This is a genomic window from Pararhodobacter zhoushanensis (assembly GCF_003990445.1).
In the GTDB taxonomy this organism is placed as follows: Bacteria; Pseudomonadota; Alphaproteobacteria; order Rhodobacterales; family Rhodobacteraceae; genus Pararhodobacter; species Pararhodobacter zhoushanensis.
Genome location: NZ_REEZ01000006.1, coordinates 227,031 through 268,351 on the forward strand (window position 1 = coordinate 227,031; position 41,321 = coordinate 268,351).

Annotated in this window: 36 protein-coding genes and 1 tRNA gene (1 of these 37 only partly in view); 20 read left to right on the forward strand and 17 right to left on the reverse strand. The window is 64.8% G+C overall.

Annotated features, from left to right (window positions below):
* The 9 genes from EAE28_RS15125 to iscR form a co-directional block, all read right to left on the reverse strand.
* Positions 1–757, reverse strand: the 5' portion of a protein-coding gene (locus tag EAE28_RS15125; RefSeq protein ID WP_127107722.1) for a SufB/SufD family protein. The gene continues 554 nt to the left of window position 1, outside the view; only the first 757 of its 1,311 coding nucleotides appear in the window; it begins with the start codon at positions 755–757; its stop codon lies off the left edge, out of view.
* The gene (sufC, locus tag EAE28_RS15130) at positions 754–1,512 is read right to left on the reverse strand and encodes a Fe-S cluster assembly ATPase SufC (RefSeq protein ID WP_127107724.1); all 759 of its coding nucleotides are present in this window, start codon (positions 1,510–1,512) and stop codon (positions 754–756) included. The genes EAE28_RS15125 and sufC overlap by 4 nt, the downstream gene beginning before the upstream one ends.
* Positions 1,513–1,526: 14 nt before the next feature.
* Positions 1,527–2,306 (reverse strand): FkbM family methyltransferase, encoded by a 780-nt coding sequence (locus EAE28_RS15135; protein WP_127107727.1) that lies wholly within the window; start codon positions 2,304–2,306, stop codon positions 1,527–1,529.
* Between the two features lie 72 nt (positions 2,307–2,378).
* Positions 2,379–2,573, reverse strand: coding sequence for a hypothetical protein (locus tag EAE28_RS15140; RefSeq protein WP_127107729.1), 195 nt, complete (start codon positions 2,571–2,573; stop codon positions 2,379–2,381).
* A 10-nt stretch (positions 2,574–2,583) separates the two neighbouring features.
* Positions 2,584–2,898: a heavy metal-binding domain-containing protein gene (locus tag EAE28_RS15145; RefSeq protein ID WP_127107731.1), complete on the reverse strand. Its 315-nt coding sequence runs from the start codon at positions 2,896–2,898 to the stop codon at positions 2,584–2,586.
* A gap of 1 nt (position 2,899) precedes the next feature.
* Entirely contained in the window at positions 2,900–3,112 is a 213-nt protein-coding gene (locus EAE28_RS15150; protein ID WP_246022364.1) for a hypothetical protein, read from the reverse strand.
* Positions 3,109–4,632: a Fe-S cluster assembly protein SufB gene (gene sufB, locus EAE28_RS15155; RefSeq protein ID WP_127107733.1), complete on the reverse strand. Its 1,524-nt coding sequence runs from the start codon at positions 4,630–4,632 to the stop codon at positions 3,109–3,111. The genes EAE28_RS15150 and sufB overlap by 4 nt, the downstream gene beginning before the upstream one ends.
* A gap of 17 nt (positions 4,633–4,649) precedes the next feature.
* Entirely contained in the window at positions 4,650–5,720 is a 1,071-nt protein-coding gene (locus EAE28_RS15160) for a cysteine desulfurase family protein (RefSeq protein ID WP_127107735.1), read from the reverse strand.
* Entirely contained in the window at positions 5,717–6,181 is a 465-nt protein-coding gene (gene iscR, locus EAE28_RS15165) for a Fe-S cluster assembly transcriptional regulator IscR (protein WP_127107737.1), read from the reverse strand. The genes EAE28_RS15160 and iscR overlap by 4 nt, the downstream gene beginning before the upstream one ends.
* 198 nt (positions 6,182–6,379) lie before the next feature.
* On the opposite strand from iscR, the gene EAE28_RS15170 reads away from it, so the two are divergent.
* The 8 genes from EAE28_RS15170 to EAE28_RS15205 all read left to right on the forward strand — a co-directional run bounded on the left by EAE28_RS15170 (position 6,380) and on the right by EAE28_RS15205 (position 20,224).
* Positions 6,380–7,039, forward strand: coding sequence for an alpha/beta hydrolase (locus EAE28_RS15170; RefSeq protein WP_127107739.1), 660 nt, complete (start codon positions 6,380–6,382; stop codon positions 7,037–7,039).
* A gap of 274 nt (positions 7,040–7,313) precedes the next feature.
* Positions 7,314–9,689, forward strand: a complete 2,376-nt coding sequence (locus EAE28_RS15175; protein ID WP_127107818.1) for a glycogen/starch/alpha-glucan phosphorylase — start codon at positions 7,314–7,316, stop codon at positions 9,687–9,689.
* A gap of 88 nt (positions 9,690–9,777) precedes the next feature.
* Positions 9,778–11,967, forward strand: a complete 2,190-nt coding sequence (gene glgB / locus EAE28_RS15180; protein ID WP_127107741.1) for a 1,4-alpha-glucan branching protein GlgB — start codon at positions 9,778–9,780, stop codon at positions 11,965–11,967.
* The gene (glgC, locus tag EAE28_RS15185) at positions 11,964–13,229 is read left to right on the forward strand and encodes a glucose-1-phosphate adenylyltransferase (RefSeq protein WP_127107743.1); all 1,266 of its coding nucleotides are present in this window, start codon (positions 11,964–11,966) and stop codon (positions 13,227–13,229) included. Before glgB ends, glgC begins: the two co-directional genes overlap by 4 nt.
* Positions 13,226–14,686: a glycogen synthase GlgA gene (gene glgA / locus EAE28_RS15190; RefSeq protein ID WP_246022366.1), complete on the forward strand. Its 1,461-nt coding sequence runs from the start codon at positions 13,226–13,228 to the stop codon at positions 14,684–14,686. The genes glgC and glgA overlap by 4 nt, the downstream gene beginning before the upstream one ends.
* Positions 14,683–16,764, forward strand: a complete 2,082-nt coding sequence (gene glgX, locus EAE28_RS15195; RefSeq protein ID WP_127107745.1) for a glycogen debranching protein GlgX — start codon at positions 14,683–14,685, stop codon at positions 16,762–16,764. Before glgA ends, glgX begins: the two co-directional genes overlap by 4 nt.
* Positions 16,761–18,596, forward strand: a complete 1,836-nt coding sequence (gene malQ, locus EAE28_RS15200; RefSeq protein WP_127107747.1) for a 4-alpha-glucanotransferase — start codon at positions 16,761–16,763, stop codon at positions 18,594–18,596. The genes glgX and malQ overlap by 4 nt, the downstream gene beginning before the upstream one ends.
* Positions 18,596–20,224 (forward strand): alpha-D-glucose phosphate-specific phosphoglucomutase, encoded by a 1,629-nt coding sequence (locus EAE28_RS15205; RefSeq protein ID WP_127107749.1) that lies wholly within the window; start codon positions 18,596–18,598, stop codon positions 20,222–20,224. The genes malQ and EAE28_RS15205 overlap by 1 nt, the downstream gene beginning before the upstream one ends.
* Before the next feature lie 178 nt (positions 20,225–20,402).
* Here EAE28_RS15205 and EAE28_RS15210 read toward each other — a convergent pair whose 3' ends face one another.
* The 4 genes from EAE28_RS15210 to EAE28_RS15225 all read right to left on the reverse strand — a co-directional run bounded on the left by EAE28_RS15210 (position 20,403) and on the right by EAE28_RS15225 (position 23,731).
* Complete coding sequence (locus EAE28_RS15210; protein ID WP_127107751.1) at positions 20,403–20,723, reverse strand: hypothetical protein; 321 nt, start codon at positions 20,721–20,723, stop codon at positions 20,403–20,405.
* A gap of 94 nt (positions 20,724–20,817) precedes the next feature.
* Entirely contained in the window at positions 20,818–21,132 is a 315-nt protein-coding gene (locus EAE28_RS15215) for a 2Fe-2S iron-sulfur cluster-binding protein (protein WP_127107753.1), read from the reverse strand.
* Between the two features lie 11 nt (positions 21,133–21,143).
* A complete protein-coding gene (locus EAE28_RS15220) occupies positions 21,144–22,436 on the reverse strand; it encodes a type I glutamate--ammonia ligase (protein ID WP_127107755.1) in 1,293 nt (430 codons plus the stop codon).
* 38 nt (positions 22,437–22,474) lie between these two features.
* On the reverse strand, positions 22,475–23,731 hold the full coding sequence (locus tag EAE28_RS15225) for a cytochrome P450 (protein ID WP_127107756.1): 1,257 nt from the start codon (positions 23,729–23,731) through the stop codon (positions 22,475–22,477).
* A 72-nt stretch (positions 23,732–23,803) separates the two neighbouring features.
* On the opposite strand from EAE28_RS15225, the gene EAE28_RS15230 reads away from it, so the two are divergent.
* On the forward strand, positions 23,804–24,508 hold the full coding sequence (locus EAE28_RS15230; protein WP_164736647.1) for a type 1 glutamine amidotransferase: 705 nt from the start codon (positions 23,804–23,806) through the stop codon (positions 24,506–24,508).
* Positions 24,509–24,567: 59 nt separating this feature from the next.
* Positions 24,568–25,098: a MarR family winged helix-turn-helix transcriptional regulator gene (locus EAE28_RS15235; protein WP_164736648.1), complete on the forward strand. Its 531-nt coding sequence runs from the start codon at positions 24,568–24,570 to the stop codon at positions 25,096–25,098.
* 92 nt (positions 25,099–25,190) lie between these two features.
* Here EAE28_RS15235 and EAE28_RS15240 read toward each other — a convergent pair whose 3' ends face one another.
* Entirely contained in the window at positions 25,191–25,841 is a 651-nt protein-coding gene (locus EAE28_RS15240; RefSeq protein WP_127107762.1) for a GntR family transcriptional regulator, read from the reverse strand.
* 138 nt (positions 25,842–25,979) lie between these two features.
* Between EAE28_RS15240 and EAE28_RS15245 the strand changes: the two genes are divergently transcribed.
* From EAE28_RS15245 to EAE28_RS15285, 9 genes are all read left to right on the forward strand, one after another.
* Positions 25,980–26,069, forward strand: a tRNA-Ser gene (locus EAE28_RS15245).
* Positions 26,070–26,456: 387 nt separating this feature from the next.
* Positions 26,457–27,293, forward strand: coding sequence for a protein NO VEIN domain-containing protein (locus EAE28_RS15250; protein ID WP_127107764.1), 837 nt, complete (start codon positions 26,457–26,459; stop codon positions 27,291–27,293).
* A 772-nt stretch (positions 27,294–28,065) separates the two neighbouring features.
* The gene (locus tag EAE28_RS15255) at positions 28,066–29,610 is read left to right on the forward strand and encodes an ABC transporter substrate-binding protein (protein ID WP_220443939.1); all 1,545 of its coding nucleotides are present in this window, start codon (positions 28,066–28,068) and stop codon (positions 29,608–29,610) included.
* A gap of 79 nt (positions 29,611–29,689) precedes the next feature.
* Positions 29,690–30,661 (forward strand): ABC transporter permease, encoded by a 972-nt coding sequence (locus EAE28_RS15260; protein WP_127107768.1) that lies wholly within the window; start codon positions 29,690–29,692, stop codon positions 30,659–30,661.
* 10 nt (positions 30,662–30,671) lie between these two features.
* Positions 30,672–31,598, forward strand: coding sequence for an ABC transporter permease (locus EAE28_RS15265; RefSeq protein WP_127107770.1), 927 nt, complete (start codon positions 30,672–30,674; stop codon positions 31,596–31,598).
* Between the two features lie 5 nt (positions 31,599–31,603).
* Positions 31,604–32,797: an amidohydrolase family protein gene (locus EAE28_RS15270; RefSeq protein ID WP_127107772.1), complete on the forward strand. Its 1,194-nt coding sequence runs from the start codon at positions 31,604–31,606 to the stop codon at positions 32,795–32,797.
* Entirely contained in the window at positions 32,794–34,281 is a 1,488-nt protein-coding gene (locus tag EAE28_RS15275) for an amidohydrolase family protein (RefSeq protein WP_127107774.1), read from the forward strand. The genes EAE28_RS15270 and EAE28_RS15275 overlap by 4 nt, the downstream gene beginning before the upstream one ends.
* Entirely contained in the window at positions 34,274–35,248 is a 975-nt protein-coding gene (locus EAE28_RS15280) for an ABC transporter ATP-binding protein (protein WP_127107776.1), read from the forward strand. Before EAE28_RS15275 ends, EAE28_RS15280 begins: the two co-directional genes overlap by 8 nt.
* On the forward strand, positions 35,245–36,258 hold the full coding sequence (locus EAE28_RS15285) for an ABC transporter ATP-binding protein (protein WP_127107778.1): 1,014 nt from the start codon (positions 35,245–35,247) through the stop codon (positions 36,256–36,258). The genes EAE28_RS15280 and EAE28_RS15285 overlap by 4 nt, the downstream gene beginning before the upstream one ends.
* A gap of 83 nt (positions 36,259–36,341) precedes the next feature.
* On the opposite strand, the gene EAE28_RS15290 is transcribed toward EAE28_RS15285, so the two are convergent.
* Together EAE28_RS15290 and EAE28_RS15295 are read right to left on the reverse strand one after the other, a co-directional pair.
* The gene (locus EAE28_RS15290) at positions 36,342–37,064 is read right to left on the reverse strand and encodes an aspartate/glutamate racemase family protein (protein ID WP_127107780.1); all 723 of its coding nucleotides are present in this window, start codon (positions 37,062–37,064) and stop codon (positions 36,342–36,344) included.
* Positions 37,065–37,067: 3 nt separating this feature from the next.
* Positions 37,068–37,697, reverse strand: a complete 630-nt coding sequence (locus EAE28_RS15295; RefSeq protein ID WP_127107782.1) for a flavin reductase family protein — start codon at positions 37,695–37,697, stop codon at positions 37,068–37,070.
* 188 nt (positions 37,698–37,885) lie between these two features.
* Here EAE28_RS15295 and EAE28_RS15300 point away from each other — a divergent pair, with 188 nt between their 5' ends.
* Positions 37,886–38,566 (forward strand): GntR family transcriptional regulator, encoded by a 681-nt coding sequence (locus EAE28_RS15300; RefSeq protein WP_127107784.1) that lies wholly within the window; start codon positions 37,886–37,888, stop codon positions 38,564–38,566.
* A gap of 169 nt (positions 38,567–38,735) precedes the next feature.
* On the opposite strand, the gene EAE28_RS23805 is transcribed toward EAE28_RS15300, so the two are convergent.
* A partial coding sequence (locus EAE28_RS23805; protein ID WP_164736649.1) for an Ig-like domain-containing protein occupies positions 38,736–41,321 on the reverse strand: 2,586 nt, incomplete at its 5' end.

The following is a 41,321-nucleotide window of genomic DNA, read 5'->3' on the forward strand; positions in this document are numbered from 1 at the left end:
AACCTTTGCCGAGGCGGGCGAAAAGATGGGTCGACGCTTTGCGCTCGTGGTCGCGGCCCATGGTGCGGACGTGGTGGAAGGTGCCGTGATCGCCTACCTCGACCTCGATCACCATCGAGCTGCGGGCCGCCACTGCGCCGTTTTCCAACAGCGTCAGCTCGCCGCCCTCTTCGATCTTGATCACATGGTGCATCGTCACCGACGCATCCGTGCCCGCGCGGCGGTAGATCAGCGAGACAGGGCGTGAGACCTTGCCGGTCACCCGGATCAGCACACCATCGGTCGCCAGCGCGCTGTTGAGCGCGGCCAGCGGGCGGGCGACGGGCTTTTGCCCGCGCGCTTCGAGCGTGCCGTAGAGATCAGCCGCCCAATGGATGTCGGCGCTGTCGGCGAGACGGGTGATTTCCAGCCCCTCGCCTGCCAGCGGGTCCGAGTCTTCAGCGCTGAACACGCCATCGACCCAGATCAGCTTGAGCCGGTCGATGCCTTGGTACATCGGCGGCTCGTCGGTGATCTTGAACACCTCTGCCGGACGCACGTCGGCGCTTACCAGACGGTCGGGATCGGTATAGCGCCAGTATTCGTCACGCTTGTCGGGGTAGCCGACGCTCGCCAGCCGGTCCAGCGCCGCCTTGCGCAGCGGGGTCAGCCAAGCGGGCACGGTCGGCAGGGTCAGCCCCGCGATCCGCTCGGCTGTGGCCTGCAGGCGCGCCGCGCGACGGGCCGCGCGCGGGCTGGTCGCTGCGGCGCCGCTCATGCCTGCACCTCGGCCAGGATGTCGGCATAGCCGTTCTGCTCGACCTCAAGCGCCAGCTCGGGCCCGCCGGTCTTGATGATGCGCCCCCCCGCCATGATGTGCACGAAATCCGGTTTGATGTGGTCGAGCAGGCGCTGATAGTGGGTGATCACCAGGAACGAGCGCCCCTCGGAACGCAGCGCGTTCACGCCGTCGGCCACCAGCTTCATCGCGTCCACGTCAAGGCCCGAATCCGTCTCATCCAAGATGCACATGCGCGGCTCAAGCATGGCCATCTGCAGGATTTCGTTGCGCTTTTTCTCACCGCCCGAGAAGCCCACATTGACCGGACGCTTGAGCATATCGGCGTCGATCTTCAGATCCTTGGCCTTGGCGCGCACCAGTTTCAGGAAGTCGCCCGAGCTGAGCTCTGCCTCACCGCGCGCCTTGCGCTGCGCGTTCACGGCGGTACGCAGGAAGGTCATGTTGCCCACGCCGGGGATCTCGACCGGGTACTGGAACGCCAGAAACAGCCCGTGGGCGGCGCGTTCTTCGGGCTCCATGTCGAGCAGGCTTTCGCCTTCCAGCGTGGCGGTGCCGTCCGTTACCTCATAGCCGTCGCGGCCCGACAGCACATAGCTGAGCGTCGATTTGCCCGAGCCATTCGGCCCCATGATCGCATGCACGGAACCGGCTTCGACACTCAGGCTCAGACCCTTCAGGATCTGTTTGTCTTCGGTCGCCAGTTTGACGTGCAGGTTGTTGATTTCCAGCATCTTATCCTCGTCTCTTATTCCTTGGCCAAGGCCTGCGGCAGCAGCAGGAAATTGGCGTGTTTCGGCTCGCGGCTCAGCGGTTCGGCGGTATAGCCATGGGCGCTGACCCAACTGGCAAAGTCTTCGGCATGGTCATTGCGGATCTCGATCATGATCACCGGACGGGCTCGGGCAATCAGCGCCTCAAGCCCACGCAGGACCGGCATTTCCATGCCTTCCACGTCGATCTTGACCACCTGCGGCGACAGGGTGGCAAAAACCTCGTCGCCCTTGCGGACGATCAGATCGCCCTGCCCCGCAAACATCCTGGTCGCGCCAAGATTGCGGTCGTGTTTCTTCATGCCCCAGCCGGTCGAGCTTTCCTCGCCCAAACCGAAGCCCAGATGATCGAGGTCAATCAACCCCTGCAGCCGGTTGCCCAGCACATTGGCCACCAGCGGCGCGTGGGCCAACGGATTCGGTTCGACCACGATCACGCGCGCGGCTCCGGTGAACATCGTCAGCCACAGCGCGTGATTGCCGACATTCGCCCCGATATCGAGGATCAGCGCGCCGGGCGGCACGTGCCGGGCCAGCGCCTTCAGATCCGCAGCCTCGTAGAAGCGACCCTTGCGGTGGGCGTTCTGGATCGGGTCATCGGCCATCGACAGATGGAACGTGACCGGGCGGTTGCGGACCGTCGCGTGAACCTGCGCCATCGGCGGCAGGATCAGCGGCTGACCGGCGTGCCAGGCGGCGATGCACTCGGGCATCGCTTGCTCGGCAACGGGCGCGGTTGTTGCAACGTCGCTCATGCGCGCACCGCCCCGTCCCGCGCGGGGCGCGGCTGGATCAGGAGAGAAAGAGAGCGGTTTGCGGTCATCGGATCAGCTGCGCATCACGAATTTGGCCGACAGGTGCGACAGGATAACCGCGCAGATCGCCACGAAGGCTGCCATGCCCCGGCCACCCGGATACCAGATGGGATAGGTCAGCGACATCATCAGCACGACGCCGATGGCCACCAGAAGCACGTAGCGCGGGCGCGGTTCACCCGCCGAGAGCAGCCATTTCCAGTTCATGCATCGTTCCTCAGGACAGGCTGACCGCGGTGCCCGAGGCGGACACCATCAGCATGGAATTTCCCACGACCTCGTAATCGAGATCGACACCCACGACCGCATTCGCGCCCATCCGCGCGGCGCGGTCCTGCATTTCCTTGAGCGCAACTTCGCGCGCATCCTGCAGCTTGCTCTCATACGCGCCTGAGCGCCCGCCGATGACATCGGTCACCGAGGCGAAGAAATCGCGCACAACATTGGCACCCATGATCGCCTCACCGACGACGATGCCGTGATAGGTGCGCACCGGGCGCCCCTCGACCGTGGGGGTGGTGGTGACGATCATCTCAACGCATCCCGAACCAGGTGATGACCATCATGGTCACCCATGCCGCCGCCCCGACCGCCAGCGCGGTCAGCACGACCGAGCCTGCGAGCAGCCCGTCGGTCTTGCCCGACGAGCGGCGGCGATAGCCGAGGCCGAGCAGGACACCGACAAACACGCCGATGCCGACACCCGCCGACTTGATCAGCAGGAAACGCAACAGATCCAGCGTCACCCCACGCTCCCCTCAAGCGAGATCGCCACCAGCGCTTGCGCTTCCATGGCGAACTCCATCGGCAGGGCTTGCAGCACGTCGCGGCAGAAGCCGTTGACCACCAGGGCGACCGCCTCTTCCTCATCCATCCCGCGCGAGCGGCAGTAGAAGAGTTGATCGTCGTCAACCTTGGACGTCGTCGCCTCGTGCTCGACACGGCTTGAGGCGTTCTTGACCTCGATATACGGTACCGTATGCGCGCCGCATTGATCGCCGATCAGCAGGCTGTCGCACTGCGTGTAGTTGCGCGAATTGGTGGCGCGGGGGTGCATCGAGACCAGCCCGCGATAGGTGTTCTGCGCATGCCCCGCCGAGATGCCCTTGGACACGATCCGCGAGCGCGAATTCTTGCCCAGATGGATCATCTTGGTGCCGGTGTCTGCCTGCTGGTAGTTGTTGGTGATGGCGATGGAATAGAATTCGCCCGAGCTGTCATCACCGCGCAGGATGCACGACGGGTATTTCCACGTGATCGCAGAGCCGGTTTCGACCTGCGTCCACATCACCTTGGCGCGGTCCTCGCGGCAGTCGGCGCGTTTGGTGACGAAGTTATAGATCCCGCCCTTGCCGTCCTCATCGCCGGGATACCAGTTCTGGACGGTCGAATATTTGACCTCGGCATCCTCAAGGATGACGATTTCCACAACGGCGGCGTGCAGCTGCGTGGTGTCGCGCTTGGGGGCGGTGCAGCCCTCAAGGTAACTTACATATGCACCTTTATCGGCAATAATCAGCGTGCGCTCGAACTGGCCGGTGTTCTCGGCGTTGATGCGGAAATAGGTCGACAGCTCCATCGGGCATTTGGTGCCCGGCGGGACGTACACAAACGAGCCATCGGTGAACACCGCGCAGTTGAGCGTGGCGAAGTAGTTGTCCGAGACCGGGACCACCGAGCCGAGGTATTTCTTCACCAGATCGGGGTATTCGCGGATCGCTTCAGAGATCGAGCAGAAGATCACGCCCGCCTTTTTCAGCTCATCCTTGAACGTGGTGCCGACGCTGACCGAGTCAAACACCGCATCAACCGCCACCTTGCGGGGTGCGGCGATGTCTTCGGCGCCCTCGACACCCGCCAGAACCATCTGTTCTTTCAGCGGGATGCCCAGTTTGGCGTAGGTGGCCAGCAGCTTGGGGTCCACCTCGTCCAGCGACTTGGGCTTGCCCTCCATGCTTTTGGGTTTGGCATAGTAATACTGGTCCTGATAGTCGATCGCCGGGATATCCAGCATCGCCCAGTCAGGCTCTTCCATCTGCTCCCAGCGGCGAAACGCCTCAAGACGCCAGTCGGCCATCCATTCGGGTTCGCCGTTCTTGGCCGAAATCAACCGCACGATGTCTTCGTTCAGGCCCTTGGGCGCGAACTCCATCTCGATGTCGGTTTCCCAACCGTGTTTGTACTTGCCGGCCATCAGCTGCACGGTTTCGACCGTCTCGCGGTCGACCCCGTCGCGCACTTCAACCGTATTGTCCAAAGCCGCCATTGCGTCGTCTTCCCGTCTTATTTCGGCAGGTCTGCGCCTGCCTGTTTCATGCGTTCGCCCGCCCGTTTCCAGGCCTTGGCATAGGCTGCGGCAAAGCGCAGCGCGTCGTCTCTGTCGATACCGGGGCCCATCGAGACCCGCAGCGCGTTGCCGGCCGCTGTGGCATCAAAGCCCATCGCCCGCAACACCCCACTGGACGAGACCTTGCCCGACGAGCAGGCCGATCCAGCCGATACCGCGAAGCCTTGCAGGTCCATCGCCATCACCTGCGTTTCGCCCTTCCAGCCTGGCGCAACCAGGCTGATCGTGTTGGGCAAGCGTGGGCGATCCTTGGCTACCAAGATAATCCCTGGACACTCGGCTTCCAGAGCCTGCTCACAGGTATTTCGGATTTCCGCCACCTCATCCCAGACGCCATTCGCCAGATCGCGCATCGCGGCCTCAGCCGCAGCCGCAAACCCGGCGATGCCGATGACATTTTCGGTGCCCGCGCGGCGGCCCATTTCTTGCCCGCCGCCCCTGATCTGCGCGGTAACGTCAAGGCTCCGTTTCAGCGCCAGCGCGCCGATCCCCTTGGGGCCGCCCAGCTTGTGCGCCGACACCAACCCCATGTCGCAGCCCAGCCAGTTGAAAGCGAAGGGCATTTTGCCAAAGGCCTGCGTCAGGTCGCTGACCGCCAGCCCGGCGGGCAGGTCCTGCACGATGCCGGTTTCGGAATTGGCCAGCTGAGCCGTGCTTTGCGCCGGGTCCGTTACGTCGATACGCCCCGTCTCATCGACGCTCAGCACCGGTCGACACCAGCTTTTCACCGCGTCATGCTCGACGGCCGCACAGGCCAAATCACGCCCGGCCAGCGCCAAGGCGGCAGACTCGGTCGCGCTGGAGGTGAAGACGATATCGGCCCCGTCGGCACCCAGCGCCGAGGCAATCTGCCCGCGCGCCTTTTCCACCAGCCCGCGCACCGCGCGACCCTCGGCGTGGATCGAGCTGGCGTTGCCCACCAGATCCATCGCCGCAATCATCGCATCGCGCGCTTCAGCCCGCAGCGGAGCCGAGGCATTCCAGTCGAGGTAAAGCCGAGCACTCATGCGCTGACCCGGAACAGACCCGGCACCGCCGGACAGGGTTTCAACCCGTTGGCAGCGACATCGGCCAGCGTCGTCTGGTGCAAGAACACATAGACCTGCGCCGAGAGGCTCTCCCACAGACGGTTAGTCATTGATTGCGCCTGACTGCCCGACATCCCGCCCGACGCGCCTGCGCCCTTTTCCATCGCCGAGACCGTCTCTTCGACCGCCTCAAGCACTTCGCTGACGCGGATATCCGCCGGTTCACGCGCCAACCGATAGCCGCCACCGGGCCCGCGGACCGATTCGACCAGTCCTGCGCGGCGCAATTTGACGAAAAGCTGCTCAAGATAAGCCTGACTCACGTCCTGACGGCGGGCGATTTCGGCCAACGAGACGTGCCGCACGCCCGTTCCACGCAGCAACAGGGCCAGATCGACCATCGCAACCATCGCGTAACGCCCTTTGGTCGACAGCTTCATGGCGCAAATCCTCATGAAACGCCTTAAAAGGCGTAAAAACATTGACGGATGAGGCGGCCTTGCTTAACTGCTAACCCGCTCACCCCGACTCCCCAAGAGACGGGGGCAGAGATTAGAACCGTTCTAGATAAGGTGACTTCTTTTGTCAACAAAGGACGCCGCAGTCAGAACGCCTGGAAGGCAGTAGAAGGTCCCCGGATGCCCGAAGTAATTTTTGCCGGCCCCGATGGCCGTCTCGAAGGCCGCTATCACCCGCAACCCAATCGCGACGCGCCGATTGCCATTGTGCTCCACCCGCACCCGCAGTTTGGCGGCACGATGAACAACAAGGTTGTGTACAACCTGCACTATGCGTTCCATTCGCTCGGCTTCTCGGTCCTGCGTTTCAACTTTCGCGGCGTGGGCCGCAGTCAGGGCGAGTACGATCAGGGCATCGGCGAGCTGAGCGATGCCGCAGCGGCGCTCGACTACCTGCAGTCGATGAACCAGAACGCGCGCCATTGCTGGGTCGCGGGCTTCAGCTTTGGCGCCTGGATCGGCATGCAACTGCTGATGCGCCGCCCGGACATCACCGGCTTTGTGTCGGTCGCGCCGCCGGCTAACCTGTATGATTTCAGCTTCCTTGCGCCCTGCCCGGCCTCGGGTCTGATCATCAACGGCACCGCCGACCGCATCGCGCCGCCAAAGGATGTGACCGGTCTGGTCAACAAGCTGCACGAGCAGAAGGGCATCACCATCACCCACGAACAGATCGAGGGGTCGGATCACTTCTTCCGCGATGATGAGCTGTACATGAACCCGATGCTCGACACGGTCAAAACCTACGTCAAACGCCGGCTTTCCGAAGTCACGCGCTGATCCAGCGCGTTCGTTTGCAGCCGCAGCGCTTCAATTGTGCATGCTGCGGCTGCAAATGACCCCTATTATGTCCATAAAGCAGACCAACCGTGCCCGCTTTTGGCCCTGTTTAACCGTCATCACCGATACTGATCTGGCCCCGAGCGCGGGGGCACTCTAACGGTGAGCAGGACAGGAACAGGTTATGAAAACCACCCGATCGATGACCTTCGACAAGGGCACCAGCAGCCTGAGCGGTTGGAATCCCAGTGCGATAAGCAAGGACAGTAAACCGATGAGAGCCACCGAACTGCGTGAGTCCATTCTCAAGCATCTGGAATTCTCGCAGGGTAAAGATCTGGCCCATGCCAGCCTCTATGACATGCGCATGGCCCTGACGCTGGCGATCCGTGACCGCGTGATCGAGCCCTGGTTCCGCGCCACCCGCGCCACCTATGCCGCGCAGTCCAAGCGGGTCTATTACCTGTCGATGGAGTTCCTGATCGGGCGTCTGCTGGAAGATGCCGTGATGAACATCGGCCTGACCGAAGCCGCGCATGAAGCGATCTCGGGGCTGGGCCATGATTTCCGCGCCGTCTTGGATGACGAGCCGGACGCAGCGCTTGGCAACGGCGGCCTTGGCCGTCTGGCCGCCTGCTTTCTCGATTCGCTCTCGACGCTGGGCTGCCCCGCCTACGGCTATGGCATCCGCTATGAGCATGGCCTCTTTCGTCAAAGTTTTGGCCCTGATGGCCGTCAGGTCGAAACCGCCGAGGACTGGCTGCGCCAGAGCCACGGGTGGGAATTCGAGCGCCCCGAAGCCGCGTTCAACATCGGCTTTGGCGGCACCGTCGCTGAAAGCGGCCGCAGCGCCGTCTGGACCCCCGACAATGCCGTGGTTGCCAAGGCCTATGACACGCCGGTCATTGGCTGGCAGGGCAAATGGGCCAACACCCTGCGCCTGTGGGGGGCCGAGCCGCTCAGCGCCTTCGATCTGGCCGCGTTCAACAAGGGCGATTTCGTCGGGGCTGCCCAGCCCGAGGCCTTTGCCCGTACCATCAGCCGCGTGCTGTACCCCGATGACACCACCGAACAAGGCAAAGAGCTGCGCCTGAAGCAGGAATTCTTCTTCACCGCCGCCTCGCTGCGCGACATCCTGCGCCGCTTCACGGCCGAGCATGGCGATCTGAGCGCCCTGCCCTCGCGCGTCGCGATCCAGATGAACGACACCCACCCCGCCATCGCCGGGCCGGAACTTGTCCGCCTGCTGCATGACGAGCGCGGCATGGAATTCGAGCAGGCCGTCGACACCGCGCGCGCCTGCCTGTCCTACACCAACCACACCCTGCTGCCCGAGGCGCTGGAGCGCTGGCCGGAAACCCTGATGAGCGCGGTTCTGCCGCGCCACATGCAGCTGATCGAGCGCATCGACGCGCTGCACGCCCAGCAATTCCCGGTCCGCAGCACGCCGATCGTGGAAAAGGGTGAGGTCAAGATGGGCGAGCTTTCGTTCATCATGGCCAACCGCGTCAATGGTGTCTCGGCGCTGCACACCGAGCTGGTGAAATCGACCGTCTTTGCCGATCTGCATGCCCTGCACCCCGAGAGGATCATCAACGAAACCAACGGCGTGACCCCGCGCCGCTGGCTCAAGGGCGCGAACCACGGGCTGTCCACGCTGATCACCGACACCATCGGCGAAGGCTGGGAAGACAATCTGGAACGTCTGGTCGAGCTGGAACCGGCGATTGAAGACCGGGGCTTCCGCGACCGCTTTGCCGCCGTCAAGAAAACCAACAAGGTGCATCTGTCCAACTGGATCGGTGATCAGATGGGCATCGCCGTTAACCCCGACGCGATGTTCGACGTGCAGGTCAAGCGCTTCCATGAATACAAGCGCCAGCACCTGAACATTCTGGAAACCATCGCGCTCTGGCAGGAAATCCGCGCCAATCCGGGCGCAGGCTGGGCACCGCGCGTCAAGATCTTCGGCGGCAAGGCAGCGCCGGGCTATGTTATGGCCAAGGAGATCATCCACCTGATCAACAACGTAGCCCGTGTGATCAACGCCGATGCTGCGACCCGTGATCTGCTGACCGTGGTCTATCCGCCCAACTACAACGTGACCATGGCCGAGCGTCTGATCCCGGCGGCGGATCTCAGCGAACAGATCTCGACGGCGGGCAAGGAAGCCTCGGGCACCGGCAACATGAAGTTCAGCCTGAACGGCGCGCTGACCATCGGCACGCTGGACGGTGCCAACGTGGAGATCCGCGATCTGGTCGGGCCTGAGAACTTCTTCCTGTTCGGCATGACCGCCGACGAGGTTGTCGAGCGTCGCCGCCACCCCGATCACGCGTCCAGCGCAATTGCCGCCAGCCCGCGGCTCAGTGCAGCGATTGATCTGATCGAGGCCGGCACCTTCTCGAACGGGGATCGCAGCACGTATCGCGGTCTGACCCAGAACCTGCGGGCGCATGACTACTTCACCGTCTGCGCCGATTTCGACAGCTACTGGGACGCGCAACGCGCCGTCGACACCGCCTGGGGCGACGCCGATCACTGGATGCGGATGGCCGCACTGAACACCGCGCGTTCGGGCTGGTTCAGCTCGGACCGGACCATCAAAGGCTATATGAAGGACGTCTGGAACATTCAGCCGATGATCTGACGCGCAGCGGCGGTATTGTGGCCCCATCGCAGACGATAGCGGGAAACGAGTCATTGCCTTTCACCCGGACCTGCGCGACTAATTGCGTATGGTTCGGGCAAAAACACCTGCGAAAAGCGTGATAACACAAGATGATGTGGCCGAGATCAAGTCTGGCCGCGTCCTTGATCCCTTTGCGGTTTTCGGACCGCGTCACCGGGGACAAGCCGGGTTTCTGGTTGCCTTCGATCCGGCAGCCGAAACAATGGAAGTGCTCACACCCAAGGGCAGTCTGCCGATGCAGGCGCTGGGTGACGGACTGTTCACCGGCCAGCTGGGCACCGAAACCATCTATCGCCTTAGGGCCACGAAGGGACCGCAACAGTGGGACTTCGATGACCCCTACCGCTTTGGCCCTGTGCTGGGTCCGCTCGATCTGCACCTGATCAGCGAAGGCACGCACCGGCGTCTTTGGCAGGCTCTGGGGGCGCATGCGATCACGCATGAAGGCTGCCAGGGCGTGCATTTCGCCGTCTGGGCTCCGAATGCGCGACAGGTTTCCGTCGTCGGTGACTTCAACGGCTGGGACCGCCGGCGCGCGGTGATGCGGCGGCGCGGTGCAGGGGTCTGGGAGATTTTCCTCCCCGGTCTGAAACCCGGCGAGACCTATAAATACGACATCGCCCCCATGCAGGGCGGCAGCGCGCTCAAGGCCGATCCGCTGGCCCGCGCGACCGAACTGCCCCCCGACACCGCCTCACGCATTGCCACGTCGCAGCCCTATGACTGGGCCGATGACGCCTGGATGGAAAGCCGCCACCTGCGCAACAACCGCGAGGCGCCGATCACCATCTATGAGGCCCATCTGGGCAGCTGGCGGCACCGCGACGGGCGCTCGCTGACGTATCGCGAGGCCGGGATCGAGCTGGTCGAGTACGCGCATGACATGGGCTTCACCCATATCGAGCTGATGCCGCTGGCCGAATACCCGTTCGGCGGCTCGTGGGGCTATCAGCCCACGGCGATGTACGCGCCCACCAGCCGTTTTGGCACGCCCGATGATTTCCGCGCCCTGATCGACGCCGCGCACGCCAAAGGCATGGGCGTGCTGATGGACTGGGTTCCGGCGCATTTCCCGACCGACGCGCACGCGCTCGCACAGTTCGACGGCACGCCGCTTTACGAGCATGGCGACCCGCGCGAAGGCTACCATCCCGATTGGAACACGCTGATCTACAACGTGGGCCGCACCGAGGTGAAGAATTTCCTCACCGCCAACGCGATCTTCTGGCTGCGCGAGTTCCATCTGGACGGGCTGCGCGTGGATGCCGTGGCCTCGATGCTGTACCGCGACTATTCGCGCAAACACGGTGAATGGGTGCCCAACCATCTGGGCGGACGCGAGAATTTCGAATCCATCGCCTTCCTGCGCGAGATGAACACGCTGGCCTACAGCGAAGGCCCCGACGGGCTGATGACCGTGGCCGAAGAAAGCACGGCCTGGCCCGGGGTGACGACGCCGGTGCATAACGGCGGGCTTGGCTTTGGCTTCAAGTGGAACATGGGGTGGATGAACGACACCCTGCGCTACATTGAACACGACCCGATCCACCGCCGCCACCACCACGACCTGATGACCTTTGGTCTGGTCTATGGGTTCAGCGAAAACTTTGTGCTGCCGATCAGCCATGACGAAGTGGTGCACGGCAAGGGCAGCATGCTGCAAAAGATGCCGGGCGATCATGCCACCAAACTGTCAAACCTGCGGGCCTATTATGGATTCATGTGGGGGCATCCGGGCAAAAAGCTGTTGTTCATGGGCTGCGAGTTCGCGCAGGACCATGAGTGGAACCATGACTTTGGCCTCGACTGGGGCGCGCTGAACCATCCGGGCCATGCGGGCATTCAGCGGCTGGTGCGCGATCTCAACACGCTCTACCGGGCCGAGCCCGCGCTGCACGCACGCGACGCGGATTCCAACGGTTTCGCCTGGGTTGACCGCGAGGCACGGGCGGAATCGGTGTTCAGCTGGCTGCGCTATGGCCATGCCGAGCATCGCCCGGTCGCCGTGCTGACCAACTTTACCCCGGTCGAGCGTCAATGGCGCATCGGCCTGCCCCGCCCCGGCCGCTGGCGCGAGGCGCTGAACACCGACGCGGGTCTCTATGGCGGCGGCAACCGGGGCAATTTCGGCTCGGTGCACGCCGATGGCCCGCCCCACGCGGCGCAGCCGCATAGCGCGGTGGTGACCTTGCCGCCGCTTTCCACCCTGTTTCTGATACCGGAGGACGACCGATGACCCCCTCGACCACGCGCCTCTCCAAGCGAAGCATGGCCTTCATTCTGGCCGGCGGACGCGGCAGCCGGTTGCACGAACTGACCGACCAGCGCGCCAAACCGGCGGTCTATTTCGGCGGCAAGACCCGGATCATCGACTTTGCGCTGTCCAATGCCTTCAACTCGGGCATCAGCAAGATGGCCATCGCGACGCAGTACAAGGCCCATTCGCTGATCCGCCACTGCCAGCGCGGCTGGAACTTCTTCCGCTCGGAACGCAACGAATACCTCGACATCCTGCCCGCCTCGCAGCGCGTGGACGAGCATCACTGGTACGAGGGCACCGCCGATGCCGTCTTTCAGAACACCGACATCGTCGACAGCTATGACATTGATTACGTGATCATTCTGGCCGGTGACCATATTTATAAGATGGACTACGAGGTCATGCTGTCCGAGCATGCCGAAAGCGGTGCCGATGTAACCGTCGGCTGTCTGACCGTCCCGCGCGGCGACGCCAGCGCCTTTGGCGTCATGGCCATCGACCACGCCGGTCGCATCACCGATTTCATCGAGAAACCCGCCGACCCGCCCGGCCTGCCCGATGATCCCGACAGCGCGCTGGTGTCGATGGGGATCTATGTGTTCCGCTGGAAATTCCTGCGCCAGCTGTTGATGGACGACGCCGCCGATCCCAACTCGTCGCGCGATTTCGGCAGCGACATCATCCCGACCGTGGTGCGCAACGGCAAGGCGATGGCCCATCGGTTCGAAAGCAGCTGCGTGCGCCACCGTGACGATGCCCCGTCCTATTGGCGCGATGTCGGCACGCTGGATGCGTTCTGGAAGGCCAATATCGACTTGACGGGCTTTGACCCCGATCTGGATCTGTGGGACCGCAACTGGCCGATCTGGACCTATTCCGAAAGCGTCCCGCCCGCCAAGTTCATCCACAACGAGGAAAGCCGCCGGGGTGTTGCGCTGTCTTCGCTGGTGTCGGGCGGCTGCATCATCTCGGGTACCGAGGTACGCAACTCGCTGCTGTTCACTGGCGTACATTCCAACAGCTGGTCCTCGCTGACCCATGCGGTCGTGTTGCCCTACGCCACGATCAACCGCCACGCGCGGCTGACCAAGGTGGTGATTGATCGCGGGGTGGTGATCCCCGACGGGCTGGTGGTGGGCGAAGATCCCGAAGAAGACGCCAAGTGGTTCCGCGTCAGCCCGGGCGGTGTGACGTTGATCACCCAGTCCATGCTGGACCGACGAGAGAGCCAGCGATGAGCAACACTGCCGCTTTGCGCACGGTTCTGGCGGTCGCCTCGGAATGCGCGCCGCTGATCAAGACCGGCGGTCTGGCCGATGTGGTTGGCGCCCTGCCCGGTGCGCTGGCCTCGCAGGGCTGGGCGATCCGCACGCTGCTGCCGGGCTATCGGCGGGTGATGGCAGCGCTGAGCAAGCCGCGCGTGGTGCGCGACCTGCCGTCGCTTCTGGGCAGCAAAGCGCGGGTGCTTGCGGCAACGGTTCACGGGCTCGAGATGCTGGTGCTCGATGCGCCGGATCTGTTTGACCGCGACGGCACCCCCTATCTGGACGCCAACGGCAATGACTGGCCCGACAACGACCTGCGCTTTGCCGCCCTGTCCCAAGCTGCGGCGCTGATTGCAAAGGACGGGATCGGCGGCTGGACGCCCGAGATCGTGCATCTGCACGATTGGCAGGCCGGGCTCACGCCCGTTTACATGAGCGAACTGGGTGCGACCCAACCGACACTTCTGACCATCCACAACATCGCCTTTCACGGCCTGACCGGGTACAACCGGATGCGCGCTCTGGCGCTGCCGCCGTCGGGTTTTCATCCCGACGGGTTCGAGTATTACGGCCATATCTCGGCGCTGAAAGCCGGATTGACCGGGGCTTGGGCAATCACCACCGTCAGCCCGACCTATGCACAGGAACTGACGACCGAGGAATTCGGTCTGGGGCTTGAAGGGGTGATCCGCGCGCGGGCCGCGCAGATGACCGGCATCCTCAACGGGATCGACACCGATCAATGGACGCCGACCACCGACCCTGCGATCGTGCCGTTTTCGACGCCGCGCGGGAAAGTTGCCAACACCGTCGCGCTGCGGGCCGAGTTCGGGCTTGCCCCCAGCGACGGGCCGCTGGCGGCGGTGGTGTCGCGGCTGTCGGACCAGAAGGGGCTGGATCTGCTGCTGGGCGCACTGCCCTCCTTGCTTGACGGCGGAGGCCAGCTGGTTCTGCTCGGCTCGGGCGACCGGCGGATGGAAAACGACTGGCTCAACGCCGCGGCCGCGCACCCCGGGCAGGTGGCGGTCCGCATCGGCTATGACGAAACCCTCTCGCACCGGATTTATGCCGGGGCGGATGCCATTCTGGTGCCCTCGCGGTTCGAGCCCTGCGGGCTGACGCAGATGTACGGGCTGCGCTATGGCGCGGTGCCGGTGGTCGCGCGAACGGGCGGGCTGGCCGACACGGTGATCAACGCCAATGCCGCCGCCCTTGCCGTGGGCTGCGCCACCGGCATCGTGCATGCGCCCAAATCCATCCCGGCGCTGGCCCATGCCCTGACGCATCTGTGCCGCTTGTGGCAAGACAGGCCCACCTTCCAACGCCTTCAGCGTAACGCCATGAAACACCCCGTCGGCTGGGAGGCCAGCGCGCCGCTCTATGCAGCGCTCTATGGCCGACTGGCAGCGGCGCTCCCGGAGTCCTCATGAATCTGACCATCGAACGCGGCCGTCATGACCGCATCGGCGCGACCTTCGACGGTGACGGGGTCAATTTCGCGCTGTTTTCCGAGCATGCAACGGCGGTCGAGCTGTGCCTGTTCTCGCCGGACGGCGTGCGCGAGACGCATCGGATGTTCCTGCCCGAGCGCACCGGCTATGTCTGGCATGGCCGGGTGTCGGGCCTGTGTCCGGGTCAGCTCTATGGATATCGTGTCCATGGACCCTATGCGCCCGAAGAGGGTCATCGCTTCAACCCCAACAAGCTGGTGCTTGACCCTTACGCCAAGCGCCTGACCGGCCATCCGCGCTGGTCGGATGCGCTGTTTGGCTACAACCCCGGCGCCAAGACGCTGGATCTGACCTATTCAACCCGCGATTCCGCGCGGTTCATGCCCAAATGCGTGGTCGAGGATCCCAGCTTCTTCTGGGGCAACGACCGACCGCCTGCCACCTCATCCAGTGAGACGGTGGTCTATGAGGCCCATGTAAAGGGGCTGACGCAGCTGTCGGGCGTGAACAATCCGGGGACGTTTCTGGGCGTTGCCTCGGACCGGATCATCGACCATCTGGTCGATCTTGGCGTCACCGCACTGGAACTTTTGCCGGTGCAGAGCTTTCTCAACGACCGCTGGCTGATCGAGAAGAAGCTGACGAATTACTGGGGGTATCAGACACTCGGCTTCTTCGCCCCCGATCCGCGCTATCTGCAGACCGGCCAGATCAACGAATTTCAGCATATGGTCGCGCGCCTGCATGCCGCCGGGATCGAGGTCATTCTGGATGTGGTCTACAACCACACCTGCGAAGGCTCGGAACTGGGCCCGACGCTCAGCTTTCGCGGCATCGACAACCGCAGCTATTACCGGCTGGCCCCCGACCCGCGCCACTACATCAACGACACCGGCTGCGGCAATACGGTGAACATGGAGCACCCGATGGTGCTGCGCATGGTCATGGATTCGCTGCGCTATTGGGTCGAGGTGATGCATGTCGACGGCTTCCGCTTCGACCTTGCCTCGACGCTGGCGCGCGATGATGCCGGGTTCCAGTCCAACTCGGCCTTCTTCGCCGCGATCCGGCAAGATCCGGTCCTCAACCGCGTCAAACTGATCGCCGAGCCCTGGGACATCGGCCCCGGCGGCTATCAGCTGGGCGCGTTCCCGCACCCGTTCCACGAATGGAACGACAAGTTCCGCGACGGCGTGCGGCGCTTCTGGCGGCGTGACCCGCGCCCGGCCCCTGAGCTGGCAGCGCGCATCACCGGATCGGCCATGCAGTTCGACCATTCGGGCCGGGGCGCGACCAGTTCGGTCAACTTCATCGCCGCCCATGACGGGTTCAACCTGACGGACATGGTCAGCTATAACGACAAGAACAACATCGCGAACGGCGAGGATAACCGCGATGGCCATTCCGAGAATTTCTCGGACAACATGGGCCATCAGGGGCCGACCGACGACCCGCAAGTGATGCAGGCCCGCGCCCTGCGGCGGCGCAATCTGATGGCGACGCTGCTGCTCAGCCAGGGCATGCCGATGATCCTGGCGGGCGACGAGATCGGCCATTCGCAACAGGGCAACAACAACGCCTATTGTCAGGACGGCCCGATTTCGTGGCTGAACTGGGACGACATCGACGCCGATATGCTGGCGTTTACCAAGCGCCTGATCCAGTTCCGCAAGAACCACCCGATCCTGCGCCAGCGGCTGTTTCTGCACTCAAAGGCGCGCACCACCGATGGCAAGGCCGATGTGTTGTGGTGGCACCCCGAAGGACGGCGCATGACGCCCGAGGACTGGGAAGATCCGGCGCTCAGCTTCGTCTGCGTCGAGCTGCGCACGGCGTCGGGCACGCCCAGTTACTCGGACGTCGAGGACGCGCTGTTTCTGGTGTTCAACGCCGGGGGCGAGATTGACGTGATGCTGACCCCCGCGCCCGAGGGCAAGGTCTGGTCGCGCCGCATCAACACCTACGCGCCGCTGATCCCGCCGCAGCGCATCCCCTATGGCAAGCTGAACGTGCCCGCGCATTCGGTCTCGGCTTTGGTTCTGGAAAACAACGGATGAGCGATTTGGATGCGCTCTGCCAGGCGGCAGGGCTGACGTGGGTGTACCGCGACGGCGCCGGGCGTATGCAGGAAGCCCCTGAGGAAAGCCGCCGCGCCGTTCTGGCCGCGCTTGGCCATAGCAACACGGACGCCGCCTTGCCGGTCGCGCTGCAACGCGCGACCTCGCTGGCGATCCCGGCGGGCGTCGGGCACGACTGGGGCCCCGGCCCCTGGGTTCTGCATACCGAGGCAGGCGAGGAAATCCGCGGCGAAGGCCCCTTGCCCGCGCTGCCGATGGGCTATCACCGCGTGCAGCACAATGGCTGGACGGTGCACCTGCTGGCCGAACCGCCGCGCCTGCCGCTGCCACCAAGGCGCTGGGGCGTGACGCTGCCGCTCTTCGCGCTGTGGGAAGATGCGCCATCGGGCATGGGGGCCTATCCTTTGCTCGGCGCGCTGGCCGAGGGGCTGGCCGCGCAGGGGGCGGGGTTTGTGGGGATCAACCCGATCCACGCGGGCTTTCCCACCGATGCCAGCAACTTCAGCCCCTACGCGCCCTCGCACCGCCGGCGGCTGAACACGCTGCATATCGACACCGGCACGGCGCTGCCCGAAAGTGGTGCGCTGATCGATTACGCCGCCGCGATCCCGGCACAATGCGCCGCCCTTGAGGCCGCCTATGCCCGCTTCGACGGAGATACGGCGTTTGATGACTGGCGCGCGGCGGGCGGCGTCCGACTGGAAGAGTTCGTCACCCATCAGGCGCTGAGCGACGTGTATGGCCCGTATTGGGGCGAATGGCCCCTGCCCCTGCAAGACCCGAAAAGCCAAGAAACTCAAAACTTTGCGCGGGACAATTCACAGCGCCTGCAGTTTCACGCCTGGGCGCAATGGCAGGCCGAGACGCAATTGTCTGACAGCCAGCGCCGCGCTCGTGCGGCTGGAATGCCCTTTGGCCTGTATCTGGATATCGCCGTCGGCACCCATCCCCACGGGGCCGAGACATGGGCCGAGCGCGGTCTCTTCGCGCAGGGTGTCTCGCTGGGCGCACCGCCCGATCTGCTGGGGCCGTCCGGTCAGCGCTGGGGCCTTGCACCCATGCGCCCCGATGTGCTGCGCGCCACAGGGTATGAGGCCTTCGCGCAAACGCTGCGCGCGCAGTTGCGGTTCTGCGGCTTGCTCAGAATTGACCATATTCTCGGGCTCGAACGCAGCTTCTGGCTGCCGGACGGTCTGCCCGGCCTCTACGTCGCCATGCCCCGCAACGAGCTGTTGGCCGTGGTCCGTATTGAGGCAACGCGCGCCGGGGCCAGCGTGATCGGCGAGGATCTGGGCACCATCCCCGAGGGTCTGCGCGGCGCGCTTGAGGCGTCGGGCGTGCTTGGCTGCCGCGTCGCGGTGTTCGAGCGTGACTGGGAAGGCACCCGAGCGTTTCTGCATGGGGATGCCTATTCGCCCACCGCGCTGGCGTCCTGGGGCACGCATGACACGCCGACCTGGGAGGGGTGGCGGCAGGGCCGTGACATCGACTGGCGCGCGCAACTGGGCGAGGTGCCCGACGAGGCCGAAGCCCGCGCCATCCGCGCCGAAGAGGTCGCCGCCTTTGACGCGCTGACCGGCGGCAGCGACATGGCCTCGATGCACCGGCATCTGGCGCAATCGGCCAGTGTTCTGGTGGCGGTTCAGGGTGAAGACCTTGCCGCCTCGGTTGAACAGGCTAACCTGCCGGGTACGGTATTCGAACATCCCAACTGGTGCCGCCGCCTGCCTTTGCCGTTGTCGGGCCTCATTTCCGCCCCATCGCTTGCGCACACCGGCGCCCTCATGGCTGAGTCCGGAAGGATAGACTGATGACCACCCAAACCCGCATCGCCACGCAACCGATCCCCGGCCAGAAGCCCGGCACCTCGGGCCTGCGCAAGAAGACCCGCGTCTTCATGCAGCCCGGCTATCTGGAGAATTTCGTCCAGTCGATCTGGGACGGGATCGGCGGGATTGTGGGCAAGACGCTGGTCGTCGGCGGCGACGGGCGGTTCTTCAACGAGGCCGCGATCCAGACGATCCTGAAGATGGCGGCGGCGTCCGGCGCGGCGCGGGTGATCGTCGGGCAGAACGGGTTTCTGTCGACGCCGGCTGCGTCCAACCTGATCCGGGTGCGCGGCGCGGACGGCGGAGTGATCCTGTCGGCCAGCCACAATCCGGGCGGGCCGGATGAGGATTTTGGTATTAAATACAATATGTCCAACGGCGGTCCTGCACCAGAAGGCGTGACCGATGCGATCTTTGCCGCGACCGAGACGATCGCGCATTACGACATCCAGGAAGGCCCGGATGCGGACCTGTCGGTGATCGGCGAACGGCCGTTTGGGGCGATGACGGTTGAGGTGGTGGACCCGGTGGCAGAGTATGCCACGCTGATGGAGAAACTCTTCGATTTCAACGCGATCCGTGCACTTCTTACGTCGGGCTATCAACTGCGTTTCGACGCGATGCATGCGATCACCGGGCCTTACGCGGTGGAAATCCTTGAGCGGCGGCTGGGCGCTGCGCCCGGTTCGGTGGTCAACGCCGTGCCCTCACCGGATTTCGGCGGCGGGCATCCCGATCCGAACCCGGTCTGGGCCAAGGATCTGATGGATGCGATGTATGCCCCCGGAGGGCCGGATTTCGGCGCGGCTTCGGACGGCGACGGGGATCGCAACATGATCGTGGGCAAGGGCTGCTATGTGACGCCTTCGGACAGTCTGGCGGTTCTGGCGGCGAATGCGCAGCTGGCGCCGGGCTATGCGTCGGGGCTCAAGGGCGTGGCGCGCTCGATGCCGACCTCCTGCGCAGTGGACCGGGTGGCCGAGGCGCGCGGGATGCCCTGCTATGCGACGCCGACGGGGTGGAAGTTCTTTGGCAACCTGCTCGACGCCGGGATGGCAACGCTGTGCGGCGAGGAATCGGCGGGGACCGGGTCCGACCATGTGCGCGAGAAAGACGGGCTGTGGGCGGTGCTGTTGTGGCTCAACATTCTGGCGGTGAAGAAGCAGTCGGTGGCGGCGGTGATGGCCGATCACTGGGCCGAGTTCGGCCGGACCTATTATTCCCGCCATGATTATGAGGCGATCGAGACCGGCGTGGCGAACGATCTGATGGCGGCGCTTCGGGGATCGTTGGGCAGTCTGGCCGGGAAACCGGCGGGCGATCTGGTGGTCGAGAGCGCCGAGGATTTCAGCTATACCGATCCAGTGGATGGCTCGGTCGCCTCGAAACAGGGCGTGCAGATCCGGTTTGAGGGCGGCGCGCGCGTGGTGCTGCGCCTGAGCGGAACCGGGACCGAGGGGGCGACGCTGCGGGTGTATCTGGAGCGGTTCGATCCCTCAGATTTCGGGCAAGACCCGCAGGTCGCGCTGACCCCGGTGATCAAGGCGGTCGAGGCGCTGGCGGGGATCGCGGCGCGGACCGGGCGGTCGGGGCCGGATGTGATCACCTGAGGCTGTCCCACGATGGGACAGTGAGGCGGGTCCAGTGATTTCAAGGGCTTGGCGAGCGGCGTTAAGAGTATTTTAGCGTTTACCCGCAGGTTCGCGGCGGAGCGAAGTCGGGGTGAAACCCCGACCTACGGGGCGTTGCTCATGAGTATTTGGGACATGATGATGGGGCGTTCGCGGCTCAGGAATTGAGCTGGCAGCGGGTCCAGGTCAGGGCGGTAGTGCCCGGTTCGGCGACGCGCAGGGATTCTTCACCGAGCAACGTCACGACCACGATGTCGCCCGCGCCCGCTTCCCCCTCAGGCACCGTATAGCCGCCGTCATGGCGGCGGTAGAGGCCGGTGACGGCGTGGCCGCCGGGGTTGACGAAGGACGATCCCCTTATCTGCAGCGAACGGGGGCCGCCCGGTTCGCACCATGTGCCGTCGATGGAATCGGCTAGCGCGGCGACCGGGGCCAGAAGCACCATGGCGGCGATAAGGGGGCTGAGGATTCGTGGCATTGTCCGCTCCCGCTGATTGCAACCAGCGTGACACAGACGGTGCAAAGCGCCAAGCGTTTCGGGGCAAGCCTGTGCCTGCCCCGAGAGGGATCGCTTAAACCTCGGGCACGCGCAAGATGATGCCATCAAGCGCCGGGGACATTTCCATCTGGCACGACAGGCGCGACTGATCGAGCCGCGGGGCATCAGTGGCGTCGAGCATTGCGTCCTCGAAATCCGACGCCGCGCCCGCCGCCGCCAGCCATGCCTCATCGACATAGACGTGGCAGGTCGCGCAGCTCATCGTACCGCCGCACTCGCCGATGATGCCGGGGACGTTGGCGTCAACGGCGGCCTCCATCAGGTGCCGGCCGTCGGCCACGTCTGCGGTGATTTCGCGCCCGTCGGGCAGAATCCAGGTGGCTTTCATGCGGTCTCTCCTCACACAAACCAGATTGAGAAATCGCGCGCCTGTTCGGGCGTCATGTCCTTGGTCTTGTCGACCTCGACGCGCTTCATATGCACGTGATGCGCGACATACTCAGGCCCCATCGCCGCGATCATGGGCGCGTCGGCTTCCAGATCATCGAGCGCGGCGCTGAGGGTTTCGGCCACGCCGTACTCGGCATTCTGGCCCATGAAGCAATCGCCCGTCTCGACCGGCGGCAGGTCATAGCGCCCCTCATAGCCCAGCCGCGCCGCTTGCAGCACGGCGGCGACGGCGGCGTAGGGGTTGGCGGCGGCGTCGGCCATGCGGTGTTCGAGCCGGGCTTTCTTGCCGCCCTCGCCCGAGACGCGGCAGGTGACGCCGCGATGATCCTCGCCCCAGTTGCACCAGAAGCCCGACATCGAGGCAGGTTGCAGGCGGGCGTAGGAATTGACCGACGGCGCGGTCAGCGCGGCCAGCGCCTTGTGGTGCTTCATCCAGCCTGCGATACAGCCGCGGCCCAGATCGGTCATGCCCTTGATGCCACCCTGCGGCCCGGCGCTGAGGGCGTTGTTGCCCTGTGTGTCGGTGAAGGACAGGTTGATATGCATACCTGAGCCGCCGCGATCAAACAGCGGTTTTGGCAGGAAGGTCAGGATGATACCCTTTTGGAACGCCACTTCGCGCGCCAGTTGGCGGAACATCACCGTCTCATCCACCGCCTGCAGCGCCTCATCGAAGCTGAGGGTGAATTCGTATTGCGGCGTGTCGTATTCGGTGGTGACCAGATCGAGTTTGAAGCCTGCGGCCTCGGCCGCTTCCCAGATCGCGTCGGTGAAGCCGAGCGGATCGTTGAACGGCCCACCGCCATAGACATGGCCACCGGGGAGATCATAGGGGGCCAGCGTGCCATCCTCGGCGCGGGTGAAGGCGAAGGCTTCCAGCTCGATCCCGACCTTGGGGGTGAGCCCGTGCTTGGCCCAGTCGGCAATCGCGGCCTTGAGCCGATTGCGCCCCAGGATCGGCACCGGCGCGCCATCGCGGTCGGTCATGTCGCCGGTAACCATATGCACGCCCGGTTCCCAGCCCGGACGGATGTCGGCGGCGTCCCAGCTAAGAGTCATGTCGGGCAGACCCTCAAGGCAATTGGTGCCCGGCGCGTCGACGATCAGGTCTTTGTCATAATGGACGGCAAGGCAAGGCTGGGCAAAGCGGGTCGAGCCGGAGCCGATCTTTTCCTGCGGCAGGTATTTCGAGCGCAGGATGGAAAGATGGTCGCACCAGACGGGGCGCAAACGGTCACGCATGAGGGATCTCCCTGTTTCTTATGGTTTTTTTATTGTGGTCAGGCGCGGGTGATCCGCACCGGAAGTTCCTTGATACCGCCCACAAAGTTGGAACGGAGGAATTTTTGCGGCCCCGCCGGTTCAATCGACGTGATCCGCTTGGCCAGTTCCTGAAACAGCACACGCACCTCAAGCCGGGCCAGATGCATGCCCAGACACAAGTGCGGGCCGCCCTGCCCGAAGCTGAGATGGGGGTTGGGATTGCGCGCAAGGTTCACGCGGAACGGGTCGTCAAAGGCGGTCTCATCCCGGTTGCCGCTGACGAACCAGTAGAGCACCTTGTCGCCCGCCTTGATGGTCTTACCGTGCATCTCGTGGTCGCGCGTGGCAGTGCGGCGGAAATAGACGGCGGGGGTTGCCCAGCGGATGATCTCGTCGGGCGCGGTGGCCCAGACCTCGCCGGCCTTCATCTGGACCAGCAGTTCGGGCTGGTGCGCCATGGCCTGAATACCGGCGGCGATGGAGTAGCGGGTGGTATCATTCCCGGCGGCGACGAGCAGGCAGAAGAAGTTGCGAAACTCGGTCTCGGAGATCACGCTGCCATCGGGGCCGGGTTGCAGGATCAGGTGGAGGATGCCGTTAGTGTCGCCGCGCGCCGCCTTGTCGGCCATCAATTTACGGGCGTATTCATAGAGTTCCGCCCCGGCGGGCGAGTTGAACGGCATCAGGCGGTAGTCGTCGGTCGTCATCTTGTCGAGCACATGCTCGGTGAAATCGGGGTCGGTGTTGGCAATCAGCGCGTCGCCCTTTTCCACCAGCCACGGCAGGTCTTCGTCGGGGGTACCCAGAATGCGGCCCAGCATGCGCATCGGCAGCTCGCGGGCGATGCGTTTGGTGGCGTCGAAGCTGTCGTGTTGCAGGGCGTCGTCGAGGATTTCGTCGCAAAGTTCGCGGATCTGGTCCTCAAACCCGGCAACAACGGGGCGCGAAAAGGCCTTGGCGACCTTGACGCGGGTCATCGTATGCTCGGGCGCGTCGGTCTCCTGAAAGGTGCGGCGCGCGAGGTATTCCTCATAGGTCTGATCCTCCATGCGGATGCCGCGGGCCGATGACATCAGATCCGGCTGCCGGTTCAGCGCCAGAATATCGGCGTGGCGGGTGACGTTCCAGAACCCCTGCCCCGCGTCCCAGTCGCTCCAGGCGAGCGGGTCATCGCGACGCATCCGGGCAAAGGTGTTGTGCGGCACGCCTTGGGCAAAAATGTCATGCGAGGTCAGGTCGGCGTGCCCGTCGTCGGTTGGTGTCCAGATGGTCATGCGACTCTCCCTTGCGGTCCGTTGCTTGCTATGTATATTATTGGCAATGCAACGTATGCAAATGGAATTTTCATGCATATCGCCTTTCTTGACGCCAACACCGACCGCTCTGCCTTTGCTGCCCGCCATGCGAGCGAAGTGGACAAATTCCGTGCCCTTCTGGCCCCTGTCGCGCCGGACTGGCGCTATAGCGACTTCAAGGTGACCGAGGGCGCTTTGCCCGCGTCACTGAAGGGTTTCGACGGGGTCATCGTTTCGGGAAGCCCGGCTTCGGTCAATGATGCAGAGGACTGGGTTCCGGGGCTGATGGCGACGATCCGCAAGGCCGTGGACGCCGGTGTGCCGGTGTTCGGCGCGTGTTTCGGGCATCAGGCGGTGGCCAAGGCGTTGGGGGGCGTGGTCGCTCACAACCCCGATGGCTGGGTGCTGGGCCGGGTTGAAACGGTGAACCATTCGCCCGCGCCGTGGATGCGCGATGCCCCGGCAACTATGGCGCTGAACGCGGCACATAATGAGCAGGTGGTCACGCCGCCGCCGGGCGCAACCGTTCTGGGGGGCACAGCGCAGGTGCCAAATGCACAGCTGGCGATCGGAAACACGGTATTCACCACACAATACCACCCTGAAATCACACGGGATTTCATGGCCGACCTTATCACGCATCTAAACGGCGAGGTGCCGGCTCCGGTTCTGGCCGGCGCGCAGGCCGCCCTGCCGCTTTCGCTGGACGATGCGCTGATGGCCCGCTGGATTGCGGCGTTTTTCAACGCTAACTGACCGGCGTTAGCCATCTGTTAAGGGGGTCCATGCTTATCATCGCTCAGGAGATGATGCGCATGGACACAAATACCTTGGGTGCGCTGGTTTGGCAGCTGTCGACCCGGTGGCGCAGCGCGGTTGACCGCGCGGTTGCCCCGATGGGCCTGACCCAGGCGCAATACACCGCCCTGAGCACATTGGCAGCGATGCGGACGCGGGGCGAAAGCCCCAGCCAGCGCGCCCTTGCCGAGCAAATGGGCATATCGCCGATCTTCGCCTCAAAACTGCTGCGCGCGCTGGAAGCTCAAGGGCTCATCCGGCGTGCGGATCATCCACAGGACGCCCGCGCTTTTTCGCTGACGCTTTCGCGCACTGGCCAGACCCAACTGGCGCTTGCCCAGGAAGCGGTGCGCGCCCTGGAAGAGACGCTGACCGCGCCGGTCGGGGACCCGGGCGGGAACGCAGCCCAAGCCTTGCGGATCATGCTCAAAGCACTGCTGGCCACCCCGATATCGGAAGCGGCGCATCCTGAAGCCGCCGCTGCGCGGTTTGCGCATCGCCCGACAGACTCGACCGCAAACGCCCCAAGTCCCTTCACCGCCCGTTAACGACTCATGGCTATGTGTCAGGGAAAGCCACCACGACCCGCTGAGAGAAAGGAAAATGCCCCTGCCCCAAACGCCGGTTCAGGCCCGCGCAATCAACCAAGGACGGCCAGCAGATCCATCGCCGTAACCTGATCGAACTGAACATGGTGACGCATAGCAGCCTCGGCAGCCTCGCTGTCGCGCGCCATAATCAGATCCGCAATAATCCGGTGATCACGGGCCGAAGCCGCGATCGACCCGGCATAGCGATAGCGCACCCGGTAATAGGCCATCAACTTGCGCGCGTTGGTCTTGATGAGATCCAGCAGGAACGGATTGCCTGCGGCCTCTGCCACCGTGCCGTGGAAGCGCAGATTGAGCTGATAATACCCATCGGGCTCGGCGTCACCCAGCGTCGCAGAATGCGCCTCGCAGGCCACCGTGACGGCCTCAAGCGCTGCGGCACCGCCGGGCGACAAGCGCCGCGCCGCCAGACCCGCCGCCTGTCCTTCAAGCTTGGCGTGTACTTCGAGAATCGCAAGGAACTCGGCCAGTGTCGGCTTGAACACCACGGCCCCCTTGCGCGGAAGACGTTTGACCAGCCCGGTCGCCTCGATCTGCATCAAGGCCTCGCGCACCGGGGTGCGTGACACCCCGAATTGTTGCACCAGCGCGGCTTCTTCGATTTCATCGCCCGGGTTCAACCGGCCTGTGTCGATCCAGTCGAGCAAACTGCGCAATATGGTTTCGGTCTGGTTGGCCACGGCGTCTCTCGGTCTGGGCCCGATCCGGGCTGCCCATCCGTATACACAAGCCCCGCCGCTTTGTGCAACAACGCCACGCAGCAAGGGCTACCGACCCCTCTTGCACCCTCGCGCCTGCGACGCTATTGGTGCCGGAACGGACAGGTGGCCGAGTGGTCGAAGGCGCACGCCTGGAAAGTGTGTAGGCGGGGAACCGTCTCCAGGGTTCGAATCCCTGTCTGTCCGCCACTTTCAGATACTGAATCCGTCCAAGGGCCCCGATTGGGGCCTTTTTTCTTTTTGTTTCAAAGGGCGTTGGCAGGGCCATCCGCCCTTCGGAGACTGGGCGCTTGACGCGGAATCGGTCTCCGAATGGCCTGCGTCTCTCTTCGAGCGCACCTCGACGACCACGGGACGGCACAAAACTCCTAGCATTTCCAATGGCTTGCTGCGTTCATGGGTTCGCCCTGTTCGCGAAAAAATCCGGTGACGGAGACCGACACGAAGGCGCAGGGCGGTCAGAAGGACGGTTCCGTGGCGGCCGATCCCTAAGTCAGGCGGCAGCGTTCGAAGCGAGACAGGAACCTGCCGGAAGTCTCTGATGACAAACGCAGTTTCCGCCCCTAGCCTGGCGCGATGTCAAACAGGGCCTGGACCGATCAAGAGAACGACCTGATCGTCGCGGATTACTTCGCGATGCTGGCCGACGACATCTCTGCGCGCCGCTACAGCAAGGCCGAGCACCGCCGCGCGCTGCTGCCTCTGCTGAACGACCGGCCCGAGGGGTCCGTCGAGTTCAAGCACCAGAACATTAGCGCGGTGCTGAAGGGGCTCGGTGAGCACTGGATCCCCGGCTACAAGCCGGCCTTCAATTTTCAGATGACGCTGGTGGATGCCGTGGCGCGGTGGCTGGCGCTGAACCCAGCCTGGCTCGGGCGGCAACCTGGGCTGCAACCCGCCGCTGGCCTGCGCGAAGCGGCGCAGATCTGGATCGGGCCGCCGCCGACGCTGTCGAACCAGACGCCCCCGCAGGAGCTGGACCAGATGCTGCACATAGCCCGCAAGTTCGACGTGGCGGGCCGGGACGAGCGCAACCGGGCCCTCGGCCGCGCGGGCGAGGAGCGCGTGCTTGCGCACGAGCGCGCCGCCTTGCGGACGGCAGGACGTGACGATCTGGCGCGCAAGGTGCAGTGGGTGTCGGAGGAGGATGGCGATGGTGCTGGCTACGACATCGCCAGCTACGCGCCCGACGGCCGTCCGCGCCTGATCGAGGTGAAGACGACGAACGGCTGGGAACGCACGCCCTTCCACATCACCCGCAACGAGCTGGCTGTGGCCGAGGAGCGGCGCTCGGAATGGTCCCTGCTCCGACTTTGGAACTTTGCGCGAGAGCCGAAGGCATTCGAGCTGCATCCGCCGCTGGAAGCGCATGTCTCGCTGACCGCGACGTCCTTTCAGGCAAGTTTTCGTTGAGGGTCGGTTCAGCCGAATTTGCGCGTTTGGTGACAAAATCCTGCACCTCAGACCACCCGAACGCGACACCCCACGCCCACAGCCCAGAACCACCGGTTCCGTAGATCACCTTGACCCATTCGTTCAATGCGTCGCGCTTGGCCTTGTCTTGCGGGCGCTCGGTTCCCTTGAATTCCAAGGCGAGCATCATCCCACCGGTCAGCCGGATCAGGATGTCGGGACCATAGCCGCGACGAGGACCCGCCCGCTTTGACAGGAACTGACAACCCGGATGATCGTTCTTCGCGTGGGCGATAACCGCATCTCGGCCCTCGACGACGTGCGCCGGGTGCCCCTTCCACGCGGTGACTGATAGGCAACTTGATCACCGGAAAACAGGGTTTGGCGGTGTACCAGGTCCGCATCTGGCCGGTAGGGCCAATAGGCTTCTCTTGCTCAACAATGGGAGGCGACCCGCAGGCCGTTGCGGCCATCTCGCCGGCTGGAGGACTGCTTTTCGTTGCAAACTTCCCTCAGACGTCAGGGCGGAAGACACGGCGCCGGGGTGTGGGCTGTGGTGGCGAGGGCGTCTGGCGCTGCCCGTTAACGAAGCACTTTCCAGAATTGTTTACAATTTCCATCTCAATGCAAACAATTTCGTTGACACGCGGTCTGCCGGTGGGTCAGCCTTGCAATCAGGGCATTGCGACGTACTGCCCGCACGCAACCGGCAAGCCGCAAGAATCAGACCCAACAGGAGAACCCGGCAATGAACGCCTTTCACGCAAGACTCATGAGCAGCGTCGCTGCGCTTGGCCTTTTGGTCGGCGCGGCCTCGGCTGAAACCATCCGCTGGGGCGGCTCGGCGGACCTGAACTCGCTCGATCCCTACTCGTATGGATCGACCTTCACGCTGTCCTTTCTGAACCATATCTACGAAGGGCTGGTACGCTATGACGCCGATCTGCAGATCGAACCGGCGCTGGCCGAAAGCTGGGAGGTCGTGTCCGATTCCGTCTGGCGGTTCCATCTGCGTCAGGGCGTGACCTTCCACAACGGTGCCACCTTCACCGCCGAGGACGTGCTGGCCTCGCTGAACCGGGTGAGCCATGAGACTTCGCCGCTGCGGGGCAACCTGCCAGCGTATCAATCGGCGGAAGTCATTGATGACTATACGATCGATATCCACCTGAATGGCGCGTATCCGCTGCTGCTCAATGACCTGACCAACATCTTCATCTTTGATGCCGACTGGCTGCACGACAACAACAGCGAGCTGCCGACCGACGTGGCCGCCGGGGTCGAGGGTTATACGACCTTCAACGCCAATGGCACCGGCCCGTTCATCATTGACGAGCGCGTGCCCGATACCCGCACCTCGATGGTGGTGAACCCCGACTGGTGGGATGAGCCCGAGCACAACGTGACGCGGATCGAGTTCACGCCGATCACCTCGGCGGCGACCCGGGTTGCGGCGCTGCTGTCGGGCGAGATCGACTTTGTCGAAGGCGCGCCGGTGCAGGATCTGCCGCGTTTGCAGGCCGCCCCGAATGTCAACGTGATCGAGGGCAACGCCTTGCGCACGATCATGTTCGGCTTCAACCGCCGCGAGACCCTGAACGACGGGCGCGAGAACCCGTTCAACGACCTGCGCCTGCGGCAGGCGATCGCCCATGCGATCGACATGAACCTGATCCGCGACCGGATCATGCGCGGTGCCTCGCGCAACGCGGGCACGCTGGTTGCCCCGCAGATCCCCGGCTATTCGGCCGAGCTGGACGAGCAGATCGCCTATGATCCCGATCTGGCGCGCCAGCTGGTGAGCGAGGCCGGTGCCGAAGGTCTGGCGTTCCAGCTGACCTGTTCCTACGAGCGCTGGGTGAACGAGGAAGAGCTGTGCTCGGCCGTGATTTCGATGCTGACCCGCGTTGGTCTGGCCCCGTCGCTGGACATCGGGCCCTGGGCCGTGCAAGCGCCCCGGATGTCGGGCGGTCAGGCTGACATGTTCATCTTTGGCTGGGCGAACGAGCCGATGCTGGACGCCTATTCGCTGCTGGTGCAGGTGGTGCGGACGCGTGAAGGCACGGCGGGCGTGTTCAACTGGGGGGCGTGGAGCTATCCGGCCTGGGATGCGCTGATCGACGCGGCTGCGGTCGAGCTGGATCGCGACACCCGCCTTGGCTATGAGACGCAGGTTCTGGCCGGTGCGCGCGAAGAGATGCTCTTTGTGCCGGTGCACCAGCAGCCGATGGCCTGGGCGGTCTCGGACCGGGTGGAATCGGTCGTGCAACAGGCCGACAACAAGCCGCGTCACTGGCTGACCCGCATGGCTGACTGATCGCCCGGCCGGGCTGCCCGAGGGGGTGGCCCGGCCTTTCGCCTTGCTCCCACCCTTCGCCTTGCGAACGGAGACCCTAATGATTGTCTTTCTCATCAAGCGCCTGTCGAATGCCGCGCTGGTCATGCTGGCGGTTGCGCTGATGGCCTTCATGATCTTTCGCTTTGCCGGTGATCCGGTCGAACTGATGGTGAACGAACAGACCACCCAGGAGCAGCGTCAGGAATTGCGCGAGCGGCTGGGGATTGATCAGCCCGTCCTGATGCAGTTCGCGCGCTTTGTGGGCAATGCGGTGCAGGGCGATTTCGGTATCTCGTACCGCAATCAGGAATCCGTCATGTCGCTGATCGCCGAGCGTTTCCCGGCGACCTTCGAGCTGGTCATTCTGGCGACGATCCTGTCGCTGGTGGTGGGGGTGCCGCTGGGGGTCATCACCGCGATCTATCGCGGGCGGTGGTTTTCTGAAGCGGTGCAGTTTGCGTCGATCATCGGCGTCTCGCTGCCCAGTTTCGTCATCGGCATCCTCTTGATCCTCGGCTTCTCGGTCTCGCTGGGCTGGCTGCCTGCCTTCGGGCGTGGAGAGGTGGTGCAGTTTGGTTGGTGGTCCACCGGCCTGTTGACCCATTCAGGCCGCATGGCGCTGATCCTGCCGACGGTGGCGCTGTCGCTTTACCAGATCACGCTGGTCATGCGGCTGGTCCGGGCCGAGATGCTGGAGACCCTGCGCTCGGATTTCGTGAAATTCGCCCGCGCGCGCGGTGTGCCGGCGTGGCGCATTCATTACCGCCACGCGCTCAGAAACTGCCTGATGCCGGTCGTGACGATGACCGCAATGAACATTGGCGCGCTGATCGCCTTTGCGCTGGTGACCGAGACGGTCTTTCAGTGGCCGGGCATGGGTCTGCTGTTCATTCAGGCGATTACCTTCGTCGATATTCCCGTGATGGCGGCCTATCTGGTCATCGTTTCGTTCATCTTCGTGACGCTGAACACGCTGGTCGATATCACCTATGCGCTGATCGACCCGCGCCTTCGCGACGCCACCACCTGAGGGAAGCGCGATGAGCCTTGCTGAACCCAATCTTCTCACCCGCATCCGCCGCTCGGATCTCTGGTGGTCCTTTACCCAGCACAAGGCGGCGATGGCGGCGGCATTGCTGCTGGCGCTGCTGATCCTGTCGGCGGCCTTTGCGCCGTGGATCACGCCGCAGAACCCCTATGATCCGGCGCAGCTGGATCTGTGGAACGCCGAGCTGCCCCCGATCTGGATGGAGCGCGGGCAATGGCCCTATCTGCTGGGCACCGACAATCAGGGCCGCGATATCCTGTCGGCCATTCTCTATGGCTCGCGCAGTTCGATCATCATCGGCATCGGCTCGGTGGCGCTGTCGCTGGTGATCGGCATCTCGCTGGGGCTGATGGCCGGGTTCTTCGGCGGCATCACCGATGCGGTGCTGATGCGGGTCGGCGATGTGCTTCTGTCCGTGCCGACCATCCTGATCGCGATGCTGGTCTCGGCAATGGCCCGCGCCTCCTTGCCGCCGGGGCTGCGCGAGGTCGGAGCGGGTGCGGTGCTGATCCTGGCGATCACCCTGTCGGCCTGGGTGCAATATGCGCGCACCGTGCGCGCGCAGACCTCGGTCGAGCGGCGCAAGGAATACGTGCAGGCGGCGCGACTGCTGAAGGTTCCGGCGCGGCGGATCATGGTCAAGCATATCCTGCCCAACACGATGACGCCCATTCTGGTCGCCGCCACGCTGAATTTCGGCATGGCCATTCTGACCGAGGCGACGCTCAGCTTTCTGGGCATCGGCATGCCGCCCAGCCAGCCCAGCCTTGGCACGCTGATCCGCTTCGGCAACCAGTACCTGTTCTCGGGCATGTGGTGGATGGTGATCTTTCCGGTGCTGCAACTGTGCCTGCTGGTGGTGTCGGTAAACCTGCTGGGTGACTGGCTTCGTGACGCGCTCAACCCGAAACTGAGGTAATTTCCGTGACTGATCTTCTGCTCAAGAACATCCGCCCGATGGGCCGCGAAACCGCTGACATCCTGATCCGCGACGGCAAGATTGCCCGGATCGGCGCGGGTCTGGACGCGCCCGGCGTCGCGGTCGAGGATGGCGGCAATGCGCTGGTGATCCCCGGACTGGTCGAGGCGCATACCCATCTGGACAAGACCACCTGGGGCATGCCCTGGTACGCCGGTCGCAAGGGCGGTGTGCTGCAAGACCTGATCGACAATGAGCGCAACGAGCGTGTGCCGCTGGGTCTGGACGTCCACCGCCAGTCGATGCGCCACGCCATCGCGCTGATTGCCAATGGCACCACGCATATCCGCACGCATGTCGATATCGACACCGACCACGGGCTGAGCCTGCTGGAAGGCGTGTTGCAGACCCGCGAAGCGCTGGCGGGGCTGATCGACATCCAGATCGTCGCCTTTCCGCAATCGGGGCTGATGGTGCGGCCCGGCACGCTGGACTTGCTCGACGCGGCGATGGCGGCGGGCGCGGATATTGTCGGCGGGCTGGACCCGTCGTCGATGGACCGTGACCCCAAGGGCCAGCTGGATGCGATCTTTGCGCTGGCGCAGAAGCATGACGCGCCGATTGACATCCACCTGCACGAACCCGGCGAGCTGGGGGCGTTCACCATGGAGCTGATCCTCGAGCGCACGCAGGCGCTGGGGATGCAGGGCCGCGTCGGCGTCAGCCATGCCTTTCATCTGGCGATGGTGCCCCCTGCCCGCATCGAGGCGCTGATGGAACGCATCGCGGCGCTGGACGTGTCGATCTATTCCACCGGGCACCCTTCGGCCAATGTGCCGTCGCTCAAGGCGATGCGTGCGGCGGGGATCCGGGTCGGCATCGGCTGCGACGGGATCCGCGATACCTGGGGTCCGTGGGGCGAGCCGGACATGATGCACCGCGCGCGGATTGTCGGCATGAAGAACGGGTTCCGGCGGGATGAGGAACTGGAATTGTTGCTCGACACCGCCTCGGGCGCCGGGGCGGCGTCGATCGGGGTTGCGGGGCATGCCGTGACGGTGGGTGCCGCCGCAGACCTGACGCTGCTGGCGGGCGAGACGCTGGCGCATGCGGTCGTGCTGCAAGAGCCGCGCCCGCTGGTTATCAAGGGCGGCGCAGTGGTGGCGCGCGCGGGCAACGCCGTGATCGAGGCCCCATGAGCACGCTGGCCTCCCTTCCCCTCGGTCAACGCCCCTCGGGGCGTACCGCGCTCAGGGCCGACTGGGTTCTGGCGCATGGGCCGCAGGGGCACCGGCTGCTCAGGAACGCCGAGGTGGTGATCGAGGCGGGCCGCGTCCTGCATGCGGGCGGCCGGTTCGAGGGCGAGGTGGCGCGGCGCGTTGATCTGGGTGCGGCGCTGATCTCGCCGGGGTTCATTGATCTGGATGCGTTGTCCGATCTGGACACGACGCTGCTGGCCATCGACCACCAGCCCGGCTGGGCCAAGGGCCGCGTCTGGCCGCAATCATATGTCGAGCGCGGCCCCTATGAGATGTACACGCCCGAGGAACTGGCGTTTCAGAAGCGTTTTGCTTTTGCGCAGCTCTTGCTGAACGGGATCACCACGGCGGCCCCCATCGCCTCGCTCTTCTATCGCGCATGGGGGGAGACGGTCGCCGAGTTCGACGCCGCCGCCGAGGCCGCGCTGGATCTGGGCCTGCGGGTCTACCTAGGCCCGGCCTACCGCGCGGGCGGCATGGTCTGCACCGCGCCGGGGGTGCTGGAGCCGGTGCTGGACGAGGCGCGCGGGTTGCAAGGGCTGGCCGAGGCCGAGGGCTTCATCCAGCGCTGGCACGGCGCGGGCGGTGATCTGGTGCGCGGGCTGCTAGCCCCGGACCGGGTGGAGACCTGCACTGAAACCCTGCTGCGCCGCAGTTTCGCCGCCGCGGAGGCGCTGGACGTGCCCGTCCGCCTGCACATGGCGCAGGGCGAAATGGAGCGCGAGGCGATGGCCCGTCAGCACGGGATGACCGCCCCGGCATGGCTGGCCTCGCTGGGGCTGCTCTCGCCCCGGCTGATCGCGCCGCATGGCACGCATGCCACCGACGCTGACCTTGATCTATATGCGCAAAACGGCGTGTCCATCGTGCATTGCCCGCTGGTTTCCGGGCGGTTCGGCGGGCTGTTGCGCTCGTTCGGCAGGCTGCGCGCCAAGGGCGTCACCATCGCCATGGGCACCGACACCGCGCCGCCCGACATGCTGATGACCCTGCACACCGGGCTGATGATGGCGCGCGTGGCCGAGGGGCGCGCCGATGCGACCTCATCCGCCGATCTGTGGGACGCCGCGACTCTGGGCGGTGCCCGCGCGCTCGGTCGCCCGGATCTGGGGCGGATCGAGACCGGGGCGCAGGCCGATCTGGCGGTGCTCGGGCTCGACGAGGTCAGGATGACCCCCACCATCGACCCGATCACCACGCTGGTTGCCGGGGGCTCGGGCCGCGCCGTCAGGGCCACTTTTGTCGATGGGCGTCTGTCGATGCGCGACGGACAGGTCGCCGGGATCGACATGCCCGCCGCCCGCCAGCGCGCGCAGACGCAGTTTGACGGGCTGGTGGCGAAATACCCCGAACGCAGCTGGGGCCACCCGCCCCTGTCGCAGCTGTTCCCGCCCAGTTTTCCGATGGAGGAATACGATGCCTGATCCCGTCCTTGAAGTGCGCGATCTGCGCGTGCAATTCCCCGGCCGCCACGGCACCGTGACCGCGCTGGATGGCGTTTCGCTGCATCTGAACGCCGGTGAGATCCTGGGCGTTGTTGGTGAAAGCGGCGCGGGCAAGTCGATGACCGGGCTGGCCGTTCAAGGCCTGCTGGAACCGCCGGGCCACATCGCCGGGGGCGAGGTCTGGCTGAACGGGCGGCGCATTGACCAGTTGAGCAACCGGCAGATGGAAAAGATCCGCGGGCGCGAGATCGGGGCAATTTTTCAAGACCCGCTGACCTCGCTCAACCCGCTGTTCAGCGTCGGCAGCCAGCTTGAGGAAACCATCCGCCTGCATCTGGACATGACCCGCGCCGAGGCCCGCGCGCGCGCGATTGATCTGCTGCGGCAGGTCGGCATTCCGGGACCGAAAGAGCGCATCGACCACTACCCGCACCAGTTCTCGGGCGGGATGCGGCAGCGGGTGGTGATCGCGCTGGCGCTGGCCGGTGAGCCGAAACTGATCATCGCCGACGAGCCGACCACCGCACTGGATGTGTCGATTCAGGCGCAGATCATCGCGCTGCTGCGCCGGCTCTGCGACGATCTGGGCACCTCGGTGATGCTGGTCACGCATGATCTGGGCGTCATCGCCGAGGCCGCCGACCGCATCGCGGTGATGTACGCCGGGCGCATGGTCGAGATCGGGCCGGTGCGCGAGGTGCTGCGCCAGCCGACCCATCCCTATACGCGCGGGCTGATGGATTCGATCCCCGCGCTGGGGCGGCGGGTCGCGCATCTGACGCAAATCGACGGCTCGATGCCCCGGCTCGACGCCATCCCCGACGGCTGCGCCTTCAACCCGCGCTGCGCGCATGTCGGTCCGCGCTGTCGGCGCGCCCGGCCCGCCCTGATGCCCACAGGAGCCGGGCAGAACGCCTGCTGGCTCACCCATGGAGGTGTTGCATGACCCGTCCCCCTGCTTTGAGCGTCCGCAACCTGACGCGAGTTTTCGACGTCTCGGCCCCCTGGCTGAACCGCGTGATCGAGCGCAAACCGCGCCAGTCGCTTCGGGCGGTGGATGACGTGACGTTCAGCGTGCCCGTCGGGGGCTGTCTGTCGCTGGTCGGCGAATCCGGGTGTGGCAAATCCACCGTCGCGCGGCTGGTGACGGGGCTTTATGCGCCGTCCGAGGGAACGATTGAATTCGGGGCCGAGATCGACGGCGCGCCCCTCTCGGCACAAATGATCTTTCAGGACCCCTACGCCAGCCTCAACCCGCGCTGGCGGGTGCGCGACATCATCGCCGAACCCCTGCGCGAGCTGAAACTGCGCGATACCGAGGCCGAGGTGCGCGCGCGGGTGGACGAGTTGCTGACCACCGTGGGCCTTGCGCCACGCGACGGGGGCAAGTTCCCGCATGAATTCTCGGGCGGGCAACGCCAGCGCATTTCGATTGCGCGGGCGCTGGCGACCGAGCCGCGGTTTCTGGTTTGTGACGAGCCGACCTCGGCGCTGGATGTGTCGGTTCAGGCGCAGATCCTTAACCTGATGCGCCGGTTGCAGGATGAGCTGGGCCTGACCTATCTTTTCATCAGCCACGATCTGAGCGTGGTGCGCCATATGTCGGACCGGATCGCCGTGATGTATCTGGGCCGGGTGGTCGAAGAGGCCGAGACCGAGATCCTGTTCGCCAACCCGCGCCATCCCTATACGCGGCTGTTGTTGCAGACGATCCCCAGCATCGAGAACCCCAAGCGCCAGCGCGAAGCCGAGGGTGGCGAAGTGCCCAGCCCGCTGAACCCGCCCGCCGGGTGTGCGTTCCACCCCCGCTGTCCGCTGGCCGACGCGCGCTGTTCGGCCGAGCGGCCCAAGGTGATTGCGCTGGCCGATGGCAGCCGTCTGGCCTGCCACCGGGTCGAGGAAGCCGAGGCCGCTGCGCTGTCGCAGCGTGCGACCGCGATGGCCGGGGCGCTCTGAGCGCGCCGCCTACCCCTGCCAGAACGAAAAACCGGCGCCTGTCTGGCGCCGGTTTTTACGTTCGCTTGGATGGTTCTTGCGGCTCAGGGATGCGTTGCGGCCATGAGGGATTTGTCGCGCGGAAAGGCGAAACTGCCGGTCTTTGCCGTGGCAAAACCGCCGCCGACCATCGCCTCGGCCAGCTTGACCGCCGCAGACACCCCGTCGATCACCGGCACGCCGGTTTCAAGCTGCAAGGCACGGCACATTTCGGCCATGCCGGCGCAGCCCAGCACCACGGCCTCGGCCCCGTCTTCGTTGATCGCGCGGCGGATTTCGGTGCGCAGGCGGGCAAAGGCGGTCTCGGGGTCTTCCTCAAGCGCCAGAACCGGCAGGTTGACCGAGCGCACGCTCCGGCATTGTCGCGACGCGCCATACGCATCGACCAGATCCTCGATGATCGGCACGGACCGGGGCAGCGTGGTCACAATCGAGAACCGCGCGGCGATGGTCATCGCCACCTGAATGCCCGCCTGACAGATGCCGATCACCGGCCCGGTTGCGACTTCACGCGCGGCGCTGAGGCCGGGATCGTCGAAACAGGCGATGACCGTCGCCTGCGCGCCCTGCGCTTCGGCCAGTCGGATGGCATCCAGCGTGCCGGGAACCGCGCGCGCCTCATCGGCGTAGCCTTCGATGCTGGCCGGGGCACCGGCGACGGTGGCAACGGTGATCTGCGTGCCCGGCGCGGCGGCACGAACGGCGCTGAGGCGGATGGTCTCGGTCATCGAGGCGGTGGAATTGGGGTTAACGACAAAGATCTTCATGGCTCAGCGCCCCGTCTTCGCGCGCACCGCGTCCAGCGTCGGCGCGGTCAGCACGAACTGGCGGTCCGAGCCGACGTAATTGTCGGCATGCAGCCGCGCGATGGGCTGATAGACATCAGGGTTCACGTAGCGGCCCTGCGCGTCCAGACAATCGTCGCGCACATGCATCTGCACCACCTCGCCCAGCACCATGGCGCGGCGCGGCCAGTCTATGATCCGTTCGATCCGGCATTCCATCGCGCAGGCCGCGCCCTTGATGCGCGGTGCCTTGACCTGCACGCAGGGCGCTTGCTCAAGCCCCGCGAGCTGCATCTCATCGACGTCCGGCTCGACGCTCAACCCGCAGATCAGCATCTGCTCGGCCAGTGCAGCGTCCACCACATGCACGACAAATTCGCCCGTCGCCCGGATGTTGGCCACGGTATCCTTGTCCCCGCCGGTCAGACGCGGCTGGATCCCCAGCGCAAGGATCGCAGGATCATGGCCGAACACGTTGAAAAAGCTCATCGGTGCCGCGTTGGCCACGCCCTGCGGCGACCGGGTTGTGACCAGCGCTATCGGCCGGGGGCCGACGAAATTGGTGAGCAGACGATAGCGGTCTTCCGGCGGTAGCGTCGTGAAGTCAAAATCCATGGCGGCATCCTTTGTCACCAGACCAGTCTAGCCAGTTCGTCAAATTCTTGCAAACAATATTGTAAACAAATATGCGTATCATTATGCGCGCAGAGTGTTGATCGTCTGCGCAAAGCTCTGTTGCGTTGAATGTTGACAGCTCAAAACCCATCTGCCACCAAACAACCCTGAGTAAAGGGAAGCGTATCATGTCAGAAAAGCCCGGTTCGGCCACGGCCAGCGAAATTCGCGATCGGGTCTGGCAATCCATCGCCGAGCGCCGCCTCCGCCCCGGCACGCGGCTGAAGGAAGAGGAACTCGCCGAGATCTTCGGTTCCAGCCGCGCCCGCGTCCGCCAGGCGCTCAGTCTGCTTGAGCATGACCGTCTTGTCACCATCATCCCCAACCGCGGCGGCTTTGTCGCCGAACCGACGATTGCCGAGGCACGCGACGTGTTCTTCGCCCGCCGCATCATCGAGGGCGGGCTGGTCGAAAAGCTGTGCGCCAAGGTGACGGCGGCAGAAATCGCCCGGCTTGAAGAGCATATCGCGCTGGAACGCGCGGCGCTTGCCGCCGGGGATCTGGCGTCGATTGTGCGGCTTTCGGGCGGGTTTCACATCCTCATCGCCGAGCTTGCCGGGTCCGAATACCTGCACGCGGTGCTGCGGGATCTCGTCTCGCGCACCTCGCTGATTTCGGCGATGTATCAGCCCCGCCAGACCCATGATTGCGGCCCGGATGAGCACCACGAGCTGGTCACTTTCATCGCGCGCGGCCAGACCGAGCAGGCGCTGGCGTCGATGGCCCATCATCTTGGCCATGTTGAATCGCAGCTCGATCTGAACGAAGCCCCCGAAATCGCGCGCGATCTGCGCGATGCCTTTGGCTGATCCGGGTACAACAGCGCGATAGACGGGCCTCGCGTAACGGGCACGCCGTCCCCCCTGAACGCAGCGCCGCTGGTCATTATCCGTTGCCGCCACAGGCAAAAACCAACGCGCCGCCCCGAAAAGGGCGGCGCGTTTGCCGTTCACTGTGCTGAGGCGCAGGGTGCCGCGATCAGAACTCGATCGCCAGGTTCAGATCGAGCCCGTAGGACCTGAAATCCCCCGATCCGATGCCATCGACAAACAGGCTGCTCGAGAAGCGCATCCCGGCCCCGTTGTTATAACGATAGCCCAGATCGACCCGCGCCCGCGCGCCCGAGGTCTGGTCGATAAAGGCGGTGGCAGCGCCCGTCCCCTCGACATGCGACCAGATCCCCGACGCGCCCCAGGTGACCAGATGCTCGCCCACACCGGCCAGGATCGGCATCTCGAAATCCATGCCCAGTGACAGCTCGCTCAGCCGCACGGTTTGTTCGGGCACCAGATTGGACAAGCCGTCGACATAGGCCGCCTGCGTGTCCGAGACATGGCTGAACTGCAACCGCGGGATATAGCGCAGGCGTTCGCCCTGGAAGCTGCCCTCAAGCGCAACCATGGTCAGCCAGCGTTCGGTATCGAACCGGTCGGTGAACGTGCCGAACGGCGAAATACGGTTGCTGGAGCGGCCATAGAGCAGACGGCTCTCGAAATAGAGCGGCTGATCGCCCAGCTGTGCGACGACATAGGGTCCGGCCAGCCAGCCATGACCGCTGGTCGCCACACCGCCACCCTGATCTTCCGAGGCGTAGTCGAACTGCAGCATCCCGCCCACAAGCAGACCCGGCCGCAAGGCAGCATGGGTGCCGACGGTGGCCAGCGCAAAGGCGCTGTCGCCCGAGCCGTTCTCGAAGCTGGTGCGCGATCCGCGCAGGCTGAACCACAGCGGGCCATTGCCGCCTGTCGCGATATCAACCGTGCCAAAGCCGCGCGTCACCGAGACATTGACGCCGCCGCCGTCGGTGCCATCCAGGAACCGGGTCAGACGAGTCTGGTTCTGGATCAGGTTGCGCGCGCGGTTTTGCAGGAAGTCGGTGATCATCTCGCTGGCGACCGACACCGAGTTCAACGCACTCGATGCCGATGCTGCCGCCGACCCCTGCCCCGAGGCATCGATCGCTGCCCCGTCGCCAAGGCTGACCACGACCGCGCCCGCACCATTCGGCGTGACCGTCGCGCTATACACCGACGGACCGCCCGACAGACCGCTCGCCGTGCCATTGAGCACGCTGATATCCGCCAGCTCGAACCCGGTGACCGGCTCCGAGAACGAGAAGGTCGCGCTCAGCACGTCGCCGGGCAGGAAACTGGCCGGCAGACCCGAGATCGTCACCACCGGCGCCACGCCATCGGGCGTGTTGGCAAACAGGTTCGACGCTTCGCTGAGGTTGGCAAACGCATCCTGCGCAACCCCGGCTGGCAACTGGATACTGTGCGACACCTGACTTGCGGTGACCTGCACCGTATAGACCGCACCCGAGCCGCTCAGCCCCGCCAGATCGGCATTCGAGGTGGCAAAATCGCTCAGGCTCAGCCCGGTTACCGGCTCGCTGAAGGTGATCGTCAGCGTATAGGCGGTTCCCGGGAACGCAGGCGTGCCGGTCAGCACCACCGTGGGCGACTCCCAGTCGGGCGCGACGGCAACCGTCGACGCGTCCGACATATTCCCCTGCGCATCGGTTGCCGTCAACGAGACCGTGCCCGCGATCATGTCAGGCGCAGACGTTACCGAATAGACGCCACCCGTCGCGACAACATCCACGAAACTGTTGTCCGGGAAGGTGACACGAACGGTCGATCCCGCCTCAGCCGTCCCCGAGATTGTCACCGACCGGTCGGGATTAACCGTCGTGGTGGAGACCAGCGGTGCCGCTGGTACAACCGCCGGGGTCACGATGACCGTCAGGGTTTGCTGCACCGCATCATTGCCCGCCGCGTCCTGCGCATCGACCAGAACCGCGTTGGTGCCAACCGCAAAGTCATAGGGGCTGGAGATCGGCGCGCCGTTCAAAGTGAACACCGGCACCACCACCGCATCGTAATTGTCGGTCACAGTTGCCGTGAACGCGTGGTTCGCCGTGCCGGACGGGCCCGCCTCCAGCGTCACCGATACCAACCCGGTGATCACCGGCGCTTCGGTATCCAGCGGCGCGTTTACCGTGATCTGCACGGTATCGGCGGTCGAGGCGTCAAACCCGTCGTCGACCACCAGCGAGAAGGTCAGCACCAGCGCGGTGTCACCGATGTTCAGGCTCGGCGCGGTGAAGCTGGGGCTGGCCGCCGTGGCGCTCGACAGCGTCACCGAGGTGCCACTGGTCTGCGTCCAGGCGTAGGTCAGGCTCTGCCCGCTGTCATTCGCGGTCGAGCCGGTGCCGTCCAGCGACACCACAGCGCCCTGCGCCACCGACTGGGCGATCCCCGCCTCGGCGGTGGGCACGGTGTTGGCAGGGGCGTTTACCGTGATCTGCACAGTGTCGGCGGTCGAGGCGTCAAACCCGTCGTCGACCACCAGCGAGAAGGTCAGCACCAGCGCGCTGTCACCGATGTTCAGGCTCGGCGCGGTGAAGCTGGGGCTCGCCGCCGTCGCGCTCGACAGCGTCACTGCAGTGCCGCTGGTCTGCGTCCAAGCATAGGTCAGGCTCTGGCCGCTGTCATTCGCGGTCGAGCCGGTGCCGTCCAGCGACACCACAGCACCCTGCGCCACCGACTGGGCGATGCCCGC

Coding starts and splice junctions, on each gene's coding strand:
- EAE28_RS15230 (WP_164736647.1), top strand. CDS start 23,804: ATGCATATCGCCTTTCTTGACGCCAACACCGACCGCTCTGCCTTTGCT.
- EAE28_RS15210 (WP_127107751.1), bottom strand. CDS start 20,723: ATGCCACGAATCCTCAGCCCCCTTATCGCCGCCATGGTGCTTCTGGCC.
- EAE28_RS15255 (WP_220443939.1), top strand. CDS start 28,066: ATGAGCAGCGTCGCTGCGCTTGGCCTTTTGGTCGGCGCGGCCTCGGCT.
- glgB (WP_127107741.1), top strand. CDS start 9,778: ATGGTTCGGGCAAAAACACCTGCGAAAAGCGTGATAACACAAGATGAT.
- EAE28_RS15140 (WP_127107729.1), bottom strand. CDS start 2,573: ATGAACTGGAAATGGCTGCTCTCGGCGGGTGAACCGCGCCCGCGCTAC.
- EAE28_RS15235 (WP_164736648.1), top strand. CDS start 24,568: ATGGACACAAATACCTTGGGTGCGCTGGTTTGGCAGCTGTCGACCCGG.
- EAE28_RS15170 (WP_127107739.1), top strand. CDS start 6,380: ATGCCCGAAGTAATTTTTGCCGGCCCCGATGGCCGTCTCGAAGGCCGC.
- EAE28_RS15285 (WP_127107778.1), top strand. CDS start 35,245: ATGACCCGTCCCCCTGCTTTGAGCGTCCGCAACCTGACGCGAGTTTTC.
- glgA (WP_246022366.1), top strand. CDS start 13,226: ATGAGCAACACTGCCGCTTTGCGCACGGTTCTGGCGGTCGCCTCGGAA.
- sufB (WP_127107733.1), bottom strand. CDS start 4,632: ATGGCGGCTTTGGACAATACGGTTGAAGTGCGCGACGGGGTCGACCGC.
- EAE28_RS15265 (WP_127107770.1), top strand. CDS start 30,672: ATGAGCCTTGCTGAACCCAATCTTCTCACCCGCATCCGCCGCTCGGAT.
- EAE28_RS15135 (WP_127107727.1), bottom strand. CDS start 2,306: ATGAGCGACGTTGCAACAACCGCGCCCGTTGCCGAGCAAGCGATGCCC.
- malQ (WP_127107747.1), top strand. CDS start 16,761: ATGAGCGATTTGGATGCGCTCTGCCAGGCGGCAGGGCTGACGTGGGTG.
- EAE28_RS15250 (WP_127107764.1), top strand. CDS start 26,457: ATGTCAAACAGGGCCTGGACCGATCAAGAGAACGACCTGATCGTCGCG.
- EAE28_RS15260 (WP_127107768.1), top strand. CDS start 29,690: ATGATTGTCTTTCTCATCAAGCGCCTGTCGAATGCCGCGCTGGTCATG.
- EAE28_RS15295 (WP_127107782.1), bottom strand. CDS start 37,697: ATGGATTTTGACTTCACGACGCTACCGCCGGAAGACCGCTATCGTCTG.
- EAE28_RS15280 (WP_127107776.1), top strand. CDS start 34,274: ATGCCTGATCCCGTCCTTGAAGTGCGCGATCTGCGCGTGCAATTCCCC.
- EAE28_RS15215 (WP_127107753.1), bottom strand. CDS start 21,132: ATGAAAGCCACCTGGATTCTGCCCGACGGGCGCGAAATCACCGCAGAC.
- EAE28_RS15220 (WP_127107755.1), bottom strand. CDS start 22,436: ATGCGTGACCGTTTGCGCCCCGTCTGGTGCGACCATCTTTCCATCCTG.
- glgC (WP_127107743.1), top strand. CDS start 11,964: ATGACCCCCTCGACCACGCGCCTCTCCAAGCGAAGCATGGCCTTCATT.
- EAE28_RS15290 (WP_127107780.1), bottom strand. CDS start 37,064: ATGAAGATCTTTGTCGTTAACCCCAATTCCACCGCCTCGATGACCGAG.
- EAE28_RS15205 (WP_127107749.1), top strand. CDS start 18,596: ATGACCACCCAAACCCGCATCGCCACGCAACCGATCCCCGGCCAGAAG.
- EAE28_RS15225 (WP_127107756.1), bottom strand. CDS start 23,731: ATGACCATCTGGACACCAACCGACGACGGGCACGCCGACCTGACCTCG.
- EAE28_RS15175 (WP_127107818.1), top strand. CDS start 7,314: ATGAGAGCCACCGAACTGCGTGAGTCCATTCTCAAGCATCTGGAATTC.
- EAE28_RS15160 (WP_127107735.1), bottom strand. CDS start 5,720: ATGAGTGCTCGGCTTTACCTCGACTGGAATGCCTCGGCTCCGCTGCGG.
- iscR (WP_127107737.1), bottom strand. CDS start 6,181: ATGAAGCTGTCGACCAAAGGGCGTTACGCGATGGTTGCGATGGTCGAT.
- EAE28_RS15300 (WP_127107784.1), top strand. CDS start 37,886: ATGTCAGAAAAGCCCGGTTCGGCCACGGCCAGCGAAATTCGCGATCGG.
- EAE28_RS15145 (WP_127107731.1), bottom strand. CDS start 2,898: ATGATCGTCACCACCACCCCCACGGTCGAGGGGCGCCCGGTGCGCACC.
- sufC (WP_127107724.1), bottom strand. CDS start 1,512: ATGCTGGAAATCAACAACCTGCACGTCAAACTGGCGACCGAAGACAAA.
- glgX (WP_127107745.1), top strand. CDS start 14,683: ATGAATCTGACCATCGAACGCGGCCGTCATGACCGCATCGGCGCGACC.
- EAE28_RS15275 (WP_127107774.1), top strand. CDS start 32,794: ATGAGCACGCTGGCCTCCCTTCCCCTCGGTCAACGCCCCTCGGGGCGT.